Consider the following 56,263-nt stretch of genomic DNA (forward strand, 5'->3'; position numbering starts at 1 on the left):
CATCGCTAACTGACCCTAAAAAGGTGTTTTCTCTCATTAGAGATCATTGGGCGGTAGAGAATAACTTACACTATTGTCTTGATGTTATTCTCGGTGAAGACCAATCGTTAAAGAGAAAGGACAACGAAGCGAAGAACTGGAATATAATCAACAAGATAGCTCTCTTCTTCCTCGAAAAGCAAAAAGAGAAAACAAAAATTCCAATGAAAAACCTAAGAAAGAGGAACGCAACTATGAAACCTTCTCAGATACTCGAATACAACTATCTATGATAATTCAAATGCGATTGCCCTGCTCATTCCACACATACGGAGCCGATGTGAACGGTCAGTATCAGCTCAATAGGAGTGGTCTCACCCTTAGGGGCATTATGAGTGTAAAGTCCTCCAAGAATGACTACTTAATGCGTGGCGTAGAGGTGTGGAATGAAGCTGCTTATGAGTATCAGTTGGGGGATTATCGTCGCTTTCACGATGGCTATAGATCTCTTTTCTCCCAACTTGAACTAGGTTTTACGGGTCGTACATGGGCAGACGAAGCTTTTGTAGGTATCTCATATACTAGTAGTGCTAGTGAGCTACAGACAGGATTTAGCCAAAACCTAGTGATAGGGCAGGCACACAGAGATCGTAGTGCTCTGAGGTTTTCAGGGAGGTATAGCAAGAGAGACCTATTTGTAGATGGGCTCTCCCTAAATCTATTCGCATCTCATACCAACGACCATATCTTATACACAGATACCGCTTATAGGCGTTATGCTTGGGATGGTAGTTATGTAGAGACGAATTATAGTGAGCTGATGCGGCGAGGAAAGATGATTCGGGCTACTGAACGCCCTACTGATGTACTACGTGCTAATATCGCCTATCAATGGTCACGAACAGGGACGGTCTCTTTCAACTATACGCTTACAGCGAATAAGAATAAGCGAACGGATCGCCTCGATGCCACCTTTATCCCTTCGGAAGATTATTTGGCAAGGCATATCTTGGGTGTTTCGTATGGGCAATATCTGTGGGATGATCGTATCAATACTACTCTATTCCTTAAAGATTATATCTTCCATGCAGAGGTAGAGCAGTCAGATTATTATTGGATTACGGGTGCCAATGAGGTGGAGCGTAAAGCTACAAAGAATCACCTAGGATATGGACTAGGCGTGAGAGCTACGTTATTCCCCGAGCTATCCCTTAAGGGGTCGTATGAAAGAGCGGTTAGGCTCCCATCTGCCAGGGAGTATATGGGTAACGGAGCCAATATCTATCCTAATCTACTCCTCCGACCAGAGCAGGCTAACAACTTCAATCTGGAGGTCTATGGGGCTTGGCGCTTTCAACCAGAGCATAAGTTATCCTATAAGGGCAACTTCTTTGTCCGTGATGTGCAGGACTATATCTACAGAGTGGTTTCGAGTGATACCGAGAGTAAGTATGAGAATGTAGGGGTTGCGCGTGTGATAGGAGGTGAGGCTGAGGTCGGTTACACCTATCAGCACTTATTAGACTTTTCTGTGAATGCAACCTATATTGATGAGCGCAATAGATCTAAGACCAAACCCAATGGTCAGCTAGATATTACGTATGATAATAGGATTCCGAATAAGCCCTTTTTCTATACCAATGCTCTAGCAGCAGTAACGATGATGGAGCCCTTTGGGCTTAAGCATAGTTCGCTAAGGATAGATGGCTCTCTCTCATATACACACTGGTTCTACCTTACTTGGGCGGCTTTTGGTTTAGCAGAGTCAAAAGCCCTAGTGCCGAATCAGTGGAATACCAATGTGGGAGCCACCCTATCTTTGGCCGACAACCGATACACCCTATCATTGCAGTGCAATAACCTCTTTGATAGAATCAATTACGATAACTATATGCTTCAGAAACCAGGGCGAGCCCTATTCTGTAAGTTAAAAGTATTTATTAACTAATTAATAACAATGAAGATGAAACGACTACCTATCTTTTCAGTGTTCTTAGCTCTGTTACTCGTCTTTGCTACAGGTTGCGATGACAGTAATAAGCCTAACCCTAAACCAACTCCTAAACCAACCCCAGAGGTTACTGGTATGGAGTATGACGTATGGATTGCCCTTGATGAGGGAACCTCTTCCGCTGCAAAGCAAGATGCTCATGCCGTGAGAAGGGTTGCCAGCCTTGAGACTGGGGAGTATGATATCAAAGGCAAGGGTGTTGAAACCTTAAGTTCAGAGATGACTCCTAATGCTATCTACCATGATGGCTACTATTATAGTGTATCACGTAAAGGGGACTTCGGTAAATACAAAATTACTGATGCTGACGTGGATGTGGTGAAGAGGTTCCCACTTAAAGAGGTGCTAGACCGCCGCTTCTCTCACGTTTGGTTCGATGCCAATACGCTTGTTCTCTTTGGATCTGCGGGAGATAAGCAAGTTGTGAATTGGGTCAAGATCAACACCAATGATATGAAGGTGGTAGAGAAAGGTATCCTAGATCTGCCTGCACCAAAAAAGGGTGAACAATTCAATTCATCAGGTCTGGCTGGCTATCGTAAAAGTGACAATGTTATCTTGTATGTTTATCAATACGATAAAGAAAGCACTTCAGCTATGACTAAGCCAGCGAGAAAGGATTTTAACCTCTCTGTTATCGACGCCAAGACGATGAAGGTTGTAAGTACTAGTACCGAAACCCGTGCACAGATGCCTGCATCAACTTCTTTTGGAGAAACAAGACAGAGCAAGGCTTTCTTTGATCAGCAGGGCAATTATTACCTAGCATGTAATTCGGTCAATGCGGGCTCCAAGTCTACAACTCAGCAACATGGCTATATTCTTAGAGTCAAGGCGGGTGAGAAGGAGTTTGACAAGAGCTTCATCGTTACGCTTAATGATAATAGCAAGATTGTGACAATTCGTGAACTTATGCCTAATGTTGCGCTAGCCTATCTCCAAAACCCACTCTATGCTACTGGAAAAGATGTCTGGAGTAGTAAGGATAATCCTTTCGTATTCTTCTGGTCAGTAATCAATCTTTCTACTGTAGCACAGACTCATCTAAAGGATATCCCATTTAGCGCTGGTGGTAATTATGTAGAGCTAGCTGCTGTCTTCGAAAACTATGCTATCCTCGGAGCAAATACTAAGACGCAAACACAGTTCTATAAGTACGACTTCAAGAGCGGTAAAATCACTCCTGGAGCTAAACTAAAGGAAGGATATTACGCTGACCGTATTGTCCCAATCAAGAAGTAAATCATGAAGGTCTGGTCTGGAGTACATAAGTGGTTGGGGGCATTGCTCGCTCCTATGATGTTTGTATGGTTTCTATCAGGGCTTGGTATGCTTTTCCTTGCTTTCCCAAAGCTGGGGGATCAGGACATAGTACACCGTGATACTATAGGTGGTGTACTTCCTAGTCTGCAACAGATACTGGCACAGGTGCCAGAAGGGGAGGAGCTAATGCACCTTCAGCTTACGACACACTCGGGAGTTCCTATTATCAAAGTAACTACAGACCAGCAGTCTTTACAATTTGTCGCTGACACCCTCTTCGCCCCTGTGGCGGAGAGCGGTGTTAGCTATTCTTATATTCAAGAGCAGGCAGGGCGGTGGAGTTCTTACCCAATCAAGTCGATAGATGAACTTTACCAATTGGATCCTTGGATTCCGTATAGTTCGCTTAAGGAGCATTTCCCTATCTACCGTATTAAGTACGATGATCCAGAGAAGAGCTACCTATACCTTTCTTCACAGACGGGAGAGGCACTTCAATATTGCACTCGGAAGGGAAGAATAGAGGGAGCCCTCAGTACAATTCCTCACATGCTTTACTTTTGGCAACTCCGTCAGAATAGAGATATCTGGCTCGCTGTGGTTACTATACTCTCTGGTTTATGTGCCATCATGTGCTTAGCAGGGATAGTTGTTGGTATCCGATATTATAGGTTCTCATGGAAGAGAAAGGGAAGATTGCAAAGTCCATACAAGAAGGGAAGCTATAGGCTTCATCATATCTCTGGTATGCTCTTTGGTTTCTTCGCAATGATGTTCGCCCTTAGTGGGCTACTTTCTATGCAGGATCTGCCTAGTTGGTTGGTAAAGGAGCACAATCCAACACTAAAGAGCACTTTACGGAAAAGCGATAAAGTAGACTTCTCGAGCTTTGTGCTCGACTATCGCGAGCTCCTGAAGCTAGGCGAAGTGAAGGATATAGCGTTTGAGCAGTTCGGTACTCAACCCTATTACACGGTTACTTACCGTGATACTGTAGCTAAGTTTGATGCCACGAGTCCTTCTATAGAGCCGCTTTATCTTACAGAGAAAGTGGTGCTAAAACGGCTTAGTAGGCATATTGATAGTCCTATGAGTATAGAATTGCTGGAGACGTACGACAATTACTACGTCAGTAATATAGAGAGCGCCACCCTGCCAGTATACAAGGTGGTGGCTAGTGACCCCGATAAGAGTCATATCTATGTTACACCTACAAAGGCAAGTGTGCGGTACTTCAATACAAATAGTAGAGTGAAGAAGTGGATTTATCCTGCATTTCATAGCCTTCGAGTCAAGTACTTCGCTGAGCATCCAGTGCTTAGAAAGGGGCTGATTACTCTTGTCTGTATCGGAGGGCTAGTGCTCTCCGTTACAGGGATGATTATTGGCATACGCTTCTGGGGTAGACTTCTTCGGAAGAGTAAGATTAAAGCCAAAAAGTGATTACCTTTGTAGATCGCAAAACTGTATTAGAGATTTAATAATTAGATAATATATGGGTAACAAAGGGAAAATATACATTGCAGGTATAGGTCCTGGCAGAGCTGATGAGATTACACCTGCTGTGCAGAGGGTATTAGGAGAGTCGGATGCCGTTGTGGGTTATGACTTCTACTTCCAATTTGTATCAAAATTTCTCAAGGAGGGAGCGGAGTGTATCGATAGCGGTATGCGCCAAGAACGTGCACGTGCTGAGCTTGCATTTGAGCAGGCAGAGCAAGGTAAGGTGACATGCGTAATTAGTTCGGGCGATGCTGGTATCTATGGTATGGCTCCATTAATGTATGAGATGCGTGAGGAGCGCAGCAGCGACATTGAACTAGAAGTATTACCAGGCATTTCGGCATTCCAAGAGGCAGCCTCTATCCTTGGCGCACCTATTGGGCATGACTTCTGCATTATCTCTCTCTCCGATCTTATGACCCCATGGGCTACCATAGAGCGTAGAGTGGTGGCAGCAGCCGATGCAGACTTTGTTACAGCTATTTACAATCCGAAGAGCCATAAGAGGTTTTGGCAGCTAGAGCGAGTAAGAGAGCTATTCCTTAAGAGTAGAAGCGCAGATACTCCAGTCGGTATCGTGCGACAAGCAGGGCGAGAAGATCAGAGTGTAATAGTGACGACCCTTGGTGAAATGGATATTGAGGTGGTCGATATGTTTACTGTTGTGCTCATAGGTAATAGCCAGACCTATCTTTCGGGTGATACTATGATTACGCCTCGCGGTTACTATAGAGAGAAGCACGAGGGTAAGGAAAAGATAGGGCAGCAGATTATGATGCAGAGCTTTAGGACTATCTCTTCATTGCTCAAGCAACCTGATGTACCTTTGGATCATAAGTGGGCACTACTACACGCTATCCATACCACTGCCGACTTCGATATGGAGCAAATCTTCTATAGCGATGCCGATGCTGTGGCAAAGCTCCATGAACGGTTCAAGAAGGGAGAGATAAAAACCATTATCACTGACGTTACAATGGTAGTCTCTGGTATTCGCAAGGGAGCTCTCGAAAGATTAGGTATCGAGGCTAAGTGTTATCTCCACGATCCCCGTATTGCCGATATGGCTGAGCAATTGGGTATTACTCGCACTCAGGCAGGGGTAAGACTAGCGGTAGAGGAACACCCCGATGCGCTCTTCGCTTTTGGCAATGCGCCAACAGCGCTTATGGAACTAGCACACCTTATTCGCAGGGGCAAGGCTACGCCAAGTGGCATTGTGGCAGCTCCAGTTGGCTTTGTGAATGTCTGCGAGTCTAAACAAATGATTAAGCCCTTCAAGAAGATCCCCAAGCTGATAATAGAAGGGCGCAAGGGGGGTAGTAATCTTGCGGCTACGCTTGTCAATGCTATCCTGACCTATGACGACGCAGCAGCTCTTAAGCCCGGTAGAGACGTATGAATATAATTCTTATTGGTACCGATGATAATAGAGAGCGGTATTGGCCACCCGAACTATTAGAGCTGATCAAACAGAGTTATTACTTCTCTGGTGGTAAACGACATCACGAATTGATTAAGCCTTACTTACCGGAGAAGTATGAATGGATAGACGTTGTCCCTCCTGTACCAGAGGTAGTTCGGAGTTATGAAGGCAAAGATCAGGTTGTGGTCATTGCCTCATGCGATCCTATATTCCATGGGATAGGGCAGAGGATAATGGCGGTGTTCCCCGAAGCAGAGATTGCTCTATTCCCTTACTTCAATTCGCTTCAAATGTTAGCGCACAAGGCACTCCTACCATATCAGGAAATGCATGTCGTCTCCCTAACGGGTAGACCTTGGTTGGCTTTCGATGAAGCATTAATCCAAGAGGAGAAGATGATTGGTATCCTCACCGATAATAGGATGCACACCCCACGTACTATTGCTAGCCGTATGCTGGAGTATGGGTATGATAATTATGATGTCTATGTCGGTGAACTCCTAGGCAATAAAAAGCAAGAGCGAGTCACGAAACTTACAGTAGCTGAGGTCGCAGAGCGAGACTTTGAGTACCCCAATAATCTGATTCTCAAAAGACAAGTACAGCGTAAACGATTGTTTGGAATACCAGATAAGCTATTTACACATCTGGATGGGCGGGAACGTATGATTACCAAGATGCCTATCCGTCTTCACACTCTCTCTATGCTTGAGCTCTATGGCAAGAGAATACTATGGGATGTGGGGTCATGTACGGGCTCTGTTTCGGTAGAAGCGAAGCTACAATTTCCTCATCTGGAAGTAGTCGCTTTCGAGATTAGACCAGAGGGAGAGGGGTTACTAACAGAGAATGCTCGTAAGTTTGGAGCCCCTGGCATCGTATTCGGTGGAGGGGACTTCTTGGAGGCAGATCTGGCAACACTCCCAGCCCCTGATGCCGTATTCATAGGTGGGCATGGGGGTAAGATGGTAGAGATAATGGAGAGAATTTGGCAGGTATTGGCAGATGACGGCGTGGTGGTATTCAATTCAGTGAGTGACGATAGCTACCGTCAATTCTGCGATGCTGTGGAGCGAGTAGGGGGTAAGATAGAGGAGAAGACAAGGCTCGCGGTTGACCAGTTCAATCCTATTAGAGTAATGAAAGCAAGGAAATAGTCATGGATAAGAGAGGAATAGCAATAGTTACGCTATCGGAAGAGGCAAGGGAATTAGCACAACTACTAAAGAGGGAGCTCCAAGAGGCAGATCTTTATAGTACTAAGGAGCAAGAGGGTTTCACATACCTAGAGAATCTCCAGACTGGTAGTGGGGAATTAATGGCACGCTATCAGTTGATTATCTACTTCTCAGCCATGGGAATTTGTGTGCGGAGTATTGCTCCCTACTTAGTGAATAAGTATTCAGACCCTGCAGTACTCTGTATTGATACCACGGGAAAGTACGTTATTTCTGTAGTATCGGGACACGTAGGGGGTGCCAATGACTGGTCCAAGAGGGTCGCAGCTATTATTGGTGCCGAACCAATCATCACTACTCAGAGTGATAGACTAGAGTTGTGGGCACTCGATACTTTAGGGAAGTCTCACGATTGGAAGAACGAGCCAGTAGGGGCATCACTCAATGATATCATTGCGCTCTTTGTACATAAAGAGCCCACAGCTTTATTGTTGGATATTCGAACCAAAGGAACCGCTTGGCTAGAGCGTTCGAAGCCCGATCATGTGGATATCTATTGGAATATATCTGATATAGATTGGTCCAAATACAAGCTCTTCATTGCTGTTACCTACATCGAGTATAAAGATATACCTATTCCACAGCTCTATTACCGACCTCAGGTACTGCACTTGGGTATTGGGTGTCGTAAGGATGCCATCCCAACTGGTGTCGCAGAGCATATCTTAGAGGAGATACGGAGATTCGGCTATTCGACTAAGTCTATAGCTGGAGTACATAGTATTGAGCTAAAGAAGGATGAAGCACTTATTGCCGATGTGGCTAGTAAACTAGGTGTGAAGCGTAGTTTCTACTCTTCGGAGCGCTTAGCAGAGATAGAGGTGCCTAATCCTTCTGCAAAGGTGGAGCAGGTAACCTCAAGTGCAAGTGTATCAGAGGCGTCTGCCTTATATGCTTCAGGCGGAACGCTCTTAGTAGAGAAGCAGAAAGGAGCACTAGTTCAGGGGAGTGACTTTACCTTTGCGCTTGCTATGGAGCCTGTAGGTACTAAAGGTGGTCACATTGAAATCGTGGGCGCTGGACCAGGAGATCCCGAACTGGTATCGGTGCGAGGTAAGCAATTCTTGCAACGAGCCGACCTTATCCTATATGCCGGTAGCCTAGTGCCTATCGAGCTGACATATTACGCCAAGGAGGGAGCTACCGTCCGTAGTTCTGCTGATATGGCTCTCGAGGAGCAGTTCGAGCTGATGAAGGAGTTTTACGATAGGAATTGTCTTGTCGTACGCCTACACACTGGTGATCCTGCTATCTTTGGCGCTATCCAGGAGCAGATGGCTCTATTCGATGAAGCAGGTATGAGCTATCACATTACGCCAGGTATCTCTTCGTTTCAGGCAGCTGCTGCAGAGCTGCAATCGCAGTTTACGATTCCGGAGAAAGTACAGACGATTATCCTCACAAGAGGTGAGGGGCGCACACCTATGCCCGAGCGAGAGCAGCTGCATAAGCTTGCAGCATCGCAAAGTACTATGTGTATCTTCCTCAGTGCCTCAATAGCCGAGAAGGTACAGGAGGAGCTATTGGTGCACTATCCTCCTACAACGCCAGTAGCTGTATGCTACAAGCTGACATGGAAGGATCAGAAGATATGGCGTGGTGAGCTACAACATTTGGCGCAGATTGTAAGGGAGAATAAGCTTACACTGACCACCCTCATTGTGGTAGGTGAGGCTATTGATAACCGCAAGGGATTATCAAAGCTCTACGCCGACGAATTTAAGCATCTATTTAGGAAATAACCATGCAGCATCCAGTACAGATTGTATCTTTGGGTAGTGGGGCTCCAGATAATATTACCCTTAGAGCATATAGGGCTCTAGACGAGGCTGAGGTCATTATCGCACCAGGGAGAGCTGCCCTAATAGCTATATCTAGCCTAGAGCATGCAGAACGAATTGTAGAGAAGACAGTACTCAAAACTTGCCCAATGAATAGGGATAGGAATGAGACTATGGCTCTCTACCGTAGTATTGCAGAGGAGATTTCGGCACTGGTCACAGAGGGAAAGAAAGTCGCATTGGTTACCATAGGGGATGCCGGTATCTACTCTACAGCTCAGTATGTGTGTGATGAACTAGATGTCCCCTACACCATAGTTCCAGGTGTGCCGTCTTTTGTGGCGGCAGCAGCGAGTGCAAATAGTAGCTTGGTGCGCCAGGGAGATAATCTTACAGTCCTTAGCGAAATCGGTAGTGCCGATGATATTAAGGCACCACTCCAGAGGGGAGAGGCAATAGTGGTGATGAAACTCTCTGCACATCAGGAGCTAGTGAAAGAGATAATTCAGAAGGGGCAATACCCTTTTATCTATGCGGAGAAATTAGGTATTCCTGACGAAGAGTGGTCTACTCAAGATTACACTACGTTCTCCAATAGGGAGTGCCCCTACTTATCATTAATCATTATTAAGCCCAAAAGGATATGAAGAGAATTGTCACACCCCTATTTCTATTATTGATTTTCCTGCTCGCTAGTTGTAGCGGTGAAGATAATAGCACCGAGCAGAGTAGCTTGGTGCAGGATGAAAGTATCAAGTATGCCGAAGGACTCTCAATAGAGCATGGAGAGGGGTTTACTTTGGTAGATATTTCTGACCCATCTAAGCAGGAGACACAGACATATCACTATGCCTTAGTCCCTAGGGGGACCGCTCCTGAAGGCATCCCTGCCGATTACGAGGTGATAGAGACCCCTGTAAGGCGATTGATTGTAATGACGACATTGCAGCTGTCCAACTTTATCAAGCTCGATGCCGTAGATAGAGTAGTGGGTATGCCAAGTACTCGTTTCTTATTCAATCCTACGATGAAGGCTCAGTTGGAGTCTGGAGCGACAAGGAGAATAGGGATTGAGGGGAACTTCGATACCGAACTGATCATGGCACTACAGCCTGATATTATTTTGGTATCTCCATTTAAGAGGGGAGGGTATGACGTCCTCAAGAACCTCAATATTCCTCTAGTGACTTTCTTAGGCTATAAGGAGACCACTCCACTAGGACAAGCGGAGTGGCTTAAGTTTACCGCACTCTTGCTGGGGATAGAGGATCAGGCAAATGAGAAGTTCGCACAGATTGAGACTAAGTACAACGAATTCAAAGCGCTCGTTACAGACAAGGTACAACGCCCCAAAGTACTCAGCGGTGAACTCCATGGCGGCAATTGGTATGTAGTGGGAGGGGAGAGCTACCTAGCCCACCAGTTTGAGGATGCAGGAGGGGACTACTTTATGAAGGACAACGAGGAATCAGGAGGTTTCTATGTAGACTTTGAGACTGTGTATTCCCAAGCTGCCGACTCTGATTATTGGAGAATAACGAATAGCTATCCTGGTACCTTTAGCTACGAAGTGTTGAAGCAAACCGATGCAAGGTATGCCGACTTTAAGGCGTTTAAGGATAGGAAGGTTATCTATTGTAATCTTAATGAACGTCCATTCTATGAGCTCTCTCCTGTAGAGCCTGAGAATGTATTGGCAGACCTTATCAAGATATTCCACCCAGAGTTACTTCCAAGTCATAAGCCAGTATTTTACGAACTCCTCACGCTTGAGCGATGAATAAGAGACAAGCTATCCTTTTTGCTATTACTCTATTCTCTATAGCCCTTTTTCTGATTCTAAATCTCGCACTAGGTACGATATCGATTCCCTTTACCGAGGTGGTCAGTATTTTATTGGGCAATGGAGGAGAGGAGCAAGAGATATGGCGCAATATCATCTGGAAGAGCCGCTTCCCTCAGACAGTTACCGCTCTAGTCGCTGGAGCTGGCTTATCTATAAGTGGTTTGCAGATGCAGACGGTTTTCCGAAACCCGCTTGCAGGTCCTTCGGAACTAGGTATTAGCTCGGGTGCTAGCTTGGGTGTGGCTACGTTGATATTACTATCCGGAAGTATTAGTCAGAAAGCACTGTCCCGTATGGGCTTAATGGGCGAAATCGCTGTTACTGTTGCGGCAATCATTGGCGCCATGGCAGTGATGGCGATTATTATGGTCATTTCTCAGAAAGTGCGTGGTAATGTAGTACTCCTTATCATGGGTGTGATGATTGGTTATATCGCCAATGCTATTATCGGAGTGCTCAAGTTCTTCAGTAATGACGAAGATGTACGAAGCTATGTGATATGGGGTTTGGGCAGCTTCGCCAAAGTGAGCGGAGATCAAGTGACCACCTTCGTGGTACTAATGCTCATCCTGATGCCCCTCTCTTTCCTATTGATAAAGACGCTCAACCTGATGCTCCTGGGTGAAAACTATGCGCGTAACCTTGGACTCAATTACCGTAGAGCTCGGCTGGTTGTTATCTTTTGCTCTTGTATACTTACAGCCATTGTTACCGCTTATTGTGGTCCCATTGTTTTCCTTGGGCTAGCGGTGCCACATCTTTGTCGTACCCTTTATACGACTTCCAATCATATTATATTGATGCCTGCCGTTACACTAGTGGGTGCTGCCTTGGCTCTCTTGTGTAACTTAATAGCTCGGATGCCAGGCTTTGAGGGTGCTCTGCCAATCAACTCGGTGACAGCACTTATCGGTGCACCAATAGTTATCTCTGTACTTTTCGATAAACGTAGAGCCGAACTAACCTAATGGATAGAAAGCAAAATATAGAGCTTAGAGATCTCTCTATCGGGTACAAGTTGCGCAGAGGTATCAAGGTTGTAGCTAGTGGCTTGGATGCAATTGTGCAATCAGGAGAATTAACTTGTCTACTTGGGTCTAATGGCGTGGGGAAATCTACCTTGCTACGTACCATCTCTGCATTCCAGCCCAAGTTGGGTGGAGAAATCATTGTGAAGGGGCAAGAGGTTGAAGACTACAAGGAGCGAGAGCTATCCAAGGTGATTGCGGTAGTACTTACAGAGCGTTTCGCTGATAACAATATGACCACCTATGAGCTTATCTCTATGGGACGTAGTCCCTATACAGGCTTTTGGGGAAGACTAGATGATGAGGATAAGACCGCTGTAGAGCGGGCTATAGACCTAGTGCGTATTGAGCATTTGAGATACCGCATGCTTCACTCTCTCAGCGATGGTGAGCGGCAAAAGGCTATGATTGCCAAGGCGCTGGCTCAGGATACGCCTATTATTATATTGGACGAACCCACTGCTTTCCTCGACTTCCCTTCCAAGGTGGATATGATGCAGCTCCTCCATAGACTTTCAAGAGAGACGGGCAAGACCATATTCCTATCGACCCACGATTTGGAGCTCGCTCTACAAGTATCGGATAAGATATGGTTGATGGATGACGATAAGAAACTCCACATAGGCACTCCTGAAGATCTCGCCCTTAGTGGTGAGCTGAGCCGTTTTTTCCAGCAAAAAGAGATAATTTTTGATGAGGCCACAGGGCTATTCAGGATAGAGAATGGCTATAAGAGGGAGATTAAGGTACTTGGGCATGGGCACCTATTTGCCATGGTACGTAAGGCGTTACTCCGCAATCGCATCCTCGCCAATAGAAGTGCTGAGAGCAAGGAATATATAGATACGAGAGAGGGAAAGATTGTACTCTATCGTTCTGATAAGGCTATGGGTGTTGAGCTCCAATCTATAGAGCAGATGCTAAACGAAGTCGTATGAATCCATTAATCATAGGAGGAACAACTGAAGGGCGCATAGCTGTGGAGGTGTGTGAAGAGGCTGGAAAGCCCTTTTACTACTCTACTAAGGGAAGTTCGCAGGTGGTTAAGCTGCACAATGGATTGTCACTAACTGGCGGAATGGATGAGCAAGAAATGCTCTCCTTTTGTCGAGATAATGAGATAGGACTGATCATTGATGCCGCCCATCCATTTGCCTCCGTGGTTCACGCGAATATCGGTAAGGTTGGAAAGGCACTTGGACTGCCTATTATTCGCTTAGAGCGAAAGTTCCCAGAGGTGCCTGAGGAGGCGATAAAGGTCGCATCCTTTGAAGAGGCGTTACAGTTATTGCACCAATTGAGCGTGGATAAGATGCTTGCACTCACTGGGGTGAATAGCATCTCTAAGCTTGAGAGCTATTGGCTACAGCACGATACCTACTTCCGAGTAATGCCTATTCCTGATACCGAGAAGGTATTATCTAAAAGTAAACTACCAAAGGATAAACTAATTTACTATAACTCCACTCAGCCCGATGAAGAGCTTTTCCAAGAGCTACAACCTGATCTCATCCTACTGAAGGAGAGTGGTACCACTAGCGGCTTTGAGGACAAAGTGGCTGCGGCACTTGCTTTGGGAATTAAAGTGGTGGTTATTGCGAGACCCCCATTGGGCTACCAAGAGAGTAGCTCAGTGACAGGAAAGGTGGGGCTTAGGAGAGCTATCGAACAGCTCTTACCTAGCTTCTTCCCCCTGCGAATAGGTTTTACTACTGGGACTACGGCAACGGCAGCTACGATAGCAGCTCTACAATCTCTTCTGGATAGCGAAGAGATAAAGGAGGTGGAGGTAGAACTGCCTATTGGTGAGGTTATTCCATTCCCAATACAGCATGTCGTACTGCATGAAAGCTCTGCAACCGCTGTAGCAATAAAATACTCTGGCGATGACCCTGATGTAACCAATGGTGCAGAGATACACGCCACCGTTAGCCTGAGCACAGAGCATACAGGCGTTAGATTTCTCCAAGGAGAAGGAGTAGGCAAGGTGACTCTGCCAGGAATAGGCTTGCCTATCGGTGATCCAGCTATTAATAGGGTGCCTAGGCAAATGATGACTACCGCAGTAGGTCAGTTGGTAAATCTAGAGCATGTAGGGGTAGATATTACGATAGCTGTCCCCACAGGGCAAGAGCTCGGTGCTCAGACCTTCAATCCTAGGCTTGGTATCATAGACGGTATTTCTATCTTGGGTACTACGGGTGTTGTACGCCCTTATTCATTGGATACCTGGGTCGCTTCCATAGGAAGGGAGATGGAAGTAAGCAAGGCTGTAGGAGTAGAGCATTTGGTACTCAATTCTGGAGGGAGAAGTGAGCGTTTCCTTAAGGCTCGTTTTCCAGAGCTTCCGTCCAATGCCTTTGTACAGTATGGTAATTTTATCGGCAAGAGTCTAACTATGGCAAAGGAGCTAGACTTCCCGAAGATAAGCCTTGGTATCATGCTAGGTAAAGCTGTTAAGCTGGCGAATGGCGAGCTAGATACCCATAGTAAGAAGGTCACCATGGATATTGATTTTATACGTTCACTAGTGCAGAAAAGCAGTGCCTCCGATGAAATATTGGCGCAAGTAGGGCAGATTACTATGGCGCGCGAATTGTGGGATGTACTACCCGACCGCTCTTCTTCTTTTTACCAAATGGTTATTCAGCTATGCTTTGATGTTTGCCAACCATTGGTGCCAGAGAGTGAACTAGAGATATTACTTATTGACGATCAAGGACAATTTATTACAAAAGATATATGAGACACTCCTCCTTTATGATAGCTGCACCGACTTCGGAAAGCGGCAAGAGTACGATGACCATAGGTATCCTTAGGGCACTGCACAAGAGAAGTATACAAGTTCAACCATATAAGTGTGGTCCCGACTACATTGATCCTAAGCTCCATGAAGTAGCATCACAGCAGACTTCGATCAACCTAGATCTCTTTATGAATAGTGAGGAGGTGGTGAAGGAGTCTTTCGCTCGCTATGATGCCCCTGCGCAGGTCTCTGTGGTCGAAGGAGTAATGGGGTTATTTGATGGTTATAATAGAGACAATGGTAGTTCGGCACATCTTGCACGCACGCTTGGTCTGCCGATTGTGCTAGTGGTAACGCCTAAGTCTATGGCTTATAGTGTAGCACCTCTTCTTTATGGTATCAAGCACTTCCAGCCAGAGCTCAATATTGTGGGGGTACTATTCAATAAGGTGAATTCTGAAACGCACTTTAAATATTTGCTGCAAGCCTGCGAAGATGCTGGCGTACAATGTATTGGTAGAATTCCTACCGATAAGCAGCTGGAACTACCAAGTCGATACCTCGGACTAGAGACTGAAGATGCTTCTAAACTAGAGCGATACGCCGAACAAGCGGCTCGACTGATAGAGGAGAATATTTCATTAGATACGTTGTTGTCACTTACTGAAAAAGAGCCTTCGGTAGCACCAGAGCCAATGCCTAAGTTGTCTGCCCTAAATATTGCTGTGGCAAAGGACGAAGCCTTTACTTTTATTTACCCTGAGAATATAAAGATACTGGAGCAATTCGGGACTATTACCTACTTTAGTCCTATGCGTGATAGTCACTTACCAGAAAGCGATTTCGTCTATTTCCCTGGTGGATATCCCGAATTGTATCTCCGAGAACTATCGGCAAATAGTAGCATGCTGAAGAGTGTCCAATCCTATGCTGAGTCTGGTAAACCTATGCTCGCTGAGGGTGGGGGAATGCTCTACCTAGGGCGAGGGCTTACCGATTCCTCCAATAATCGATACCCTCTTGTAGGGCTATTGGCACAAGAAGCGACTATGCAGAGCCCTAAGCTTTCATTGGGATATCGGCAATTTACTCTTGACGATGTTCAGGTAAAGGGTCATGAATTCCACTATTCTAGATTGGAGCATCCTATACCTAGTATCGTGCAACAACACAGTGCTCACAATGTAGAGGTTCCTACTTCTCTCGTAAGGTACAATAACTGCTTTGCCACTTATACTCATCTCCGCTTTACCAATGCGCTGATTGGGTGGCTATTAAATGCTTAAGACTGCCCCATTATTATTACTGTTCATGTTTTATAGTATTTGCACCTGTTGCTACTAGCGCAAGCATTGAAATTTATTCCTAGGAATAAATAAATTTATCTCTAGGAATAAAAATATTTATTTGTACAGAAAAATAAATTTATTCCTAGAGATAAATTTGACTGATATGGCTAATTCATTTGACGCCTCAGTAGACTAGGGGTAATAGGAGCATATTGCACAAGCAACTCTCTTACTAATATGTTTGCTAATAGGCTGAGACTTTGCACGGAAGCATGATACAAGGCGCTGAGACTGAGGGCGAGGGGAGCGTGCTTTGGTACGTAATAGAGCCTGAATGCCGATCTGTAGGTCGCCCACAGGCAAAGCAATGCTGTAGTTTGCTTAGGTGTAACAGTCTCAATAGATGTACTTTTCGGAAGTTATCTATATCGATAGAAAATAACAAAGATACCGAGCAACCTTGTAATTGCTCGGTATCTTTATTGATAGAGACTCTCAGTATATTACTGAGGTGTAACCTTACTTCTCTGAGAGTTCCTTGATAGCTTCTCTAAGGTGCTCTAGATAAATGTCATTGATTTCTTTGTAGTCACCAAGACCTCTCATGTGAGCTTTTACAGTCCAACCCTTCTTCTCTAGCTGTACTTTCCAGCTCTGCTCATCGTCCCTAGCATCCTTATCGTAATCACCAGCCATATCGTTATTAGCGTGGTCACCAACGATGGTCATAAGAGGCTGTAGATGAATCTTCTTAGCTGGGATAGTTCCTTCAATCTTTTTAAGTTCAGCACTTAGGTAGGTGAATAGGCGATCTGGGAAATCTACAGTCGCTACATAAATATGGTCGTGACCATATTCTTTCTTCGCATATTCACGCATTGCCTTTTCGATGTCAATATACCTTTGATTAGCTGCTCTATGAAGTTCTTCTGGGTTACCATGTCCCATAAATGCAACTACTTCGTCCTTCTTGATAGCCTCCTTATGGTCATCTACAAGAATCTTAGCAACACGCTCGATATCCTCCTTTGAATAGAGAAGCGGCTTGCCAAGTACTGCATTGTTACGACCACGGCGATCATCCTCTAGGTATACGTTGTACTCCTTGTGTACATAAGCACGGTCTAAGAGGGTGAACTCCTCACCAGGGATAACGTGGAGGGACTGTACGTATACATTCTTATAGTCTTTGCCACGGAAGCTCTCCATCCACTTAGCTGGTGGAATAAACTCCTTGCCCTGAGCCTGTAGGCGGTTGATGATAGTACGTGAGGTATAAGAGATGAAAAGATCCGTATTAGGGAAAGCGTTCCCAAAGAACTTCTTTTGATTATCAAAGGTCTTCTCTGGTACCTCAAATGTAGAACCAAAGGTAACGAGAAGCACTGCAGTATCGTGCTTCTTTGGGAAAGCATCTGCTGGGTTAGTAGAGGTTTTCTCAGCTGGATTGTCTGTACCCTTACATGATGTAAGAGTGGTACCTGCGACAAAGGTAATAGTAGCAAGAGCTACCAGCGTCGTAACAAACTTTTTCATGTCGTAAATCATTTAATGAGTTATATAATGGTTATTTGCTTTCTTGGTTGAAGCCAATGGTGACCTTAGCGAAGACCGTGCGGCCAGGTGTCTTGGTACCGAAGTTGAGACCATAAGGATGGGTTTCCCTATAGTTGAGGATATTATTGATACCTAGTGCGAGCTGAAGATCCCAATGTTTCCAATACTTAAATTTCTGAGTGGTAGTAAGGTGCCATAGCATGTATCCAGGGGCATTGCCATAGTAAGCGTAGTAGCGCTCCGATTGCATACGACCGTGTAGACCAGCCGTTAGCTCGTACTTCTTCTTCTTGAGTGTATAGGTTGCCCCAAGAGTGCCTTTATGGGTTGAGGTACCATCAATAGGGTGCTTCACCATTACTGGTGGTTGCCCCTTTTCTGTAAGATTAGCATCGAATACTGTAGCCATCGTATTGGTATAAGTGTATCCGGCAGATAGCTTTAGGTAATTGGTAGGGCGCCAGTTGAGTGTGTACTCTAGCTCCCATATTTGTGCATCTTCGGCATTGACGTACTGCATTGCTCCATCCACAACACGTCCCTCATCGCTATAATACTTAGGAGGGAGCTTCACGGGGATAAGCGTGATCATATCTCTTACCTGATTGTACGAACCATATAGGTGCATGGTCAGGCGGCGGGTAGGTGTATAGCTAAATCCTAGAGAAGCGAAGTCGGAAACTTGTGGCTTGAGGTCACGATTACCGAGGTACATTCTGAGCTTTCCCATCATGGCACGTTCATACTCATAGTATATCTCCTTGATGGTTGGGGTCTTGAACCCTCTGCCATAAGTACCTCTTATCTGTAGTCCGATATTGCCAGGTACGTAGTGAAAAGATATCTTCGGAGTTACCTGGCTACCGAAAGCATTGTGGTAGATGTATCGCAATCCGCCAGTGATATTGAAGACCTTACTTATCTGCCATTCGTCCTGAGCATAGGCTGCGAGTGTATATGAATAGGCAGAGCCATTGGGCATACGATTAGGTGCGATGAGGTGATCCACTATTCCTTCTATACCGAAAGAGAAGCGGTGTTGGTCGCTCAATTGCATGATGCCCTTACCATGGACTAGATACTGTCGCTGATCGCTTTCGAGCGAGGACTCTCCGGGCTGGTAGTAGAATGGTATAGGTACGTAGTGGATTCGACCGTCATCAAGGAGCTCTTCCTTGATATACTCATCCATATACCTATTATAGTAATCGTAGTGATAAGCGTGACGGTCGAAGCTCCCGAGCAAACTATAGGTCTGGTATATGCTTGGTCGGAAGGTGGTCTCTATACTCGCTGATTGATCATTGTACCTGAGGTTATACATTCTCCAGCGTGGCGCTCCAGGGGTGTGGAATATCCTTTTCTTGTAGAGCATGCCTGTCGCCTTTCCCTCCCATTGTTTATTGGGACGCCAAGCGAACTCTTGTTGGAGCTTATGATTGTAGAATGCGCTGGTTGTCTCTGTTGTACTATTCTCATAGAGTTCGTTGCGGTAAATCTCTTGGGTGCTATTTTGCCAACCGCTACTCCTATCTCCAGAGTACTGGGTGACGCTAGAGAAGGTTTTGTACCCCCAAGCTAGCGTATTGCTTTGTTGCCACTGACCGTAGGAGCCTATGCGTGAGGTGTTGAGGATAGAGAGGGGCGTGTCGGTATAATCCTTGGTGATGATATTGATGACGCCCGCCATAGCATCGGAGCCATACAGCGTAGAGGCTGCGCCCCTTACTATTTCTACCTTCTCTATCATATTGGGGTCTATCTTGCTCAAGTCATTCTCTCCACCTATATCGCCGTGCAAGCGCCGACCATTGACCAATACCAAGATATAATTATTGCCAAGGCCTCCGAGCGTAATACCGCTCCCCATAGCACTGCCTAGGGCATCGAAAGATGGGGATAGAGCCATTAGCATGGCTTCAATACTCTCGCCAGATACGCTGATGATATCTTGCTTTGTGACTACTTCCGTGCGGACAGGAGAGGAGGAACTATAATGCTGTGTACCAGTACCTGTAACTACAAATTCGTCTAAGGTTCCATACATCTTTATGGAGTCAGATGGATTGGTCTGCGCCATAAGGTTGGTGCCAAATACACAACAGAGCAGTACACATGAGATTGCGTACCCTAATTTATGCCTATCTCTAAAGCACATCACTATAAGAATAATCAATAAAATAAACCAAATACCTGCCTATTCCTGGGCATAGGTATTCATCAATAATACAATTTCTGTGATGCTAGGCAGGTCTCCTGGCTCTGTCGATTATCGGCTGCCTTCCCAAAGAATTATCTTCAGTGGCATAACTTATGAGTGCCAATAACTTGAGGAACATGTCCTCTCAGACTTTTACGGTAGCAGAAACTGCTTTGAATTTTCACCAAATTCCCTATTAAACGATAACTTCTAGTATAGAAATCTTCATGCCTCGCAACTAGGTACAAAGGTAACAATATTTTTCTTCTTAGGTATATGATACAGCAGTATTACGTGAATTAGACTTCGATAATAGCTAATATATCCAAATTATTGTCAATGCTAAGAGCTAAAATGAGAACTCCTCTACTGAGCATATTCCTTCACTTTCCTAAGGGAAGAAACATATTCAGTAGAGGAGCCGCTTATCTATAGGGTGCAAAAACAACATCCCGATAATGACCTTTGATGGCTAAAGAGCCGAAGACGGGACTCGAACGACTTTTGTATCTAATTGATATTTAATAACTTATTGGGGACACAAAAGATTTGTGACCAAATTGTAACCAATAAGCGGTATATCTAAGAGCTCGGTGATTTGATTTCCTCATCACGTGTCAAAGGTAATACAAAAAATCCAAACAGCCAAATATATATCATTATCAGATAATTAGACAAATTAGCCCCCTGGTGCATACGTGCAACAACACGCATATAATATATATATGCGTGTTGTTGCACGCACGCACCTTAGGAAAAACCTTGAAAAGAAAAAAGAGCAAGAGGCTTCGCCAGCCACCCTTTTTCTTTTCAAGGTAGAAGGTAAGTGAAAGACACTTCAATGTCTTTGAGTAGCGAAGTATATACCTGCGGTGCCTATAACTCAGGTGTTAGAAGGTATAGTCTGCGACGCTTGGTGTATATGCGAGAGAAAGAAGGAGAGGAATGATTGCGATAAGCTTGATAAAACTTTTCATTGTTTTTTGTCGTTATAAAATAAATGCGTACCTTTGTATTGTACATAAGATGTACAATTGTAGAACAAGTAGAAAAGTAAGAAATATGAGGACGATAACAGCTTCTGAATTTAGGGCAAATCAAAAGAAGTATTTTGAGCTTGCAGAAAAAACGCCTATCTTCGTGTCAAGACCGGGAAAGCCAGCCATGAAGATATCTGTCGTGGAGGGGGCATTTACAAGCGAGGAAATGCAGGCAATAAGAGAGGGTTTTGAACAGATAAGAGAGGGTAAGTCTAAGGAAATCGATGCACACAATCTATGGGAAAGTATAGATTGATTATCTCACAAAATGCAGAGAAGCATCTATCTCAGATTAAGAAATCAGGCAATAAGGCAGCGATGAAAAAGATTTCGGAACTATTTATTGAATTAGCCGAACATCCACAGACTGGCACAGGAAAGCCTGAACCACTTAAACATGAATTCCAAGGTGCATGGTCAAGGAGGATAGACAAGAAAAGCCGTATTGTTTACAGGATTGATGAGGAACAGTCAATAGTAAGCATATCTGACATATTAGGACATTATGGTGACAAGTAATGCTGTTTAGTATGTACTTCTAAGATATAAAATCACTCTTAATCGTTTGGGATTGAGGGTGATTTTTTGCACTTTCAAAATAAATACATACCTTTGTTGTAAAATAATATAGTCAGTTATGATATAATAGATTACAATATGAATGCGAATACGAGTAAGATGAATACGAAGGCTTCAACTTCTATCACTATTGATGCCGACTTATTGGCACAAGTGAGAAAGGAGGCAAAAGCAGAGAATAGGACTTTGAGTAATTACATTGAGACTATCCTCTATAGGATGGGCTATAGACCTTATAATGAGGAGACACTCGAAGCGTGCCATGAAGTGAAAAAGGGAGAGGGATTGAGCGAAATAGACCCAACTAGTCTTGATACCTTTATTGCTACCGCCTTTGATGAAGAAGATTAAGCAGTCTACCGCTTTTAAGAGGGATCTTAAAAGGTTTCGTCACGATAAAAGAAGATTGAGGGAGATACAAGAGGTTACTCTTTTGTTAGCGAAGGGTGAAGAAATCCCAGCCTATATGCGACCACATAGACTTATTGGAAACTATGAGGGACATATGGAGTTACATATAGAAGGGGATTTACTATTGATTTGGATAGAGCATAATGATATAGGGGAAGAGGTTATCTATTTGGTTAGATTAGGCTCACATTCTGAACTCTTTTAGTCACCTTGAGCTCAGAGTTCTTTTTTTAATAGTTAAGATGTGAAAAATATCGTTTTTTTATCACGATTTATTTGTCTATCTCACTATAAATCAGTATATTTGAGTATAGATATAAAGAGTATAACTTCTAGAATGATACAGTTATGAAAGCGACAAGATATTTTCAGAAACTGATAATGGGTACAATGGTAGTACTTTCCCTTGCTGGCTGTAAAGGAAAGGATAAACCTGATGTGCCTCCACAACCAGTTAACGTGGAGCTTGGGATAGGAACTATCACTAGAGGTGCCATCATACAAGATAATAAGATGACGACGGAGTGGGGGATAAACGATGTGGTGCATCTTTGGGCTAAGGGCGAAGAATTGGACAAACCAATGCCTTTTGATCTGACTTGGAATGGCTCTAAGTGGGTAACGCCACAGATGGTGGACGGCAAGAAACTAGCAAAGGCGACATCGATAATGGCATCTTATCTTCCGAAGGGAGCTGGCAACATAGTGGTTACACCTCATGGATTTACTTTCACTCCATCGCCTACCAAGGACAAGGAGGTAGGTGAGTTTACCATTTCACAATACTATACAGACATCTTGGTAGCTAATACTGGAGCCAAGATGAGTGCAATTACGGCTACGCTTCAAAGTCCATATAGACAAGTGGAGCTCATTATCAAGAATAGCAGCTGGACTCAAGAGGTCTCCAACATATCTATTAAGATAGATGGTGCGATAGGAGAAGCTACCTACACTCATGAAGGGTGGAAGGGAACATCACAAGCTATCACGATTTCACACAAGAAAGAGAGGTGGGAGGGGAGTGAAGCGGATACTATTCTGCTCGCTTTTCCAACATTGTCTCAGAGCGTAAGTGCTACAATCACTTATACCAACTCCAATGGAGAGAAGACAGAGACTATCACCACAGATGAAGGCTCTATAGTCTTCACACTAGCTTCTGAAGAGATAACTAACCCTGCTCTAGCCTTTACACCACCTATTGATGTAGAGTATTGGAAGAAAGCTAACCAAGATGCTTTTAACCTTATCACCAATAATTACGCTGGTGAACTTACAGAGGAACAAGCTAGAAACCATGGTTGGAATCAAGTAAGACCTCTAGTAGATGAGACAATGTGCTCAAAGCAACTCTACAAGGATGACATGAATGTCATTGAGTGGCTTGTACTCATGGGAAAAAAAGAGGAGAGCGGCAAGCGTGATTGGGGTTATGCAATGGGATTAGAGACTCTAGATGGAAAATTAGTAGAGGTGTATCCACCGCAGTATGATAATTATGCTGGTGGAGGACTTCATTATAAAATACCAAGTGGACATTATTTTGTTTCTGCCCAAGCAGGGAAGTATAGGCTTGTTTTCTTCATTTCCTACCCCGAGGAGTGGGTTGGAAAAAAGGAGTATGGAAAGTGGTATAAGCTACCTATGTTAGACTCACTTACAGGCTTTGAAACTATAGATTTAGGAGGTGAGAGCTCGAAACGATACTTAGAACCTGTGCCGATGGAGAAGAGTCCATATAAGGATATCGATATTATAGAGGTGGTAGACAGGAACTCTAATAATCTAGTAGCTCCAAGATGGTATATGGGATACATCTACAAAGATAGAGAAGCCTACAAAAAAAACGAATACTTAAACAAAGCACCCGAAGAAAACTGGTGGAATAGGAAATATAAGGCAGGAGATATTATTGCGGTTACCACAGTGAACACCTCTAATCAATATCTAAAGGGAACAGTAGTAGCTAGAGTTGAATATCTGCCGATGTTTAATCCAATTGGGCAATGGAGACTAGATGAAACAGGAAGACGTAGTGGAGTTCTAGGAACATATTATTCTTCTAGCTGGAGTAAAGAGGTTGGTCGGACGGAGGTAACAATACTGCCTAACAGCGAACAAAAGGTAGCTGTTGAGCTTATACAGGTAGACTATGGATGGCTTAGCTTAGGGGGAAGAGGTTCGGCTCGTCTAGGACCAGCTCCTCTTATTCACTTCTATTGGGTCGAAAATGGGAAGGAAACCATGATGATGGGAATAGACTACCCCATGACAAATAGAATGCAACAGTATAGTTTTGGAGATGCAAACAACAAAACAGCTGATTGGGATGACAATAGTATAAGGTCACAACCTAGAGATGAAAGCCCAGGGCAAAGCTTCGTAAACCGTAATGGCTTTACATTTTGGTAATGGTAAACAGATTGACTATATAAGGATAAGCTACTGTAGCTTTGCTGGTGAATTTTTAACTAAATATAAACTACTGACAACATGACTAGATTTTACATTAACATTCTATCCCTACTGTTAATTGCTTCTACCTTAATATCTTGTGGCGGAGGAGGTAATACACCAAGCTCAGGAAAGGAAATCACCCACACTTACATGGTGACAACACCTGTTGAGCTTGAAGTACAATATGCAGCCACTGGTATTAAGAATATATACCTAAATGGGAAGGATTGGAAAGCTCCAGCCATTAACACCAAGGTGAAACTCCCTGAAGGGACTACTACAATTGTCTTTAAGACAAAGGACACTTTAGTGTCAGGGTTGGGCTTTTATCGCATTATTCATAATGTTTTGGAGCCAAAGAATGCAATATCTATTCACTATACTTGGGAAGAGAAAATTAATGGCAAGGTAATCGAAAAAGACAATCAGACTCTATCTATTGGCGAAAAAGATAACCTTGTTTGGACGAAAATGTACACTAGATACTAATTCTGTCCAATCCCTATAAGCAATAGAAGCGACTGCCACAATGGAGTTTTAACCCATTAGTGGCAGTCGTTTTGTATAATCAAGTTTATGTAAAAGTCAATTATGATTTGTTTTCTCCAGTTTTGGAGCTTCCTGAGCTACCACCATTAAACCCTATCTACGAATATGTATGTGGTTATTGCGGAAGGTTCCTAGACTATGGCACCTGTAACTGTGAGGACACACGCAACTATGGGGACAATATAGTTAGCAAAGAGTTCCCGAATCCAGCAATAGAAGAGTACGAAACAGAATATGTACAAGTCTATAAAAAGAACCGAACAATCCAAAACTACCAGAGAGGGATAGAGTTTTGGAAAAAAGCGCCTACGTGGATACCTGGGGCTTAATAGATTTCTCTTGTGCAAGTGAAGTTTATTTACTGTAGATAATTAAAGCTACCGCTACTAGGGTACTTCTCTAGTGGCGGTAGCTGTTGTTTTTGAAAAGGTTTATATCACATAAGGATATCGATAGACAAAATGGGTAATGAGTAGAGTTATATCTTTGTGCAAATCTAAAAAAGAGAGCTACCCCCACCTAATAATTTACGTGGGGATAGCTTTTTGTTTAGTTCAGGTTTAGTAACTACTAATTGTTACTGTTGACGAATCCAATAATAAACATTATCACCTTGTGGTAGACTGTTTTTCTTGGATTTTAGGTTTGAAATATAGTTTTCTACGATCAATCTTTCAGCATTTATAAAAGACTGAAACTCCCAAACCCATTGTCTAGCTACATGCTTAGAGATAAAATTATCATAACTATTTCCTGTTGCAGCAGTTCCATCTATCTCGATATAATCACCTTGGTAGGCATCAATCTCAGAAAGAACAATACTAGTATCATCACCTATAGTACCAGTAAGGTCTGGAAGAGGACTAAGATAATTGATAAGCTGGTCAAGACTACCCCATTTGATTTTTGTGATTGTCTCATAAGGGTGTTGAACCTCTCCCGTGATATTATCGCCACTACTAAAATAAGTAGTAAATGTGTTAATCATTTGAGTAGTACCCAAAACTTGCAATAGCTCACCATACTTAGCAGAAGAAGCTTTCATGCCAGAAGCGCCTGTCAATAGGTCTAATTCAATGATTTGTTCAGCATTTACTTTCTCATAACTAACCTTTACATAAACTTGATTATGGTCGCTACCCGGGCGATACTGACAAGTGAACTTGTCAGAGACCATTTTTTGGAGACCAGCATCAGGCTGGAGAGAAGGGGTAATGACAAAGTCACTTTGGATAGAGCTGAAACCGTTACGGTGAGTACCCTCTGGGTCGTCAGAGTAACGCCAAGACCAACCTTTGAATACAACGTTCTGATCGCCAAAGAAGGTAGGAAAAACATCAATATTGTTGTCTTTCCCGATTGTCGGCTTAAAGCCACCACCTTGCATTCTTACAGTCCCATTGCCTGCCATATCAGTGAAGTTATAGCCAGCATCACCACTCACAAGCCGAGTCGTCACACCTGTACGGATATTGTAGGCATCCACCAACACCTCTACACCTTTCCTCTCGGGGTCAGGTTTACAGTTAGGCTTCTCTCTATCACATGATGCGAGGGAAGCTCCTACACACATAGTGAGGAGGGCTGACATTGTCATGCCCAGCCTCTTCAAATTAAACATACTTTTCATTTTCATCATAAAACTATAGTTATAAATTGATTCGTTACTTGCAAATTACTATATAGTTACCTACACTTCCAAGAAGTCGGGCAATATCGGGCAGTATCGGGTAGTATCGGGCAATCGAACTTCCCGATTTAACAATTAAAAAATGGAGATATATGCCTTGTTATTGACATAGCTATTGGTAACAATAGGTGCTGGATGATATACAGAAGAGGCTACCCGGAAGATAAGTGAGCCATCCATAAGTAGGGGATATTCCTTTTCAGGTTGGTCGGGGTAGGTGATAGTAGCACATATGTAGGGACTGAATCTATCTACTGAGCTGTGCTTGACTGTTATCTGATAATCAATCAGCACCTCATTTGATGATAGAGGTGATAGTACTACCGATGTATGACCCACCAAATCCTGCCAAGCACTCTCGTCACTTAATGTGATATTAGAGTGCATCTCCTTTGGAGCACGTCTATTGTAAAGTCGAATTTTTACAGTTTTAGGTGATGAGCTGTAATTATTAAGCGTCAATTGAGCTGTATAAGGGTGATTGTATTTACGTTGGGTAATACCTGCTACACTAGCTTTTTCTCCGCCTTTATCCAGTCTGAATGCGGAAGCAAATACAGATTGTTCGCGATGAACTTCAAACTCTTTGTCCTGGGGTGTGTCATCACCCTTTTGATTGGGCTCGTACCATTGGGTATCGCCCTTTTTGCGGAGGAGGAGTTGTTGAGTATACTTGCCCTCTTTTGGGGCATCGATATAAATAGGTACAGAGAAGCCATCATAGTGGTACGGCTGAATCTTTAAGCCTCCGTAAATTGGACTACGAGCTACAACATTGCCGACCTCATCACGGATAAGGACTTTATACTCGAGCTCTGGCACCTCTTCTATACGGCTATCTAGCCAATAAGTAAATACCACTCCGTGGTTGTTACTTATACTTTTTAGGTATTCACTAGTCGTGGTATACTCATAGTCGGAGAAGAATATATCCTCAATCACCTCATTGCCATCCACTTGACCTCTCTTTTTTTCTTCATCTGTAAGTGGAGTAATAGAGTATCTATTTAGTAGAGAAATCTCAAAGTGATACTGGTGATTGCTACGAGCTTCATTCATTAGCAGAGAAGTGACATAGTCCCTGCCGTTAATCTTGATCCACACCATCATACTAGTTTCTCCTTGTGGTAGTAGTAGATAGTCAAAGGTATATTTACCTTGGTCAGACACTTCTGCGATAGTTTTACCTACGCTGTGGGTGTATACTGTGCTTTCATCAAAGGGAATATCCATACGGGTAAAATTGCCATTATTGAGGTGGATCCACCCATAGGTATACCTACTCTGGACCCTCACCTCATCAATCCTATCATTAGGAGAGAATTGGCTCACATCAAAGTGCATAGACACGGTCGATTGTACTTGTCGGAAGTCAATATCTAGTTTACGACTATCCGACTCTCCTAACTTCTTACTAAAGAAATAGACAGGTGATTGCTCTCGCTCCATTACCAATATGGCCTCCTCATGTCTTTGGAGGTGACTAGGAAAAAGAGCAGACACCTGCGAGTTCTTTTTAAACTCAAAAGGTTTCTTCACTGCCCATCCACCGTTGGATTGTTGGGCAGTAGTAATATGCAGACTATCTGCTGCCGTCTCTCCCCAAACAGTGAAGAGCAATTCTGCTCCTTGTGGTAGCTGGCCACTTCTCAGCTCTACCACCTTGGAAGCCAAAATTGGTGGATCGGAGGGTTGGTCAATCGACTGATTACAAGATGCCATCAGCAATCCGAGTAATACTAGTATAAACGTTGGCCTATTATTCATACAGAACCTATTAAATGTGATACTTTTGCTATAGTGGATAGTATGGGTATCACCCCATACTACCCTGAGAGCAGTAGACCCCACTGGGTACTACATTTGCTCGATTAAAAATTTTCACTAGTAATTATTGAATTTCACCACCTACGATATACTTGCGAGGAGCCTGACTAGCAGTTACGGTAGTAGACTTAATGATGTTGTTACCCAACTTGAAATCAACCTTTATGGTAGATGACAACGTGCCAGAAGTATTATTAACCCCTGCAGCGTAGTTATTACCTGATTTCTTGAGCCAAGTAGCAGAAGGAGCATTAAAGACAACTGTAAGTTGCTTCTTGAGAGCAGTAGTGGTCTTTTTACCATTTACATAAACATAAACCTTAGCAAACACAGGCTGGCTAAAGGTCTTGTGTAGCGTAGTAATATTCTTGCTTTCCCCTGTAGGCTTATACACTGTAGTAAGCGTAGCAGGAATTCCAGCAACAGTACCATCACCAAAAGTAATATCACTATCCGGGATAGGATCCTCACCATTTGGGTCATAATAGCTATTCTGTGTAATGGTTACATTGCGCCATACACTAGGTGCACCAGAAACAGTACCATTTTTACCTACCTTAAGTGTTACGGTACGAGCTCCAGCAGTCTTGGATATATGAGGTTGAGTCGTGAGACTTAGCGTTCCATTTGCATTAGCTTTAGCAGTGAGCCAAGGAGCAGTATAGCTTTGGAGTTCCCAAGCCTTGTAGGCAGGATTAACCACCGTCCATCCAGTGATGGTTCCTGTAGCCGTCTTAAGTGCACCTACCTCCTCACCCACTGTTGTAAGGCTACCTTTGTAAGCCTTATCTCCACCAAATGCAGCGAGTGAATAGTTACCATTGGTACCATTGATCTTGAGGTTTTGATAACCCTTCTCAGTACCAGACTGACTTGAGAATACAGCAATGAAGTGCATGTCATCGGTAATCTTGAAGTTATGGCTCTTGGTATTGGAATTGACCACACCGGTCGCCTCGGTAAAGTTCCCCTTACCATTCTTCTCGTACAGCTTGTGAAGTACGTATCCAGTCTTGGCTGTAGCAGTCACCGTTACGCTGGTGTTGTGGAAATAACTACCATCACCTGTAATCGTACCCTTGGCACTATCAATGGCACGTAGTGAAGTAGAGAGATTGCCCTCCTCATCAAGGAAGAGCATTTCTGTAGTGACCGTATGCTTAGCATCGGTAGAGGTAGGCTCATCAGGAGTCATACTTCTCTCATTCTGACAGCTTGTAAAGCTGAGCATTGCACTAGCAGCTACGGCCAGTGCGAAAATCCATTTACTTTTCATTTCTCTTAAATAAATAGTTAATAAAAAAAGGGTTATAAAATCATTCAAATCCTATGTCCACACCTGGAATGTAAGGCTTCTTCTTAATTATAAATTTGACATCACCAATAACATTAAAACCAAAGTATAGGTCATTAGGTGAAGTACTACCATAGCTGGCTGGTATTGTTTGTTTTCGTCTATTTGCAAACTCAATCTGTGTTCGAGGAAGAGTCTGAGCCGAGTAGCCTGCAGTGTAACTAAAGGTCACATAGTCGATAGATCCAGCTTCAGAACCTGAGATAAAGAGACCACAAGGCTGATTGTAGGTGCAGTCTCCAAGACCAACTACAGTGATACCTTTGTCTGACAATGTAGCTCTTAGGTTATTTGAATCAATAGCCTTCAGTCGGCCACATCCATCATCAATCCAGCCCTCTACTTTGTAGTTCTTGGAGGGGTGGCACGTGTCGGGACACTCCCTTTGGCATGCTACAAGAAATAGCAAGAGCGAAACCCCTAGTAGTGTATATACTTTCTTCATATTCATATCCATTAATTCATTTAATTCTCATAAGTACTGACGCTGATGGTCACTCCACTATCTTTGACACTGGACACCACAACACTCTCTATGGAGAGGTATTGTACATTAGGGCTAGGTGTCGGATTCGGGAGGGGGGTAGGGGTGGGGGGAACAGGTGATGGTTGCCTACCTCCACAGGAGGTAAGCATAACCATAACACCAATCAAAAAAGCAACCCAACCTTTAGACAATCGTACCCCCAACATCATACTTCTTTGGCTTTTGTGTGAGAATGAAAGTTTTCGTAACACCCTCGGAGGTTATTATAATTTCTATCGCGATAGTATCTTCTCCATGGTTGGCAGGAGAAGTGATTACCAATGCACGGTCTATCACCTCTAGGGAATAGCCCATAGGTGCATTCACAATCTTAGCAGTAAAAGGCAGAGGGAAATACTCCTTGCCAAGCTCTGTGCCCATCTTATAGCTAACCACTTCCATGTACACATTGGTATCTAACTTGATTTTGCCTCCTGAAGGGCTTATATCAGTGATAGGTAGCTCAATGCGTACAAAGTTTTCTTTGATGATACAGTCTAAATCATCAAATAGCTTGAAGCTATTCTTGGTACAAGAGCCAAGTAGTAGTATGGTAAGTGCTACCACGGGGAGTACTAGCCCCCCAAATTTTAATATTCTACTCATCATCTTATATTCTAAAAGTTCAAATCATCATGGAAAAGGTCGTACTTCTCAATCAGTAGATTGAGCTCGGGATCGAGCTGAGCTCGGAATATCTTTTTCTTTTCTAGCTCAGTGGAGCGGAGTAGAGCATTGACAGCCTTCTGTGCTTGATTGTTCCTTGAATAGATAATAGCGAGTAAATAGAGCGTGTCAGCATTCGGATTCTCAATCCTCTCGAGGATGTCCTGGGCTTGCATATTATATCCAAGTGACATCTGTGCTACAGCGAGATTAAAGTCGTTAGGATACTCTGACAAGATGCTTAAAGCCTCCTTATACTTGCGCTCACGAAGTAGCTCTCTACCCTTATTGTATTCCTCATCAACGACAGTCGTATGTATGGTGTCCTGAACCATGTTAGCTCGGTGAGTGTAGAACCTAAACTCTGTGACTCGGAGTGCTGGATAAACACTATCCTTTAAGATTTTATACTCTTCAGGATGTAGCTGTCTTATCTTTGCCTCGCGCTCATCTTCAACCTTAGAGCTATTAGCAATACCCATAATGTTGGACTTCACTCTCTCATCTTGGAAGAGTGTGCCATTCTTAACAGCATCGTAAAGGCCACTCCAATTCTCTCCTCCAGCTCTTGACTGGATAGGAGGATTGCTCTTGAAGAAACGGTTCTTCTTGACATACTCCATCAGATTGCGAGTGCGCTTCTCAGAAAGAGATTTATTGAGCTGGCTACTACCTTCGGGGCTTGCGTAACCAATCATTAACAGGCTATCAAGAACGAATTCTTCGGCAAGCTCTATATCTGATATCATAGCACGTACCTTTTCGAACTCTGCTCGGTTATTAGAAAAGTCCTCGTCTACATCGGCTTTGGCAACAGGGTACTCGATGTTAGCTTTCATAGACTGCTCCACTTGGCGATAGACAATCTCCTTTTTGAATCGAGGAGCTTCGTCTAAGAAATCCACCATAGCTGACACATTGTAGGTTAAAGTGTCAGAGGAGGGTACATTGTAAGTACTCAAATCGATAGCCAAGACATCGCCGTCAAGTACAAGCTTCACTTTCTTCATATCACCGTCTACGTCCATCTCCTGTATGTAGTGATATTTGAAGGCATCTTTGACCTGTACAATAGTATCAAGACGAGCAGCCACCTTGGGAAACTTCACAAGCTTATTGTATTGAGATTCCTTTTCCTGCTTACGCCTCTCATTCTCTGCAATCTTCTGCAAGTCGGTAAACTTGCGCTCAATTTCTAGCGAGTCTTCAGCGGTTACAGTTTTCTTAACAATAGACTTATTACCCCATGCGTACTCAGCAAATGTTGCTGGCACAGTACGCTTATCAAGCGTACGCTCCATCCAATAAGCTGGCAGGATAGCCAATAAAGACTTTTCAGGGTCAATGGACAGACGATTGCGCTCCATTTTACTATTGAATAGGTTATAACGCTTGTTAATCTTGTCTCTCCAGTCAATCCACTGGTCTTGAGTAAGCAAATCTTTTGCCCAAGCATTATAATAGTCTTGCTCTAGGTCGGCAAGAGCTTTATTATAGCCCTTTTGATTTATCATCTCTTTCCAATAGAGACTATCAGGTATGATACTAGCTACAAACCTCTTGTATTGCTCGTATCCATCCTTTTGTCTCTTTAGGAAGTCAGCACCCGAAAGGAGAAGTGGCTCAAGGTCAATACGCTCTGAACTCGTCTTGAAAGCTCTCGGATAAACCCTTAACTGCCATCTGCTATCTATCAGACTTTTTGGCACCGTAATAATAAAATCCATATTGATTTTACCGTTACGCTCCGGGAGGCTTCGCATCTTGGTCTCTACAATAATCCCTTGAAGCTGGAAGTCAGCCATCTTATTTCCGTCCTCATCCTCGTAGGCATTGAAGACAGTGACCTCTCTACCATCAATATTCATCTTGACGGTATCAGGTAATACAATAGAGTATGTTGTGTCTACCTGCTGAGCAAAGCTCTTTTTTTCGTTGGCGAAGTTAAGCCCTAACTTATTGGCAACATCTTCTTGCTTCTCTAGTCTCTTAGTGAGAGAGCCACACGAAGTGGCTATACCTCCCACTAAAAGAATTAGAGCTACCAATCCGACTTGCTTCATTTCTTTAGTTATCTTCATTGCTTAGAATAGATAAACGATTGATATGCCAGCCTTAGTAGGCAGAAACAAGTGTTTTTGCTCGCTACCAAGAACTTCACCACAATTGCGACATTCAAGGATATTGTAGTCGGCATAGACCCAACCACCACCCAATTGGGCTTCGATATTCCATTGAGTTGATATTGGCCACGAGTAGCCAATATCAAGACCTGCTCCCCATGCCACACCCTTATATTTCTTTGTCATATATTTAGGTACACCAAAATGATAGCCAGCAAAGAGAGTGTGAGCTCCAACAAAGAAGCCACGATAACTCTCTGTAGTCCACCAACGAACTTGTGGGCGCACCATGAGGTGCTGAATCCTGAATTGCTCAACTCTCCAAGGATTGACAGATAGACTAGTATGCAAGCTCCAATTCCTATTAAGTGCCATAGAAGCATCAACATCTACCGTTCCTGTAAGAAGAGTAGCCATGTTAGCCGAAGCACTATAAAATTGTGCCTTAGCGACACCAATACTACCAATGAGAAGAGCAATAAATAGTAATATCTTATGCTTCATACCTTCATTAATATGGAATGTTATCGACTTGGCTGTTTGGCGACCAGCCCTCTTGAATTATTCCGTTAGCTACCTTTTCAGCTTCAGGAGTTAAACCCTCTTGAGTGGGTGCTTCTTGCATGGTTTGCTCATCTGACTTTTGACCTCCAATAAGTTGTATCTCCCGACTGAACAGAGTGAGGCTAACTCTTGCAATGCCATCTTCGCTCATATACATTCGTGGACTAATGTCTCCACGAACAAAGACCTCTTGCCCCTTTTTGAGGTATTGAAGGAGATTGCCACCATCACTCTTCCACATCACGGAGACCCATAATACACTCGAGACCTTATTGCCTTGGTCATCTTTGCGAACCTCATTGTGGGCAACATTAAAGGTTACATATTGTACGTTGTTGATTACTCTGACCTCTGCATCACTGCCGATATAGCCAATTACTTCTGCTTTTAACATAATTCTCTAGTATTTATAGTTATGAACTCAATTAGATTGCTAGGATGTCTCTCCTGCCAGTCATGCCTGACAAAGGATTAGTCTTGCCAAAGCCTAAGAATACTGAGGCTTCAACCTTTTCTCCAAAGGGTCCTTTAGGACAGACGAAGACAGCATAGTAAGGCACCTTGCGATTCCCTCCTGGCTGGAAACGAAAAGCCTCAATAAACTTGAGCTTAACGGAGGAGGTGGAAACATCGATAAGGTTGCTAGGCATACTCTTATAAATCTTCCGAACTCTAGTTAGAGTGGTCTTATGACCCTCTAAGTAGATAAAGGAATTACCTTCCTTTATGAATTGATCCACTGGAGCATCAAATGGCAACTCGACTTCACCAGTCTCTTTGTTGCCTTGCTTCTGAGTGAACTTGAAAAAGTAGTCTCCTTCAATGTTATAGACTAGCTCAATGCCGACTCTCATCTTGTTAGGGACAACAGTAGTCTTGCCTGTTTGGTAATTCTTACCATTGACAGACACATTAACGGATGATGGCTCTGTATTGCCATCGTATGAGAGCTCTCTATTCTGAACAATAAAATAGCCCTCACTATCTGCTTGATAAGTTTTGCCTGAAAGATTAGGCATATTGCGAACTATTGCGTTAGGAACAGGATTCCTATTTGCATCATATACTCGATAGATGGCATTGCCATCAGCAAGTACCAACCCAGCATATTCTACCTCTCTGCCATCTTCAGTAGTAGTGGCGCCTTGCTTGCTCACGAGCTTCACGGCATACGACCCTAGAGGCAAAGAGTTGGGGTCTACAACTATACTGTTATTGATGATATAGTCCTTTGTAGAGACTAGAGGCTCTGAGGTAATAGCTTTGATTTTAGTAGGCTGACCATCTAAGGTATAATTGCCGTTATTATCTATCCCTACTTTTGGCTTAGGGAGAGCTGGAGCCTTAATCCAGCTATCCTCGCCATTGATATACCAATTGCCATTCTCTCCAACAGTCAATTCTCCTTGGTCACCATCTTTTGCCGGGAGCTTTGTTTTTTCTCCGTTGATATACCAATAACCATCAATGATTTCTAGCGTCGGGTCAAATATACTAGGGTCAATAGTAGACTTGATACCGCTATTCTCTCCATTGATATACCAATTGCCATCTTCGCCAAGATAAGGCGTACCTAACTCCATTCCTGTTCCTGAGCGGACGGGAGTATTGGAGTTGTTATTGCTATTGTTAGTGTTATCTGCACTTGCATTAAAAGCAAGAGTAACGGTATAGCTTTGTCCATGATTATTCTCAAAGACAATCTCAAGCTGATGACTGCCAGCTACAATTGGAGTATAATACATCCTAAAGTCGCCCGACTTGATATTGTATCGGTCATTAGGGCGTAGAGCTTCGCCATTACCTCCCACTCTTAGATAACCCTCGCCTTGAAAAGGAAAGTACCTGACAGTGTACTTTGTGCCTTCAAAGGTATCGTCAGAAGATAAGTTCATCCTAATCTCTGAGGTTTCCCTGACACCAATATTGGTGTAATAGGGCATGTGATTGATTTCAAAAGGCGCTCCCTCTTGAACTTCTAACTTGTGAGTACAACTTGCAAGCCCAGAGAGGAATAGCAAGATTGAGAACTTCACAATATTCTTTAATCTATTCATAGTCATATCTTAGAAATTGATTTTAACTCCAGCACTGAGTGATGGATAGAATAACTGCAAGTCGCTGCCCCATAAAAACATACCTTTCCCTCTGAGGGTGACAATAAAGTTGTCAGTAAGGAGCGTTTCTAGGCTAATCTGCGGTGTAGCTCCGTACACGAAGCGAGAGCGGTCTACAAGAGTTGCTCCATTGGGCATGGTTCGCTCTCCTTTGTTCAGCTCTTGATAACCTGCAGTAGCAGATAGACCAGCATAGATTAACACGGTCTTTCTAGGGTCTACCAAGACAGGATACATATAGCCACCATTAAGTAGATACTCTTGCACTGGTACAGTATAATGGGAATAAGAGCTATCCCTTTGCCTGTATTCTGCACCTGCAAACCAATAGGTAGCCTTTTTGAGATATTGAGTAATCTCAAAACTGACATTGTAAGCATTGGGTTCAAAGATACCCGACTGACTAATACCGGGTGTGCCGACAAGGACAGCTACCCCCGACTGCTTCGGAATTAGTCGCTGGGCGTGTAGACTATTACTGCTTACAAGCAATAATAGTACTACCACACCAGCTCTGAAGATTTTAAGAAAACGACTCATCATTGTTAAGAGTTATGACATTAAGAAATATGCGAGTGTCCCTTAAAACTTCAGTTTAAGGTCGTCTATATTGTTAGCTCTGACTAGGTCATCGTTCTCTACATAATAGGTGAGGGTACGACCTCCGTTATACTCATGTAGAGTAACTTCGAGTTGCTTGCCATGAGGTAGCGTAAATGTCTCAAGACAGTAGATGATTTTCTCTTCTCTATTACCTCTAACCTGAGTAAGCTCATTGAATGCTCGCAATGGCTTGAGATCAAGTTCTTGGGTCGCCATACGCTTACTGGTGTCTTTGTCTACGACACGGAAGCTGACATGGTCTATCTGATAAGGCAGATTGTTACTATTCTTTATCGCAGTGTGGAAGTAGATAAGTCCATTGTGCGTATAGAGCCCATTCAGGGTGAATTGAACACCGAATTGCTTCGCTCCGATATGGCGGATAGCCCTCTTATTATTCTGCTGAATAGTTTGCATAATGAGCTTCACGAGAACAGGGCTTTCGCTCCCCAATTCTCTGAAATAGATGTCAGCCCTATTGGTGGGCACATTATTCTCTCCTGCATAGAGGAAATCTCTCATTTCGAGATTGATTTTCTCAGGCTCATCGGCATACTTCACATTGAAAGCAAAGAAGCTGCCATCATCACAGATAACTGATAGATTGGTCTCTACCTCAAAGTCCTTAACAGATGCTTTAACTCTTAGTACGTTATCAGCATCTTCTGCTTTCCCAGCTACCAAGGCATTACTGCCCAAGTCTACATACCGAATTGGAGCTGGGAATATGAGGTGGGTAGTCTTGTCAAATGTCACCTCAAGACCATAAGGGATAATAGTTCTTCCCTCTGGAATACTCTTTGTCATTCCCTTGTAGAGGTCGCCTGAGCGGTTAGTCTGTGCTACTCCAGCGGTTGCCATAGCCATAACCGCTACCAGTGTAAGTACAATCTTATTCATGCTATAAAATTTATATTGTTATTATTTTTCCTTTTAGTTCTTTCTCGTTGTATCGTAGAGCAATAGACGATAGCCACTATTGAGCTTTACTTTGTAGGTCTCAACAGCACCTTTTACAAGGTCTGCTACACCTCTGACGGTACCTCGTATCACATCACCTTTCAGTTGCTCTACAGCAGTGGTGTTATTAATATTTACAGAGCTCGAGGTGCCAAGGGTATTAGCTAAGCCAGTGGAGAAATTGACCACGGCATCGGAAACAGGAGCGTCAGGTACGAAAATTCCTTCTTGCCCTGCAGTATCATAGGCACTGAGCTGTACTCCTGCCAATGCTCCGTCTATCTCAAGAGATTGTACAACGAGTTTCATCCTATTACCACTAAGAGTGGCTCTAGCTATTAGCTTTGTATTCTTTGGGACAAGTAAGCCATTTGCAAGCCGAATGCTTTCGAGTAGTTGGAGTTTGACATTGTCGCCGCTTTTTACAATCTGTGTTTCGCTTACAACAGCCTTGATTGTATTCTTGAAGAAAGCATCTTCTATGACGGCTCCTACTGGAGTGTAAAAGCTAGTGTTGCTAGGCTCGTCAATGAGCCTTGCAATGAGGATACTATCTTGCTCGTGTTGTAGTAGGGTGGTAACAGTATGCTTTCGCTCCTTTACAACTGAAATATTTGCGAGGTTTTGGTCACCTCGTTTGGGTTCAGGAGGAGCTGCTGGTTGTGGATTCTGCTGAGCATTGTATCTATTGGCGAGTTCATAACTCTTTTCGAGCAATGCCATCTGCCGTTGCTCTCTTGCCTCTTCGTTCTTGTAAGCAGCAAGCTCCATTTCCAATTTTGCCTTTTCTTGCTCTGCCCTATCTAAATCAAGCTCCATTTGATAGAGCTGAGAATCGCTCTCATCATAGTATTGAGAGTATTGCTGACTTGCTAATGAAGCATCATGGTATGCCTGAAGAGCTTTGTTCAGCTCCTCCTCTTCTCGTGAGATAGCTGGTTCTGCTTCATTAAGGATATTAGTGTCACCATTGACAGCATAGTCATTAAGACGGTCGTATGCCATTTCAGTGGCTTCCTGATTACTTTCAAAGTCCATGGACCCGTTATAACTCTCCATCTTACTTGATGGCAGTCCATCAGTGGAGGCAGAAGGAAAATCATTGATGCTAGATTGAGTACTCTCATCTTGTTTTTCCCAATTGGGTTTAAGTATCATGTAAATGATACCACAGAAAAGGAGGATAAGGAAACCAATCACTACCAGTTTCTTGACTTTTTCTTTTTTGTTGTCTTCCATATTCAAAATAGTTAGTTCAAAAAGAAGCTTACAATCAGCATCGCAATGTATGCGAGACACGCCACAATGATGATTGTGAGCCTACTTTTATTATTCTTTTTATCCCACCAAGTGGCAAGCTTATCACGAGTCGCCTCCTTGAGTGAAATTCTCTTTGTTGGCTCTTCTAGAGCTTCCACAGTCTTAGTATTTTCTTCGCTCATAATTCCTTATATCTTCATTCTGAATGACTCGAAAATCTTCAATGAGAAATCCTTGTGGGTTATTGTCACTCCTTACAGTGTTGATAAGGTCACAAGCAGCAACAAGTGACCGCTCTGTAACATTATTGCGACGATAGATGATTTGCTTCCCATAGGTAAGTACCTGATAAGGGTAACTATCAAAATCACTAACAATACTATCTAGTTGGTACACTTGATTCGTATTCGTACTTATCAAACGATTGTAATATCTCTGTTCGGATAAGTCTTGGTAATAGTCGTAAGCGGTATCATCCGCAAGTTCTAGAGCTCTGTTGATATTGCTTCGAACAGCTTCGCTTTCGGGTGCTAGCGTGAAGAATAGCTCATGGAATCGCCTGATATGCTCTCTAGCCTCTACAGGACGGTTAGCCTTTACATCTTGAGCTAGAGCAAGCATTAAGCTCTTACCTCCATCCAAAACGTATATTTTCTGTCGCTGTTGCTCGGCAAAGCGATAAGACATCACCACTGTGGTAATCACTGCCAGCAGTGAGAAGGCAACAATAACGATAGAAAAGAGCCTAATATTTCTATAACTAATTTCTAGATTGTCGATGCTTTTAATTTTGAAGTCCATATCTCTTCTTTATCTATTAGCCCTGTGGGGCATTATTACCACTACCGACCTTTCCAACTTTATTCGCCATTGTTGCTCCGACAGCTCCACCAATTGCAGCACCTGCTGCACTAGATACAAGATTAACAGGAGCCTTTGCTACACTAGTAATCTTGTTAAGGAGTGCGCCACCACCACTACCAGCATCGACTACCCAACTAGCAATGGTTGGGACGGTGGTATAAGCGATAATACCCATGATGTAAAAGACAATAAATATCCACATGTTAGGCACCACCTGTGTGGTTTGGAAGTAGGCAATATCTGCTTGGACAAGATTGATTTCAATTTGATCCATTATATAGCGCAGTATATGTGATATGGGTACCCATAATGAGATAGATATGTACCTGCTAATCCAATTGCTAATCATGTGACCAAAACCGTCAAAGCATGCAATGCCAAACACGATAGGACCCAATAGAGATAAGATGATAAGGAAGAAGGTAGAGACTGTATCTATAGCAATAGTGCCAAACTTCATGCACCACGAAACAATATTGTGGATAAGAGACTCAAAAAATGTATCTATTGTGGCTCCAAGACGGTTTATGCTTTCGAGCATTTTCACAAAAATATTCGCATCATCTTTGACCTTACCTTCTTTATTATATACCTCATTAGGCTCCATACCCATAAGGACGAGGTCTTTTTCGAAGCGTTTGTCACCTAGCACTTTTTTATATTCATCGTACTTCTTATCAACGGCTTCGGACGACCCTTCAACTATGGTTTGAGTCTGGTCAGAAACTATATCAATCATAGAATCCAAGAAGCCCCTGAAAACACTGAAATTGATAATCACTAAGCCAAGAGCGAATGGCTTCAGAAGAGGAAATACATCAATAGCCTCTGCACGAGCCATGTGACCCCAAACCCTATAAGCGATATACAGCAAGGCTCCAATAGCACCTATAGCACGACCTACACCAGCGAAATTGGATAGATGTGTACTAACAAGTGTCTCTCTGATAGTCTCAAGTGTTTCTCCTATCGATACAACATCCATTGTTAATAATATTGCACTCATGTTATAATTGATTTTAGAAGCCCCTCAATTTTCTTAACATTTGATGAGACATGTCCTGCTGACGCCTACCATAAGAGAGCGCGTTCATCTTGTAAGATGTAGAGCGTATCGCATGACCACAAGCAATAATCTTCTCAAAAGACTCATCGATTAGTTTAAGCCTCTCTGCATCTGAACCAGTAGAGATTTTTACATCACTTGAACCTCCACCTCTTACCATAGAGGACAAACCCGTGATATTGTTGAGTTCTTTGACTGCCTGATTGATATAGTAAGTTTGCATGCGTATGATGTATATTCTCTCAGCTGTAGTGAGATATTGGTCACCCTTATGTGCGTTTACGACAGTGCTTCCCAGCATCCTTATCTCATTAAGTGCCGTCATAGCTTCGTACCCTTTGCCAAAAGTGCGGATGTAAGGGCTAATCTTGTTATACATCTTCTCCACCTGCTCAAATTGCTTTGTCGCAATACCAAATTGCTCAAGAGCTTGGGCAATTTCAGCTCCAGAATTGACAAGATTTCCGAAGAAGTTAGTCGGGTCGGAAACGACCCACTGTGCATTCGCTTTTGTCGCGTTAAGACTTCCCATGAACAAGGTCATTAGAAGTAGTAATCGATACATCTTTGGTTTCATACTTTTCTCCTTTTAGATAGTTGTTATTTTTCTCTTTTGTTTCTGCATACTCGCTTGATAGCTTGTTCCATATCGCCACCGCAGAGCTTTGCCATTTCTTGAACTTCTACCTTTTCCAAGGCTTCAGTAGTGTAGGTGTAGTATTCCTCGAGGCTGACCTCGCAAGCATAGACGGCAGATATTTTGGAGCCTAGCCCAATCCACACCTCTAAGTACTTACGCAAGGGGTCATTGTTCATATTGATTGAGAGTATCTGTTGCTTTTCTTTTTCTGTTAGACCAAGAGCATTTTGTATCTCATCGAACTTGTACATATACTTGCGTTGGTCAAGCAAAATCTTGCAATCTGAGTTGTTGATGATACTCTCTCTTACAACTTCACTTTTCAAGATGTCATCAGGGTCTTGTGTCACCACAACTGCCTCGCCATAGTGCTTACGCACTGTCTTGTACAGATACTTAATGAAGTCTGCCATGTTAGGTGAAGCAATAGCCTTCCATGCCTCTTCGATGACTATCATCTTCCTTTCTCCTTTGAGGTGACGGAGCTTATTGATAAAGCTTTCCATAATCACTAGAGTGACTACAGGGAAAAGAATCTTGTTATCTTTGATACTGTCAATCTCAAAGACGATAAACCTCTTATTAAGTAGGTCTATATTTGCATCAGAGTTAAGGAGGAAATCATAGTCTCCACCCTTATAGTAGGGCTTCAAGGTGTTCAAGAGGTTATTGATATTGAAGTCGGATATATGGACTTTAATATCTCTTTGCTGGAGTTCAGCTCGATATACATCTCGTAAATACTCGTAATAAGTATTGAAGCAAGGACGGATAGTCCTATCGCTTTGTATCAACTCTACATAAGCAGCAATGGAAGAACTTAGCTCGGTGAGTTCTGTCTTCGTTGTCTTTTCATCACCAAATCGCCACAACGTAAGGATAAGCTGTGTTAGACTTTCTTTCTTTTCTACATCATAAACATAATCATCGGTATAGAATGGATTGAAAGAAATAGGCTTCTCCTCCGTATAAGTATAGTAAATGCCATCTTCACCTTTGGTCTTTTGATTAATTAGAGCACATAAACCTTCATAAGAGTTACCAGTATCAATAAGGGTTATATGTGTGCCTTGCTTGTAATAGTTACTCACCATATGGTTAGTAAAAAAGGACTTACCGCTGCCTGATGGTCCTAAGATGAACTTATTCCTATTCGTAGTTACATTCATCTTCATCGGCAAATCGCTAATATCAACGTGAACAGGCTTGCCACTTATCCTATCGGCTAACTTAATGCCGAAAGGTGATACAGAGCTTCGATAGTTAGTCTCATTAGTCCATAAGCAGAGAGCAGGAGCAATAAATGTCCAAAAACTCTCTTCTGCAGGGAAGTCGGCAGAGTTGCCGGGTATTCCACTCCAATAAAGGACAGGAGCGTCAATGGTATTATGGCGAGGAGAACACCCCATAGAGGATAAGGCGCTACCTACTTCATTTCTCTTAGAGGATAACTCGTCTTTGTTCTTACCCCATACCATCACATTGCAATGTGCTTTAACTGGCATAAGCTCGTAGGTGCGAGCATAGCTTACATATTCGTTAATCCAACTAGCATTGACTACATTTTTACTACTTAGCTTGCTCAATGAACGCATACGCCTACCTGAAGCTTCGAATTTTTCAAGTTGTGAGTGGTCTGCTATAAAGAGATATTGGTTGTAGATATGGTCACAACTCAAAAGCAATCCAATAGGAGAAGCAAAGGACAAGCGAGTATCGCTTTTGTCGGTGCTTAATTTATCGAACCTTTTATCGGTTGATACATTATTCGGCAGGTGTTCGGTCTGCGATATTGTGTAGACTGCCAACTCTTGTTGCCCAATAGTGATACCATCGTTTCTTTGTGTAATGTCTTCTAATATGCCCTCTTTGTCTCGATTGAGTGCAAAGTAGAAGTCTAGCAGACCTCTTTTTCCTTCAGCCCCTAAAATGTCTTCATCGGTGAGACGACGAAGCTTTACATAGCCTGAGTCGTTGATAATGCGTTCAAACTGAGATACGGAGTCAATGAAATTGTTCATTATCTCCTTATCTTGAATTTCTTGAGGTACTAGATAGCCTCGCGCAAGAGTGTTTGTGTCACTCTTGCCATACATGCGCTTTTCGGTTGTCTTGGTGATATACAGATAACAGGTATGATCAAGATAGGGACGCTCATAAAAGTGTGCCTGATAAGCAGTGTCCAAAAAGCCCAAATGACCTTCTCGAACTTTATCGCCTTCGTACTTTTCAGCCAAAAACCAATCTTGCTTGTGCAAGATGGTAAATGATGGCAATACTTTAATCGCTTTATGCCACATATCGTGGATACTGGAGTAGTCTCCTTCTGTCACCGTAAAAATTTCAGGTAGATGCACCTCGAAGAGTGCAGTAACATCTGCATTCTTCGATATGACATAACCACTCTCAACAGACATAATAGGGAAGAGCCTATCCAGTACTGTTATTTTTCCACGTGCTCTCATTATCTTGTGTTGCTACTGTTAAGCATTTCTTGTGCAGTCCTGCGATGAATAATAAATTGTGGATGATTTATCTTGCCGATGAATTTATAGTGTCCATTCTCTCCAAATTTGCCATTGAGCTTAGCAATACCTGAGAGACCGCCAACTGCGATAATAAGACCACCTCCAATAACGATTATTCCCGATAGACCAATTGATGATGTTATGACGGAGAACATAAAGGCTGTAACCAATGCCAAAACTGAAGCTATGGCATAAGTTTTAGAGAGTTCTCCAACATAATAAGGAGCTCCAACACCTTTGTTTACGGTATAGGTCATACTAATCGAGCAAGACAGCTTTAAGCACTGTTACAGCTATCACCAAAAATAGTGCTGCTCCAAACCATTGGGCGGCAGTAGTACCTGTGTCAGGGTCTCCTTTCGAAAATTTGCCGTACACCTTGATGGCTCCAATAAGCCCAATGATGGCAGCCACGACATATACAAGCTGAACAATAGGTTCAAAGTAGCCTTGAACGTCACGAACGGCATCTTCAATGCCTTTCTTGCCTCTTGCGACTCGACCTACATCTCGCACCTGTGCTGAAAGCGTATTGGATACGAATAGCATCAAGGATGAGAACCCCCACTTAATTTTGTTGTTTAGTTTCATGTTTATATAGCTTGATAATTATGATTTATAACTTGCTTTTTTGACTTTAGAACTGAGTATAAACTCTTCCATCTTGCTATTGACGACAACCTCTGCTTCTGCGATAATAGATTGCATCTGCTCGAGGAGGTAGGTATTGGATAACTTCTCAAGTGTCGCTTTCGCGATACTTTCCTGCTCAGGAGAAAGCTCTTGTAGTGTCATATACTCGGTTAATCCGTTTACCTCGTCTGAGGTGAGATTGTCCTTATCTTTGTTTGAGGCTTGGGTAGCCCACCAATCGTTTTCCTCATTGAGGTCATCAGCAGATACCCCCATACTGGCAAGCATTTCCTGAGTGAGAAAATCTTGTATATCTATTCCTTCCTCATCTTCTTCTACCTCGTCATCAATAGTGTAGATGTAATCACTCACTTGTGTCTTAGCTACGCCAATGATTGCATCGTGCATTTTCGGCTTCTTTATCTGTTCTTGTAACACTTTGGTCGGGGATGGAGTAGGGTTCGTTTCTTGAGCCTCAAGGCTCATTCTTTCCATAGACCCATGGCTTTTTATCTTCCCTTTGATGGCAGGGAAAAGCATGTAGATACCTAAGCCAATGCCCACAACAAAAAAGGCGCTTATAAGCAAGAAAGTAGAAGTCATCATCTTCGCCTATCAATCAATAGTTATAGATGCACGATTGCGCTCAATCTCTTCATTGAGAAAGTCTTTGTAGTGAGATAGATGAGCTGTAATAATATTCTCAAGATAAGAAGAGAGTGCACACCGTGGTCCGATGTGAAAAACTACTGTCTTGAGCATTTCATAGAGCTCTGCATTGACTGCAACATTAGTCTTTTTAGCAGACTTAGAACTTTGAGTCTCTACAAGATATTTCTTGCAGAAGTTGTTCAAGGTTAAACTGCCCTCCGTATCGTCAATGATAGTAGATGTTTCAACCATGGTGTTTGGAAAGGCTTCCTCCACTTTGTCCTCCTCATCACCTAGTAGGTCATCAGGAAGCTCTGGAGTTTCTACGTTTAGCCCACCAATAACCTCTTGAAGGATAGAGGCTGTAGATGCCTTTTTGTTGTTCGTAGCCATATTTTTTATGTATTACTTTTTTGGAAAATTTTTCTTTCAATCTCATCAATGACTTCAAAAATGCCTGTGCCCTCCATCTGCAATTGAGTAGGAGCGAGGTAGGTGCATCTGCAGACCTCTTTGATATTTCGTGCTTCTCCGACTTCTAAGCTGAATTTCTTGGAGGCGTAGAGAACATTGTCTAAAAGAGTCACTCCTAGGTCTTTGATGAGAGGAGTGTAATTCTCAATAGTATCTCTGCGTTCACTCCTGCTGATTTTATTCCACAAGGCAAAAATTTCTTTGATTTGCACTCGGTCATCTTTAATTTTGGTGCAGGATTCTTTGAGTGTGCGGAGATACAGCATACTCGAAGTCATGCTTTGGATGTCAGGTTCTATGGGAGAAATCACATAGTCCATCCTAAGGGAGAAAAACAAAAGATCAACAGAGTTAAGCCTTCCGGGGAGGTCGAAAACAACAATGTCAGAATTGAGTTTCTCACTCCATTCACTTGCTGAAGCAAAGGCTTTATCAATGTGAGAGGGGATAATGTTATAAGCTTTCTTCTTGTAGGACTGGAATTGTGTCTTAAGGGCTAAGCCAATGCCCTCTTCTTGCTGAATGAATAAGTTATCACGACGACGAAGTTGCGTGAAAGAGTTTTGGGAATCGTCACAATCAATGACAAGTACATTATAGCCTTTAGTGTAATGTAAGATACTACACATGATTTCGGCGATGGTGCTTTTGCCTACTCCACCTTTCTGACTACCCATACCTATGTAGATAGGTTTTTTCTTCATATCTATGTCCTCTTTGCTTAATCGTTATACTTATTCGCAATCCAAGAATGCAGGACAAATGTGAAGGCATTTTCTTGCTTTTACAAGAAGTCGGGCAATATCGGGCAAAATCGGGCAATATCGGGCAATCGGACTTCCCGATTTAACAATTCGGAATTTTAATATTTTACCTCATTTTTGTCATTTGTGATATTGATATTATATAAACTCGAGGATATTTCTTTTCGGGGTTTGGGAAGAGAGGAGGAAAAATTAGGCGCATAGAGAGGTCAAAAATTACCAGTGCCAATTTTCTTCATTTTTTCATCACATAAATACACGATAACAAGACCACATAATCATATAATCACCGAACCACATAATCACACGATAAAGAAAAAACAAAGGCTCTTTAGTGGCAACCCCCAAAACGTTAAATATCTATAAGCAAAAAAGGTCGGGCAAAATCGGGCAAAATCGGGTAATTCGTTATCAAAATTATCTTTCCATATTTGCCACAAGGATATAGGTCAAATTGTATGACAGAAACAGACGACAGAAAAGAGGGCAGTAGCGTGCGGTATTTACGTATCAGTTTCCGAATGGGCAAGTAGTGTCTTTGTAATACAAATTGACATTTGTAATACAAAAACCTCCTTGCTCCCGTGGGGAGGGGGAACGCTCCAAAGTCGCTATTTTTTAGATAGGTGAATATTAAACATAAAAATAATTACAAATGAGTGAGAAGTTAATGCCACCAAAATGGGATACTTGGATATGCAGGATGCCCAACCCAAATGACCAAAGAAAAGCAATTACTCTTTTCAAGAGGTCAGGGGCACCCACAAAATCGGATTTTATGAGGACGCAAATCCTCAACGAGAATTTTCGGGTCATAAAAACTGACCTAGGGTCTATGCGTTTTTATCAAGAGTTGTCTCAGTTGGTGGCTGCAATTAATAAGATAGGGGTACTCTTCAACCAAACGGTGAAGTCCATCAATCAGTTTCACACTGAAAAAGTAGCCGTGAGACTGCTCAATAATGTAGCCAAAAACCAACTTGAGATTGTCGAGACCCTGAAAAAGGTTATTGACTTAGTAGAAGAAATGAAAAATGATAGTCAGTGTAACGACTCCGAAAAGCTTGATGGCGAAGCTGGAGTATGACTTTAAGCAAGAAAACAAAGAAAAGTCTACCTTGATTTATTCTCAAGGGGTATCCGTCGGGTCAGATGGTTACCCCAATATCGAAGTAGCCTACACCGAAATAATGGCACAGATACCTGAAAATGTGCGAACGAAGAACATCGTGTTCGCAGCATCTCTCAATCCTGATCCAAGAGAATACCTCTCAGATGAACAACTGATGCTAATTGCTCGTGAGTTTATGGAGAGAATGGGGTATGGCAAGCAACCCTTTATCGTGACTCGACATCACGATATTGAAAGGGAACACATTCACATTCTCTCTACAAGGGTGCGACCTGATGGGAAAAAGATACCTGACAAGTATGAGGGACAGAAGGCACGTTCAATTATAGACAGCTTAGAGGTCAAGTATGGTCTCATACTATCACCGAAGAATGCCCAAAAACAGAACAAGAAGGAGGTAGCAAAAAGAGTTTATGGGCTCTACGCTGAACCAATAAGGGTAGGCAAAGCTAATATCTTTGAGCAAACTAGAAGTGTGCTTAGGAGGATTTTACCTGAAAGTAAATTTCAGTCGATTGGGGAGTTTAATGCTCTCTTAGCTAAATACAATCTCAAAGCAGAGATTACCAAGACTGAATACAAGGGTAAAATCTATGAGGGGATAGCTTATGCACCTATAGATAATAAGGGACAGGTGGCAGGTAAACCCATTTCGGGGTCGGAACTTGGTCGAGGTTTTGGTCTATCTGCGGTGCAGAACAGAATGCGCAAATCTAAACCTCTAGTAGCAGAAAGGATACCTCATTTTATCGAGGTGCTACAATCAACGATGGAGAAGCGACCTGCCACTATTGAGGACTTCAAACGACAATTAGCCGACCAAGGTATACGACCCATGATTTTTCAAAATGAAAAAGGACGTATCTATGGTGTCACATTTGTCGAGGACAATACAAACACTGCCATCAATGGCTCTAAGATAGGCAAAGAATTCTCGGCAAATGCCTTTAACGACTACTTCTCTCCAGAGACACAAACGCCTCTTCAGATAGAAGAAAAACTAGAGCAAATAGAAGCCAATGCAGACTCCTCCATAACTCTGACCTCATGGACTACAGGTAATGATGATGGTAGAGACTATACGGAGGAGGCATTTGCAAGAAGAATGAAGCGTCTCTATGGGACAAAAAAGCCTAGGAGACCAAAGCAAAAATAACATATACACTTATACATAATATGGGACAAGAAGACGATTTGAGAGCGTTAGGCAAAATAATGGACTTCATGAAGGGATTAGGTATCTTCATCCTTATTTTGCACATCTATTTTTATTGCTGGAGTGCTTTTCACGAGTTAGGACTAACCTATCCAGTTATTAACACAGTGCTGATGAGATTATCACAAAAGACGATGCTATTCTCATCTCCGCTGTTTTCCAAGTTGCTCGCTTTAGTATTCCTAGCTCTTGGTGTATTAGGTATTAGAGGAGTTAAAAATGAAAAGATAACTTGGTCAATGGTAGCCTTAGCTATGCTAGGTGGAACCATATTTTACTTTGGTAATTTTGGGCTCCTTGATATAAGACTTCCTTTACCAATAGGAAAGTTAATGATATATCGTTTTGTACTATATTCAATTACCTTGGCTATTGGCACAGCTCTCTATATTCTCGGGCTATCATGGATAAGAATGCTGATGGACAACAATCTTATGGATGATGTCTTTAATATCGAGAATGAAAGTTTTATGCAGGAGACTAGACTCATAACCAACGAGGACTCTGTCAATCTGCCCACAAGGTTTTATTACAATAAAACATGGAATGATGGGTGGATTAACGTAATTAGCCCTTATCGTGCTACAATGGTTTTAGGTACTCCTGGCTCAGGTAAATCTTTCGCTGTTGTCAATAATTACATCAAGCAATTCATCGAGAAAGGCTTTGCGATGTACGTTTACGACTTCAAGTTTCCTGACCTTTCAATTATCGCTTATAACCATCTTGCCAATCACCTAGATAAATACGGTGACACAAAACCCAAATTCTACATTATCAACATAGATGACCCAAGGCGCTCTCATAGATGCAACCCATTGTCTCCTCGCTTTATGACAGATATATCTGACGCGTACGAAAGTGCCTATACCATCATGTTAAACCTCAATAAAACATGGATACAGAAGCAGGGCGATTTCTTTGTAGAATCTCCAATTACATTATTGACCGCAATAATATGGTTTCTCAAAATCTACGATGAGGGGAAATACTGCACTTTCCCACATGCGATTGAGCTTTTGAATGCGAATTATGAGACGGTATTCAACATATTGATGGATTATGATGAGCTGGAAAACTACATGGCTCCTTTTATGGACGCTTTTCGGGGCAATGCTCAAGACCAATTGCAGGGACAATTGGCATCTGCAAAAATTCCATTGGCTCGCATGATTTCTCCAGCACTCTACTGGGTGATGTCAGGTGATGACTTCACTCTCGACCTGAATAACCCGAAAGATCCAAAGGTGCTTGTAGTGGGGAATAACCCTGACCGCCAAAACATCTATTCTGCAGCATTAGGATTGTATAATGCTCGAATAGTCAAACTTATCAATAAGAAACGAATTAACTTTGAGGGAGAGAATGGCGAAATAGAGTCGGTTCGCACGATGAAGTCTTCTGTAATTATCGATGAGCTTCCAACAATCTACTTCCGAGGTCTTGACAACCTTATCAATACTGCTCGTTCTAATCGAGTAGCAGTTTGTCTTGGTTTCCAAGACTTCTCTCAGCTGACGCGAGATTATGGTGACAAAGAGGCAAAAGTAATTCAAAATACCGTTGCAAATCTGTTTAGCGGTCAGGTAACCGGGGATACTGCCGAAACGATTTCGAAGCGCTTTGGTAAAGTACTCCAAAAGAGAACCTCAAAGAGTATCAATCGTAATGACACTTCGACTTCTATTTCTACTCAAATGGAAAGTCTTATACCAGCGAGTAAGATTTCAACTCTTACGCAAGGTACTTTTGTCGGGGTGGTGGCTGATGACATAAACCAGCCAATCGAGCAAAAGATTTTCCACTCTCATATCATAGTGGATGTTAAGAAGGTCAAGGAGGAGGAAAGTAAGTACATCAAAGAGATGCCTATTCTCTTAGACTATAAAGGGGTACCACTGACTGATGACGAGGCAGACGGAGTCCTGAGAGCCAATTACAATCGCATCAAGGAGGAGGTTAGAGCAATAGTTGCCCTCGAAAGCGACAGAATAAAGAAGAAACAAGAGGCTCAACAAGGCACTGAAGCATAGAAAAAGCGAGGGGTTTCCTCGCTTTTTCTATGAGTTATTATCCTATAGGTCAATCATTATCACCTTTATCATCATAGAGTTCAACAGTGATATTATACTCATTGTTACAATAACAAGCCCCTTTCTCTTCTAGGAACTTTTTCATCACCTCTGTTCGGTCTGCGATATATGCTTCTTCAATTGGCTCAAAATGAGCTCTCAGTTCATCAGCATACTTCGCAAATGCCTCTTTCATTTCAGGATTTCCATCGAAGTATCTATCTACAGCCCAATCTGGAATAACACGAACCTCCTCCAGCTTCCCATGTTCGTTGGTATAGGTGAAGTATGGTGCTAATTCTTCACCACGCTCTCTTTGAGCATGCCAAAGGCTAGAAAGATACCTTGTATGTGCTAAAGTGTGCTCCAACAAATTAAAGTAGGCTCTATAATCCTCTCCTCTTAAACTCCTCAATTCTTCATGCCATTCTATCTGTTCTTCCGTAGGATAAGGATACAGAGCTTCTACTCCGCCCCAATCTTCAACAATCTCTTTTACAAGAGTTGGCATCTGAATTTCTCTAAACTCATCTTCAACATAGACATCATAGTCGAGTTCTTCAAGACCTCCGATACTTTTTATAAGGTCTAACACTCTTTGCTCTTTACTGAGCTTGTAAGCCAAACTTCTGATGTGCATGTAATGAAGTTTCCCATCAAAGCAATTTAACTCGTAGTCTACTGCATGTTTGCACTCATCAAAGACAGAGCGACTCACACCTTCAATTAGATATGTACTTGCATCTGATTCAGGATACATTAGACTCTTATCTTTGGACATTTCGCGAGCTTTCATGGCTTTCATGATGATGTACTCTTTATCTTCACACAAATCAGGACATTCATCATAGAGCCACTCCTCAAGTCGTTTCTCGTACTCATCATAGATGCCGACTTCTCTCGCTAAAACCAAAGGCTCGTATTTAGATTGTTTGTTATTAGTCATAAAAAACATATTTTATTTGGTTCAAATCATACTCCACAAAGCTAGCAATAATCCGAGCAACGACAAAGATTATTGAGAAGATAAAAATGCTTTCAAATTGTTGTTTGATGAGCCAAAAGAATAAATGGGAAGCAAAGTCTTGCTACTCTAGCTCGCTTCGGTGTCTTGATGGCCACCCTTTGCAAGGGACACTTCGTTTTGGCTATCCAAGACACGCACTCGCTCTCGCACGCTCAGACATTGCTTCCCATAGCTCCCTTTACGGAGACTGTTTCGCAAGCTCAACAGACTCCTCAGGGGAGCTTCATCATCACATGAAAAGAAGATTGGACAACTGTTCCATAATCTAAAAATGGCATGCTTTATTGCCTTTTTTGTTATGCAAACTCAAATTATGTGGCGTATAATTGGTCAATTATATGGACTTTTGTCCTTGTAATATCTTATTAAGTGGCATCAGAAATCGCTCCAACAATCTTAAATCATCGGTAATAATATCTGCAATTCCTTGCATTTCCTGTGTTATCGGTAGTATTTTACCGTAATTTGTCTCCATCCCTTTTGGAAAACTTATTTCCACAACATAAAAGCCATCGGCATTTGGTAGAGTAGATACGCTCTCAACCCTTCCATACAGATAGCCAAATTCTTGATCTGGAAAATTTTCAATTCGAACATTAACTTGCTGTCCTTTTTTTACTTTTCCTGCCCTATGAATAGGTAATAAAGCTTTCCCTTTTGACATGGATTTGGTGTGGGGTATTACTGAAAATACGGTTTCTCCCAAGTTCACATTTTGATTAGCAGTCCAAACTCCCATTTGTGTTACAACTCCATTGATAGGACTTTTTAGTACGTACGTATGCTCCCATTCCTTAATTTGTGCTTTTAAAGTTTCTACCATATTACGGAACTCTAATCTGTACCTTTGATCCTTTTCAACAGTTAATTGTTTTAAATCCAAAAATGTATCTTCGTCTTTTAGTAGCTGTAAATGTGATTGTTGCATTGACAAGAAATATGAAGCGTAAACTTGCTTTTGTTGAAGAAAATTTTTTTTAGAAAGATCATATTCATTGCCAGAAATAATGTTTTTTATCAATAATATTGAGTCTCGTTCAAAAATGCTCTTTGCTATAAGGTATTGTTCTTCAACTAAAGATTTTTGGTTTGTGATATGGTGATGCTGTATTTTTTGTAGAGCCATTTCTTGATTTTTTAAAGCGATTTTCTTTGGGTAATAATCTAATTCTCTGTGAATTAAATAATTATTCAAACTCGTAACAAAATTTGCGTAAGCAATCTGGTTTACTCCAAGTGAAAAAGTCTTCTCTTTAAAAATAGACGCATTCCTTATAAAATCATCATCAGATTTACATTGCCCTATTAATTCAATCAGATAAAACATATCTGAACTATTGGCAGGATTTCTGATAACTGCAAGTGGAGCATCTATTTCAACAGGTTCATTATTGTTTACATAAATACAATCTATCTTCCCGCTAGATTGAGCAATGATACTTACAGGGGGATCTATTGTTGTTACTGTAATTTTTGCATTTATAGTATCAGGATATTTGAACTCCCAACTGCCAAATAATAAAATAATTACAAAAAAGAACACCGTACTAATGCCATAGTGGGAGGTCCATGAAGGAATCTTGCCTATGATTTCCTGTACTTCTTCACTGTAGACCTCAAGTTCACACTTATTTTTGTTGGAATCCTTCATGACTTAGGCATTTTGATTACTAATATCTAATTGGTTTTTAACTAATTGGTAGTATACGCTTTGATTTTTTATTAACTGTTCGTGAGTTCCTTCTTCTTCAACTCTCCCTTTTCCTAAAACAACAATTTTATCTGCATTTCGAATTGTACTTAATCTATGTGCCACTATTATTACCGTCTTTCCTCTGTAAAACTCATTTAACTGTTCCATAATACTCGTTTCATTATATGTATCTAGTGCATTTGTAGCTTCATCAAGAAAAATAAATTCTGGATTTTTATAGACTGCCCGAGCAATCAAAATGCGTTGTCTTTGTCCTTGACTGATTCCGTTTCCCTCCATGCCTATTTTAGTGTTATAGCCAAGAGGAAGAGATTCTATAAAATCTTGAATGTTTGCAACTTTTACAGAATGTGATAATCTCCCAAAATCTATATGATTAACACCTACGGCTATATTATTAGCGATGCTTTCTGAAAAAATAAATCCATCTTGCATAACTGAGCCACTTTTACTTCTCCATAAATATGGATTAATCATATCCAAAGCAGTACCACCAACTTTGATAGTTCCTTCAGTCGGGGTATAAAATCCCAATAATAATTTTACCAATGTCGTTTTCCCACTTCCGCTGGAACCAACAATAGCTGTTACCTTTTTCTCCGGAATAGTTAAATTGATGTTCTCTAATACAAAGTCTCGTTTTGCCCCATTATAACTAAAGGATAAATCTTTTAGTATAATATCATGCTTTTCGGGCAAACTTGTTAATTTTAAACTGCTATTTTGACTTTCATCTTCTTTTTTATAAACTTCACTCAGCCTTTCTAGACTTATCTGTGCATCTTGAAGTGCTTGTGAAAAACTTATAAAATGCTCAATAGGTGCATTTAGCTGCCCTATTATGTAAATAAGTGCCATCATCATTCCAAGTGTCATTTCTCCGTCGACAACAGCTCTTGCTGCAATGAATGAAATAAAAATACTTGTACTTTGACTAAAAAAGACGGTTCCTAATTGTTGTAATTGCCCTAATGCTAATCCTTTTATGCTTAACTTAAATAGCTTTACTTGAATGCGTTCCCACTGCCACCGTTTTTGTTTTTCACAATTATTTAACTTTATTTCTTGCATTCCTGTAATCATTTGGATAAGACTACTTTGTTCACGAGAGGCTTGGAAAAATTGTTTATAGTCCAATTCTCTGCGCCGTTTCATAAAAATAAGAACCCATAGTACGTATAGAGTATTACCCACAAGGAAAACGATAAAAATTGTAATGTTATAGTATGCGAGTATTAGTGCGAATATGATAAAGCTCACCATTGAAAAAACAGAACTGATGGAGTTATTAGTAAGAAAAGACTCTATTCGTTCATGGTCATTAATACGTTGCAATATATCTCCAGTCATTTTGCTATCAAAATATGATATTGGCAATCGCATTAGTTTCGCTAAAAAATCAGATATTAGCGAGATATTAATCCGTGTATTCATATGAAGAAGAAGCCAGCTTCTCAAGAACTCCACTGATAGCTTTGTAATAAAAAGGGTGAATTGAGCAATTAGTATAAGCGTAATAAAGTTTAAATTACTATCTCTAATTCCAACATCGACAAGTGATTGTGTGAGAAAAGGAAAGATTAGCTGTAATATGCTGACAACCACCATTCCTAATGCTAATTGACCTAATTGCTTTCTATAGGGGGTCAAATATTTCAATATAAAATTGAACCCCCAACTATGTTCTTCTTCTTCCTCATTAATTTCAAAGAACATTGTATTCGGATCCAATAATAATACAAGTCCTTTTTCTTCTCCTTTATTTTTAGTATTACACCAATGTTTTATAAATTCAGTTTCGTCATATATAATTGAACCAATCGCTGGATCAGCAATATAGAAAAATAGTTTTGAGCCTTTACGTCTTACTTCGTAAAGCACGACAAAATGATTCTGATTCCAATGAATGATACAAGGCAATGGCGCTTCATTGGCTAGTTGTGTAAGGGATAAGATAACACCTGAAGTCCGAAAGCCTATAGACTCTGCAGCATCGCTAATTCCCAACATTGAAACTCCTTCTCGAGTAATAAAGGACTTTTCACGTAATGTTTCAAGTTGGTAATGCTTTCCATAATGCTTCGCAATCATTCTTAAACATGCGGGACCACAGTCCATACTATCAGCTTGTAAATAAATTGGGAAACGTTTCATTTCAATTAATCTTCCTATTTTTCTTGCCCAATAATTACACCAGATTTATTATATTTAATTACATGGGGGATTGAGGTTACCTTCATGTCTATAAACCATCGGGAAGTCTGACTGTTTGTCGTAAAGTAGCAGTGTTTTTCTTTGTCAAGTCTTAGCTCCTTAACTCTCTTTTTCCAATCAGCACTATTATCCATAAAAGTAATAAATACATATTCAACTCCTTTTCTCTTATTTTTCTCTCTTGTCTCTTGTTCTGCTTTAATTTTTGTAATACATGGAGAACACCATGATGCCCAAATATCCAATACTACCTCTTTCCCTCTTAATTTCTCCAAAACCTCTTCTAGTGTAGTGGTTTCACCTTGAGCATTCACTATAACGACATCATTAGTTGCATTTGGATCAATGCTGTATTTTTTCATTAAAAAAACTGGAAGTTCAGAGGACGGGTATAGGTTAAGATACTCTTGACTATTTTTCTGAATGATATCCCATGGAGCCTCAGAATATATTCGGTCTAAATACTGAGAGATACTGATTTTAATAAGAGTAGAAGGNATTGGAATTGCTCTTAAAATAGAATCCAACACCGCAACAGAATAGATATTCCCATCATATAGGTGGCGAGTTATGTTGTAGTGATTTGACAAGAGTTTATAATAATTTGAGTTGTAGTAAAAACTAGAATCTGTTTCTACTTCTGAATAATTAAAATCCCAATCGGCTCTGTAT

The 56,263-nt window shown here is 42.0% G+C and carries 49 protein-coding genes, 1 pseudogene and 1 riboswitch; of the genes and pseudogenes, 22 read left to right on the top strand and 28 right to left on the bottom strand.

Annotated elements, in window-relative coordinates; genetic code table 11:
* The 13 genes and pseudogenes from A3GG_RS13770 to A3GG_RS0109620 form a co-directional block, all read left to right on the top strand.
* Positions 1-272 (top strand): annotated as a pseudogene (locus A3GG_RS13770) (ISAs1 family transposase); the annotation flags it as partial.
* Entirely contained in the window at positions 269-1,927 is a 1,659-nt protein-coding gene (locus A3GG_RS12275) for a TonB-dependent receptor (protein ID WP_051074831.1), read from the top strand. The pseudogene A3GG_RS13770 and the gene A3GG_RS12275, both read left to right, overlap by 4 nt.
* 9 nt (positions 1,928-1,936) lie before the next feature.
* A complete protein-coding gene (locus A3GG_RS0109570; protein WP_018359074.1) occupies positions 1,937-3,232 on the top strand; it encodes a hypothetical protein in 1,296 nt (431 codons plus the stop codon).
* A gap of 3 nt (positions 3,233-3,235) precedes the next feature.
* Positions 3,236-4,696, top strand: coding sequence for a PepSY-associated TM helix domain-containing protein (locus A3GG_RS0109575; protein WP_018359075.1), 1,461 nt, complete (start codon positions 3,236-3,238; stop codon positions 4,694-4,696).
* Positions 4,697-4,748: 52 nt separating this feature from the next.
* Positions 4,749-6,158, top strand: coding sequence for a precorrin-3B C(17)-methyltransferase (gene cobJ / locus A3GG_RS0109580; protein WP_018359076.1), 1,410 nt, complete (start codon positions 4,749-4,751; stop codon positions 6,156-6,158).
* Positions 6,155-7,339, top strand: a complete 1,185-nt coding sequence (gene cbiE, locus A3GG_RS0109585; protein ID WP_018359077.1) for a precorrin-6y C5,15-methyltransferase (decarboxylating) subunit CbiE — start codon at positions 6,155-6,157, stop codon at positions 7,337-7,339. The genes cobJ and cbiE overlap by 4 nt, the downstream gene beginning before the upstream one ends.
* A gap of 2 nt (positions 7,340-7,341) precedes the next feature.
* Positions 7,342-9,162, top strand: a complete 1,821-nt coding sequence (cobM, locus tag A3GG_RS0109590; RefSeq protein ID WP_018359078.1) for a precorrin-4 C(11)-methyltransferase — start codon at positions 7,342-7,344, stop codon at positions 9,160-9,162.
* A gap of 2 nt (positions 9,163-9,164) precedes the next feature.
* Positions 9,165-9,848, top strand: coding sequence for a precorrin-2 C(20)-methyltransferase (locus A3GG_RS0109595; protein ID WP_018359079.1), 684 nt, complete (start codon positions 9,165-9,167; stop codon positions 9,846-9,848).
* A complete protein-coding gene (locus A3GG_RS0109600) occupies positions 9,845-10,981 on the top strand; it encodes an ABC transporter substrate-binding protein (RefSeq protein WP_018359080.1) in 1,137 nt (378 codons plus the stop codon). The genes A3GG_RS0109595 and A3GG_RS0109600 overlap by 4 nt, the downstream gene beginning before the upstream one ends.
* Positions 10,978-12,015, top strand: coding sequence for an iron ABC transporter permease (locus tag A3GG_RS0109605; RefSeq protein ID WP_018359081.1), 1,038 nt, complete (start codon positions 10,978-10,980; stop codon positions 12,013-12,015). The genes A3GG_RS0109600 and A3GG_RS0109605 overlap by 4 nt, the downstream gene beginning before the upstream one ends.
* On the top strand, positions 12,015-13,013 hold the full coding sequence (locus A3GG_RS0109610) for an ABC transporter ATP-binding protein (protein ID WP_018359082.1): 999 nt from the start codon (positions 12,015-12,017) through the stop codon (positions 13,011-13,013). Before A3GG_RS0109605 ends, A3GG_RS0109610 begins: the two co-directional genes overlap by 1 nt.
* Positions 13,010-14,821, top strand: coding sequence for a cobalt-precorrin-5B (C(1))-methyltransferase CbiD (cbiD, locus tag A3GG_RS0109615; protein WP_018359083.1), 1,812 nt, complete (start codon positions 13,010-13,012; stop codon positions 14,819-14,821). The genes A3GG_RS0109610 and cbiD overlap by 4 nt, the downstream gene beginning before the upstream one ends.
* Positions 14,818-16,107: a cobyrinic acid a,c-diamide synthase CobB gene (locus tag A3GG_RS0109620; RefSeq protein WP_018359084.1), complete on the top strand. Its 1,290-nt coding sequence runs from the start codon at positions 14,818-14,820 to the stop codon at positions 16,105-16,107. The genes cbiD and A3GG_RS0109620 overlap by 4 nt, the downstream gene beginning before the upstream one ends.
* A gap of 522 nt (positions 16,108-16,629) precedes the next feature.
* Here A3GG_RS0109620 and A3GG_RS0109625 read toward each other — a convergent pair.
* Together A3GG_RS0109625 and A3GG_RS0109630 are read right to left on the bottom strand one after the other, a co-directional pair.
* Positions 16,630-17,646: a sirohydrochlorin cobaltochelatase gene (locus tag A3GG_RS0109625; RefSeq protein ID WP_018359085.1), complete on the bottom strand. Its 1,017-nt coding sequence runs from the start codon at positions 17,644-17,646 to the stop codon at positions 16,630-16,632.
* 31 nt (positions 17,647-17,677) lie between these two features.
* Entirely contained in the window at positions 17,678-19,825 is a 2,148-nt protein-coding gene (locus tag A3GG_RS0109630; RefSeq protein ID WP_018359086.1) for a TonB-dependent receptor plug domain-containing protein, read from the bottom strand.
* Positions 19,826-19,896: 71 nt separating this feature from the next.
* A riboswitch (cobalamin riboswitch) is annotated at positions 19,897-20,117 on the bottom strand.
* 812 nt (positions 20,118-20,929) lie between these two features.
* Between A3GG_RS0109630 and A3GG_RS0109640 the strand changes: the two genes are divergently transcribed.
* The 6 genes from A3GG_RS0109640 to A3GG_RS0109665 all read left to right on the top strand — a co-directional run bounded on the left by A3GG_RS0109640 (position 20,930) and on the right by A3GG_RS0109665 (position 24,846).
* Positions 20,930-21,163 carry a type II toxin-antitoxin system Phd/YefM family antitoxin gene (locus A3GG_RS0109640; protein WP_026215763.1) on the top strand — a complete coding sequence of 78 codons (234 nt, stop codon included), beginning with the start codon at positions 20,930-20,932 and terminating at the stop codon, positions 21,161-21,163.
* Positions 21,145-21,426 carry a Txe/YoeB family addiction module toxin gene (locus tag A3GG_RS0109645; RefSeq protein WP_018359089.1) on the top strand — a complete coding sequence of 94 codons (282 nt, stop codon included), beginning with the start codon at positions 21,145-21,147 and terminating at the stop codon, positions 21,424-21,426. The genes A3GG_RS0109640 and A3GG_RS0109645 overlap by 19 nt, the downstream gene beginning before the upstream one ends.
* 138 nt (positions 21,427-21,564) lie before the next feature.
* Positions 21,565-21,837 (top strand): hypothetical protein, encoded by a 273-nt coding sequence (locus A3GG_RS13775; RefSeq protein WP_018359090.1) that lies wholly within the window; start codon positions 21,565-21,567, stop codon positions 21,835-21,837.
* Positions 21,824-22,102 carry a type II toxin-antitoxin system YafQ family toxin gene (locus A3GG_RS0109655; RefSeq protein WP_018359091.1) on the top strand — a complete coding sequence of 93 codons (279 nt, stop codon included), beginning with the start codon at positions 21,824-21,826 and terminating at the stop codon, positions 22,100-22,102. Before A3GG_RS13775 ends, A3GG_RS0109655 begins: the two co-directional genes overlap by 14 nt.
* Positions 22,103-22,245: 143 nt before the next feature.
* Complete coding sequence (locus A3GG_RS0109660; RefSeq protein WP_248637678.1) at positions 22,246-24,312, top strand: hypothetical protein; 2,067 nt, start codon at positions 22,246-22,248, stop codon at positions 24,310-24,312.
* Between the two features lie 81 nt (positions 24,313-24,393).
* Entirely contained in the window at positions 24,394-24,846 is a 453-nt protein-coding gene (locus tag A3GG_RS0109665; protein ID WP_018359093.1) for a hypothetical protein, read from the top strand.
* A 637-nt stretch (positions 24,847-25,483) separates the two neighbouring features.
* On the opposite strand, the gene A3GG_RS0109675 is transcribed toward A3GG_RS0109665, so the two are convergent.
* The 22 genes from A3GG_RS0109675 to A3GG_RS0109780 all read right to left on the bottom strand — a co-directional run bounded on the left by A3GG_RS0109675 (position 25,484) and on the right by A3GG_RS0109780 (position 46,156).
* On the bottom strand, positions 25,484-26,545 hold the full coding sequence (locus A3GG_RS0109675) for a hypothetical protein (RefSeq protein WP_156808727.1): 1,062 nt from the start codon (positions 26,543-26,545) through the stop codon (positions 25,484-25,486).
* A gap of 126 nt (positions 26,546-26,671) precedes the next feature.
* Positions 26,672-28,363, bottom strand: coding sequence for a hypothetical protein (locus A3GG_RS0109680; RefSeq protein WP_026215766.1), 1,692 nt, complete (start codon positions 28,361-28,363; stop codon positions 26,672-26,674).
* Positions 28,364-28,487: 124 nt separating this feature from the next.
* Entirely contained in the window at positions 28,488-29,699 is a 1,212-nt protein-coding gene (locus A3GG_RS0109685; protein ID WP_018359097.1) for an InlB B-repeat-containing protein, read from the bottom strand.
* 40 nt (positions 29,700-29,739) lie between these two features.
* Positions 29,740-30,228, bottom strand: a complete 489-nt coding sequence (locus A3GG_RS0109690; RefSeq protein ID WP_156808728.1) for a hypothetical protein — start codon at positions 30,226-30,228, stop codon at positions 29,740-29,742.
* Between the two features lie 219 nt (positions 30,229-30,447).
* Positions 30,448-30,912: a hypothetical protein gene (locus A3GG_RS0109695; RefSeq protein WP_018359099.1), complete on the bottom strand. Its 465-nt coding sequence runs from the start codon at positions 30,910-30,912 to the stop codon at positions 30,448-30,450.
* Between the two features lie 8 nt (positions 30,913-30,920).
* A complete protein-coding gene (locus A3GG_RS0109700) occupies positions 30,921-33,050 on the bottom strand; it encodes a tetratricopeptide repeat protein (RefSeq protein WP_248637679.1) in 2,130 nt (709 codons plus the stop codon).
* A 3-nt stretch (positions 33,051-33,053) separates the two neighbouring features.
* The gene (locus A3GG_RS0109705) at positions 33,054-33,596 is read right to left on the bottom strand and encodes a DUF3575 domain-containing protein (protein ID WP_018359101.1); all 543 of its coding nucleotides are present in this window, start codon (positions 33,594-33,596) and stop codon (positions 33,054-33,056) included.
* 7 nt (positions 33,597-33,603) lie between these two features.
* The gene (locus A3GG_RS12280) at positions 33,604-34,050 is read right to left on the bottom strand and encodes a single-stranded DNA-binding protein (protein ID WP_018359102.1); all 447 of its coding nucleotides are present in this window, start codon (positions 34,048-34,050) and stop codon (positions 33,604-33,606) included.
* A 31-nt stretch (positions 34,051-34,081) separates the two neighbouring features.
* Positions 34,082-35,713: a TraQ conjugal transfer family protein gene (locus A3GG_RS12875; protein ID WP_018359103.1), complete on the bottom strand. Its 1,632-nt coding sequence runs from the start codon at positions 35,711-35,713 to the stop codon at positions 34,082-34,084.
* A 9-nt stretch (positions 35,714-35,722) separates the two neighbouring features.
* Positions 35,723-36,316, bottom strand: a complete 594-nt coding sequence (locus A3GG_RS0109720) for a conjugal transfer protein TraO (RefSeq protein WP_083900404.1) — start codon at positions 36,314-36,316, stop codon at positions 35,723-35,725.
* Between the two features lie 39 nt (positions 36,317-36,355).
* Positions 36,356-37,276, bottom strand: a complete 921-nt coding sequence (traN, locus tag A3GG_RS13475) for a conjugative transposon protein TraN (RefSeq protein ID WP_018359105.1) — start codon at positions 37,274-37,276, stop codon at positions 36,356-36,358.
* Between the two features lie 33 nt (positions 37,277-37,309).
* Positions 37,310-38,575, bottom strand: a complete 1,266-nt coding sequence (gene traM / locus A3GG_RS13480; RefSeq protein WP_018359106.1) for a conjugative transposon protein TraM — start codon at positions 38,573-38,575, stop codon at positions 37,310-37,312.
* A gap of 11 nt (positions 38,576-38,586) precedes the next feature.
* Complete coding sequence (locus A3GG_RS0109735; RefSeq protein ID WP_018359107.1) at positions 38,587-38,778, bottom strand: hypothetical protein; 192 nt, start codon at positions 38,776-38,778, stop codon at positions 38,587-38,589.
* Complete coding sequence (gene traK / locus A3GG_RS0109740; protein ID WP_018359108.1) at positions 38,759-39,397, bottom strand: conjugative transposon protein TraK; 639 nt, start codon at positions 39,395-39,397, stop codon at positions 38,759-38,761. Before traK ends, A3GG_RS0109735 begins: the two co-directional genes overlap by 20 nt.
* Positions 39,398-39,413: 16 nt before the next feature.
* Positions 39,414-40,466, bottom strand: a complete 1,053-nt coding sequence (locus A3GG_RS0109745; protein ID WP_083900405.1) for a TraJ family protein — start codon at positions 40,464-40,466, stop codon at positions 39,414-39,416.
* Positions 40,467-40,479: 13 nt separating this feature from the next.
* The gene (locus A3GG_RS12880; protein ID WP_018359110.1) at positions 40,480-41,103 is read right to left on the bottom strand and encodes a DUF4141 domain-containing protein; all 624 of its coding nucleotides are present in this window, start codon (positions 41,101-41,103) and stop codon (positions 40,480-40,482) included.
* Positions 41,104-41,126: 23 nt separating this feature from the next.
* Positions 41,127-43,631, bottom strand: coding sequence for a TraG family conjugative transposon ATPase (locus A3GG_RS0109755; RefSeq protein ID WP_018359111.1), 2,505 nt, complete (start codon positions 43,629-43,631; stop codon positions 41,127-41,129).
* Positions 43,631-43,951: a DUF4133 domain-containing protein gene (locus A3GG_RS0109760; protein WP_018359112.1), complete on the bottom strand. Its 321-nt coding sequence runs from the start codon at positions 43,949-43,951 to the stop codon at positions 43,631-43,633. The genes A3GG_RS0109755 and A3GG_RS0109760 overlap by 1 nt, the downstream gene beginning before the upstream one ends.
* A 1-nt stretch (position 43,952) precedes the next feature.
* Positions 43,953-44,243: a DUF4134 domain-containing protein gene (locus A3GG_RS0109765; RefSeq protein WP_018359113.1), complete on the bottom strand. Its 291-nt coding sequence runs from the start codon at positions 44,241-44,243 to the stop codon at positions 43,953-43,955.
* A 60-nt stretch (positions 44,244-44,303) separates the two neighbouring features.
* Positions 44,304-44,933 (bottom strand): hypothetical protein, encoded by a 630-nt coding sequence (locus A3GG_RS0109770; RefSeq protein WP_018359114.1) that lies wholly within the window; start codon positions 44,931-44,933, stop codon positions 44,304-44,306.
* 9 nt (positions 44,934-44,942) lie between these two features.
* Positions 44,943-45,371, bottom strand: coding sequence for a DUF3408 domain-containing protein (locus A3GG_RS0109775; protein WP_018359115.1), 429 nt, complete (start codon positions 45,369-45,371; stop codon positions 44,943-44,945).
* A 5-nt stretch (positions 45,372-45,376) separates the two neighbouring features.
* Entirely contained in the window at positions 45,377-46,156 is a 780-nt protein-coding gene (locus A3GG_RS0109780) for a ParA family protein (protein WP_018359116.1), read from the bottom strand.
* 730 nt (positions 46,157-46,886) lie between these two features.
* Here A3GG_RS0109780 and A3GG_RS12295 point away from each other — a divergent pair.
* Genes A3GG_RS12295 through mobC form a run of 3 tightly spaced genes read left to right on the top strand, consistent with a single transcriptional unit; the run spans position 46,887 to position 50,597 of the window.
* Positions 46,887-47,303, top strand: a complete 417-nt coding sequence (locus A3GG_RS12295; RefSeq protein WP_282705042.1) for a plasmid mobilization protein — start codon at positions 46,887-46,889, stop codon at positions 47,301-47,303.
* The gene (locus A3GG_RS12300) at positions 47,284-48,504 is read left to right on the top strand and encodes a relaxase/mobilization nuclease domain-containing protein (RefSeq protein WP_018359118.1); all 1,221 of its coding nucleotides are present in this window, start codon (positions 47,284-47,286) and stop codon (positions 48,502-48,504) included. Before A3GG_RS12295 ends, A3GG_RS12300 begins: the two co-directional genes overlap by 20 nt.
* Positions 48,505-48,524: 20 nt before the next feature.
* Entirely contained in the window at positions 48,525-50,597 is a 2,073-nt protein-coding gene (gene mobC / locus A3GG_RS0109795) for a conjugal transfer protein MobC (protein WP_018359119.1), read from the top strand.
* A gap of 49 nt (positions 50,598-50,646) precedes the next feature.
* Here mobC and A3GG_RS0109800 read toward each other — a convergent pair whose 3' ends face one another.
* The 4 genes from A3GG_RS0109800 to A3GG_RS14040 form a co-directional block, all read right to left on the bottom strand.
* A complete protein-coding gene (locus A3GG_RS0109800; RefSeq protein WP_156808730.1) occupies positions 50,647-51,582 on the bottom strand; it encodes a hypothetical protein in 936 nt (311 codons plus the stop codon).
* Between the two features lie 415 nt (positions 51,583-51,997).
* Positions 51,998-53,314, bottom strand: coding sequence for an HlyD family secretion protein (locus A3GG_RS0109805; protein ID WP_018359121.1), 1,317 nt, complete (start codon positions 53,312-53,314; stop codon positions 51,998-52,000).
* Between the two features lie 3 nt (positions 53,315-53,317).
* A complete protein-coding gene (locus tag A3GG_RS0109810) occupies positions 53,318-55,537 on the bottom strand; it encodes a peptidase domain-containing ABC transporter (protein ID WP_026215768.1) in 2,220 nt (739 codons plus the stop codon).
* Between the two features lie 8 nt (positions 55,538-55,545).
* Positions 55,546-55,953: a TlpA family protein disulfide reductase gene (locus A3GG_RS14040; RefSeq protein ID WP_428829139.1), complete on the bottom strand. Its 408-nt coding sequence runs from the start codon at positions 55,951-55,953 to the stop codon at positions 55,546-55,548.
* Between the last annotated feature and the right edge of the window lie 310 nt (positions 55,954-56,263).

This window comes from Porphyromonas levii DSM 23370 (assembly GCF_000379925.1).
Lineage (GTDB): Bacteria > Bacteroidota > Bacteroidia > Bacteroidales > Porphyromonadaceae > Porphyromonas_A > Porphyromonas_A levii.

What these genes read in the sequence shown, in the direction of transcription:
- A3GG_RS0109775 (WP_018359115.1), bottom strand. Translation starts at nt 45,371, where the DNA reads ATGGCTACGAACAACAAAAAGGCATCTACAGCCTCTATCCTTCAAGAG.
- A3GG_RS0109675 (WP_156808727.1), bottom strand. Translation starts at nt 26,545, where the DNA reads ATGATGAAAATGAAAAGTATGTTTAATTTGAAGAGGCTGGGCATGACA.
- A3GG_RS0109720 (WP_083900404.1), bottom strand. Translation starts at nt 36,316, where the DNA reads ATGATGAGTCGTTTTCTTAAAATCTTCAGAGCTGGTGTGGTAGTACTA.
- cobM (WP_018359078.1), top strand. Translation starts at nt 7,342, where the DNA reads ATGGATAAGAGAGGAATAGCAATAGTTACGCTATCGGAAGAGGCAAGG.
- A3GG_RS0109665 (WP_018359093.1), top strand. Translation starts at nt 24,394, where the DNA reads ATGACTAGATTTTACATTAACATTCTATCCCTACTGTTAATTGCTTCT.
- A3GG_RS0109570 (WP_018359074.1), top strand. Translation starts at nt 1,937, where the DNA reads ATGAAGATGAAACGACTACCTATCTTTTCAGTGTTCTTAGCTCTGTTA.
- A3GG_RS0109735 (WP_018359107.1), bottom strand. Translation starts at nt 38,778, where the DNA reads ATGAGCGAAGAAAATACTAAGACTGTGGAAGCTCTAGAAGAGCCAACA.
- A3GG_RS0109625 (WP_018359085.1), bottom strand. Translation starts at nt 17,646, where the DNA reads ATGAAAAAGTTTGTTACGACGCTGGTAGCTCTTGCTACTATTACCTTT.
- mobC (WP_018359119.1), top strand. Translation starts at nt 48,525, where the DNA reads ATGGGACAAGAAGACGATTTGAGAGCGTTAGGCAAAATAATGGACTTC.
- A3GG_RS0109690 (WP_156808728.1), bottom strand. Translation starts at nt 30,228, where the DNA reads ATGAATATGAAGAAAGTATATACACTACTAGGGGTTTCGCTCTTGCTA.
- A3GG_RS14040 (WP_428829139.1), bottom strand. Translation starts at nt 55,953, where the DNA reads ATGAAAAAATACAGCATTGATCCAAATGCAACTAATGATGTCGTTATA.
- A3GG_RS12880 (WP_018359110.1), bottom strand. Translation starts at nt 41,103, where the DNA reads ATGAAACCAAAGATGTATCGATTACTACTTCTAATGACCTTGTTCATG.
- A3GG_RS12275 (WP_051074831.1), top strand. Translation starts at nt 269, where the DNA reads ATGATAATTCAAATGCGATTGCCCTGCTCATTCCACACATACGGAGCC.
- A3GG_RS0109645 (WP_018359089.1), top strand. Translation starts at nt 21,145, where the DNA reads ATGGGAAAGTATAGATTGATTATCTCACAAAATGCAGAGAAGCATCTA.
- A3GG_RS12280 (WP_018359102.1), bottom strand. Translation starts at nt 34,050, where the DNA reads ATGTTAAAAGCAGAAGTAATTGGCTATATCGGCAGTGATGCAGAGGTC.
- A3GG_RS0109700 (WP_248637679.1), bottom strand. Translation starts at nt 33,050, where the DNA reads ATGAAGATAACTAAAGAAATGAAGCAAGTCGGATTGGTAGCTCTAATT.
- traK (WP_018359108.1), bottom strand. Translation starts at nt 39,397, where the DNA reads ATGGACTTCAAAATTAAAAGCATCGACAATCTAGAAATTAGTTATAGA.
- A3GG_RS0109610 (WP_018359082.1), top strand. Translation starts at nt 12,015, where the DNA reads ATGGATAGAAAGCAAAATATAGAGCTTAGAGATCTCTCTATCGGGTAC.
- A3GG_RS0109655 (WP_018359091.1), top strand. Translation starts at nt 21,824, where the DNA reads ATGAAGAAGATTAAGCAGTCTACCGCTTTTAAGAGGGATCTTAAAAGG.
- A3GG_RS0109630 (WP_018359086.1), bottom strand. Translation starts at nt 19,825, where the DNA reads ATGTGCTTTAGAGATAGGCATAAATTAGGGTACGCAATCTCATGTGTA.
- A3GG_RS13775 (WP_018359090.1), top strand. Translation starts at nt 21,565, where the DNA reads ATGAATGCGAATACGAGTAAGATGAATACGAAGGCTTCAACTTCTATC.
- A3GG_RS0109745 (WP_083900405.1), bottom strand. Translation starts at nt 40,466, where the DNA reads ATGAGTGCAATATTATTAACAATGGATGTTGTATCGATAGGAGAAACA.
- A3GG_RS0109800 (WP_156808730.1), bottom strand. Translation starts at nt 51,582, where the DNA reads ATGACTAATAACAAACAATCTAAATACGAGCCTTTGGTTTTAGCGAGA.
- traM (WP_018359106.1), bottom strand. Translation starts at nt 38,575, where the DNA reads ATGGAAGACAACAAAAAAGAAAAAGTCAAGAAACTGGTAGTGATTGGT.
- A3GG_RS12875 (WP_018359103.1), bottom strand. Translation starts at nt 35,713, where the DNA reads ATGAATAGATTAAAGAATATTGTGAAGTTCTCAATCTTGCTATTCCTC.
- traN (WP_018359105.1), bottom strand. Translation starts at nt 37,276, where the DNA reads ATGAATAAGATTGTACTTACACTGGTAGCGGTTATGGCTATGGCAACC.
- A3GG_RS0109695 (WP_018359099.1), bottom strand. Translation starts at nt 30,912, where the DNA reads ATGATGAGTAGAATATTAAAATTTGGGGGGCTAGTACTCCCCGTGGTA.
- A3GG_RS0109770 (WP_018359114.1), bottom strand. Translation starts at nt 44,933, where the DNA reads ATGATGACTTCTACTTTCTTGCTTATAAGCGCCTTTTTTGTTGTGGGC.
- A3GG_RS0109705 (WP_018359101.1), bottom strand. Translation starts at nt 33,596, where the DNA reads ATGAAGCATAAGATATTACTATTTATTGCTCTTCTCATTGGTAGTATT.
- cbiE (WP_018359077.1), top strand. Translation starts at nt 6,155, where the DNA reads ATGAATATAATTCTTATTGGTACCGATGATAATAGAGAGCGGTATTGG.
- A3GG_RS0109755 (WP_018359111.1), bottom strand. Translation starts at nt 43,631, where the DNA reads ATGAGAGCACGTGGAAAAATAACAGTACTGGATAGGCTCTTCCCTATT.
- A3GG_RS0109605 (WP_018359081.1), top strand. Translation starts at nt 10,978, where the DNA reads ATGAATAAGAGACAAGCTATCCTTTTTGCTATTACTCTATTCTCTATA.
- A3GG_RS0109620 (WP_018359084.1), top strand. Translation starts at nt 14,818, where the DNA reads ATGAGACACTCCTCCTTTATGATAGCTGCACCGACTTCGGAAAGCGGC.
- A3GG_RS0109805 (WP_018359121.1), bottom strand. Translation starts at nt 53,314, where the DNA reads ATGAAGGATTCCAACAAAAATAAGTGTGAACTTGAGGTCTACAGTGAA.
- A3GG_RS0109595 (WP_018359079.1), top strand. Translation starts at nt 9,165, where the DNA reads ATGCAGCATCCAGTACAGATTGTATCTTTGGGTAGTGGGGCTCCAGAT.
- A3GG_RS0109680 (WP_026215766.1), bottom strand. Translation starts at nt 28,363, where the DNA reads ATGAATAATAGGCCAACGTTTATACTAGTATTACTCGGATTGCTGATG.
- A3GG_RS0109575 (WP_018359075.1), top strand. Translation starts at nt 3,236, where the DNA reads ATGAAGGTCTGGTCTGGAGTACATAAGTGGTTGGGGGCATTGCTCGCT.
- A3GG_RS12300 (WP_018359118.1), top strand. Translation starts at nt 47,284, where the DNA reads ATGGCGAAGCTGGAGTATGACTTTAAGCAAGAAAACAAAGAAAAGTCT.
- A3GG_RS0109765 (WP_018359113.1), bottom strand. Translation starts at nt 44,243, where the DNA reads ATGCTATTCGTATCCAATACGCTTTCAGCACAGGTGCGAGATGTAGGT.
- A3GG_RS0109685 (WP_018359097.1), bottom strand. Translation starts at nt 29,699, where the DNA reads ATGAAAAGTAAATGGATTTTCGCACTGGCCGTAGCTGCTAGTGCAATG.
- A3GG_RS0109640 (WP_026215763.1), top strand. Translation starts at nt 20,930, where the DNA reads ATGAGGACGATAACAGCTTCTGAATTTAGGGCAAATCAAAAGAAGTAT.
- cbiD (WP_018359083.1), top strand. Translation starts at nt 13,010, where the DNA reads ATGAATCCATTAATCATAGGAGGAACAACTGAAGGGCGCATAGCTGTG.
- A3GG_RS0109780 (WP_018359116.1), bottom strand. Translation starts at nt 46,156, where the DNA reads ATGAAGAAAAAACCTATCTACATAGGTATGGGTAGTCAGAAAGGTGGA.
- A3GG_RS0109760 (WP_018359112.1), bottom strand. Translation starts at nt 43,951, where the DNA reads ATGACCTATACCGTAAACAAAGGTGTTGGAGCTCCTTATTATGTTGGA.
- A3GG_RS0109600 (WP_018359080.1), top strand. Translation starts at nt 9,845, where the DNA reads ATGAAGAGAATTGTCACACCCCTATTTCTATTATTGATTTTCCTGCTC.
- A3GG_RS12295 (WP_282705042.1), top strand. Translation starts at nt 46,887, where the DNA reads ATGCCACCAAAATGGGATACTTGGATATGCAGGATGCCCAACCCAAAT.
- A3GG_RS0109660 (WP_248637678.1), top strand. Translation starts at nt 22,246, where the DNA reads ATGAAAGCGACAAGATATTTTCAGAAACTGATAATGGGTACAATGGTA.
- cobJ (WP_018359076.1), top strand. Translation starts at nt 4,749, where the DNA reads ATGGGTAACAAAGGGAAAATATACATTGCAGGTATAGGTCCTGGCAGA.